Genomic DNA, 57,671 nt, shown 5'->3' on the forward strand with positions numbered 1-57,671 from the left:
TTTAACGGTGAAGCTGATCAATCTGAACTGTTGAAGGTACAGGAGCTTAAGCAACGCGTTTCTAAAGCGGATGCGATTGTATTATTATCGCCTGAATATCACAGCGGCATGAGCGGCGCTTTAAAAAATGCCTTGGATTTTCTAAGCAGCGAACAATTCAAATATAAGCCCGTTGCATTATTGGCAGTAGCGGGAGGCGGAAAAGGCGGCATCAATGCGCTGAACAATATGAGAACTGTGATGCGGGGTGTCTACGCCAATGTCATTCCGAAGCAGCTGGTGCTTGATCCGGTGCATATTGATGTTGAACATGCTACAGTGGCTGAAAACATTAAGGAAAGCTTAAAAGAGCTTGTTGAAGAACTCAGCATGTTCGCAAAAGCAGGAAATCCCGGCGTCTAAACGCCGGGATTTGTTTATGTGAGAAGGGCTATTTGATCTTCATAAGTCAGCTCTGTGGCATGATCAATATAACGGAGAAGGGAATACAGCATCTTTTCTAAAACGGCGTAATCCTGTTCAAAATGATACGCATGCAGAAAATACTCAATTCGTTTTGACAACAAATCGTCCTCTGTACGCACCATTAAAATTAATAAATTATCCCATTGAGAACGATGGGTGTAATAAAGCGCTTTATCGTAATCGGCATAATCCATGAATCGCTTCTCCTTTCTTGGGTGAGAAGTTCATGATTAGTTTATGCCGCATCCTCTGTAATTGACGGGGCAAAACTTGGCGTCTGCGGCAGTAAAGGGGTAGCAATATGAGGGAGACATAAAATCAAAATGCCTGAATGAAGATATCGCTTTTGGTAAACCTATGAGGGAACATATTCTGGGTACAGGAGACTGAAAAAATGAAATCTCTGCCGTATACCATCGCACTTCTTTTTTGCGGATTGATTATCGTGTCAATGGCTGCAAAAGGTCATTCAACGGACACAAACGAGTCCGTTCAAAAGTGGGAACAGCTTGCCTGGAGCAAAATTCAGGATGAATATAAGGACGCTTCATTTTCTGATTATGCTTATATGGGGCGTACAGAGGTGAATGATCAGCAGACGAAAGATGTCTTTCGGGTAACAGTCAGACAGAAAGATGACACTTTTTCTGTTCGGGCCGAAGTCTATTTTCATCCGGTGACAAATCATATGATCAGCATCAACGTCTTTAGGCTCTAATAAAAAACTGTACAGCCGTTAAGGCCGCACAGTTTCTGTTTTTAGAAATATCGTTTTGCACCGAGATAGCGCTGTTTCCAGTAAGAGTTGTTCATATTGGAAATGACAACTCCGGAATCGTTGGCATTTATGAATTCCCCGTTGCCTAGGTAAATTCCGACGTGGGAAGGGCCGGCTTTATATGTTGTAAAGAAAACGAAATCTCCGACAGCAGGCTGGCTAACTGATTTCATTGTGTTCCAATATCCCGCTGCCGTTAATCTAGATACGGAAGTGACTTTGTTCAGTACATAGTAAATGAATCCGCTACAGTCAAACCCGGACGGTGTCGTGCCTCCCCAGCGATACGGAACCCCAAGCTGCGCTTTAGCGGCCGAAATCATTGTGTTAATCTTCGCACTCGTTGAGCTGGTGGTGTTTGAAGAACCGGATGAAGACGATGATGAAGCTTTTCCGGAAATGACCAGCTTTTGGCCAACCTGCAAGACATCCGTTTTTAAATTGTTTTTCTCACGAATCTGCTGAGCTGTTACATTAAATTTTTGAGCAATCACCCATAAGGAATCACCGCTTTTCACCGTGTATGTAGTCGTCGTGCCGGAGCTTGCATTTGACGAAGAAGACGACGATGATGAAGAGCCTGAAGATGCTTTACCTGTCAGCTTCAATACTTGTCCAACGTAAAGCACATCTGATTTCAGATTGTTGATATTTCGGATTTGCTGTACAGTCAGGTTATAGTTGTTTGCGATTTTCCAAAGTGAATCACCGCTTTTAACGGTATATTTAGTTGTTGCTGAAGTTTGGTTCGATTTGGATGAAGTGTCTTTAGAAGACGTATCAGAGCCGTTTGATTTTGTTTTCAACACCTGATTCACGTAAATGGTGTCTGATTTTAAGTTGTTCAAGACCTTCAATTCAGCGATGGACATATTGACTTTGTTTGCAATTTTCCAAAGTGAATCTCCAAGCTGCACCTTATATGTTCCCGTAGAAGATGAGGAACTTGAACTCTTATTAGAACTGCTTTTTGAACTGGAGCTTGAACTCTTGTTAGAGTTGCTTTTTTTACTGGAACTAGAGCTTGAAGAAACAGTACCGGACACCTTTAATTTCTGCCCAGCACGAATTAAATCGCTGCTTAGTCCGTTTAATTTTTTCAGTTCCTGCACCGTCATTTTAAACTCATTTGCGATTAGCCAAAGTGAATCTCCGCTTTTCACTGTGTAAACAGAACTTCCGCTCTTCTTGGTTGTTGAGCTTGAAGTAGATGAAGAAGTGCTGGATTTGCTGCCTGGAATAGTAAGCGTCTGGCCGATCGACAGAACAGTAGTCGAAAGATGATTGGCGGATGTGAGGGCCGCCACACTTGTGTTATAGGTTTGGGCCAGTTTCCATAAAGAATCTCCGCTTTTGACCTTAATCGTTGCTGCTTCAGCTGGTGTCACTACTAAAGTTGTGCCGACAATCGCAGATGCTGTCAGCCCTGCTGCTAATTTCTTTTTCATCTTAGCTCTCCTTTTTCCCCCAATGATTTTGCATTTGCTGTTTCTTTTTTATATCGGCACATTTGTCTCATCGTTTTGCCTTTTTATAAAAATAGCCAAATTATCTTAACAATAAGGGGGAAAAAGGGCATAAAAAAAGAAGGAATCATGGATCTATTCCTTCATTTTTAAAAGCTTCATGATATCTTCCTTGTTTTTGACGAGGTCGCGCAGTGTATATTTGTCTAAAACCGCAAGATAGGCCAAAAGCGCTTCATTCAGCACATGTTTTAAGCCGCAAACCGGGGAAATAACACAGAGATTCTTGTTCGCATCAAAACATTCAACAATATTAAAATCGTCCTCCGTTTTTCTGACAACTTCACCGATGTTGATGTCTTCAGGTTCCATGCCTAATCGTATGCCGCCGCCCCGTCCGCGTATCGTTTCTACGTAGCCGAGCTGGCCGAGCCTGTATATGACTTTCATGAGATGATTTTTTGAAATAGAATACGTTTCGGCAATCTGTTTTATATTTGAAAGTTCTCCGGGACGCTCTGCAGCCAGAAAAATCAACACTCTTAATGAATAATCTGTATAATTGGTTAACTTCATAATAAGACCTCAGAATAAGACATTTTCTATATCTTATCATAATCGATTGAAAAATGAAAAAAAAGGAATTAAAAAACATGCACCCAGCTGGGTGCATGTTTTTTGCTTACATGTCATTCGGCGGATTTTGGTTTTTACGGTTTTTTTCGATTTCTGTGTTTTGCATTTTGCGTTCAAATGTAGACAGATAACGTGATGCAAAATCCTTACCGCCAAGGCCGAAGGATAAACCGAAAGCGAGTGCGAAGCCGCTAAGAACGATGATGAACGCGGAATTGACGATTGTCGCAGCGACACCAAGCTGATCCAGGGCCATAAAGAAAGCAAGTGCGATAATCGTATATTTAGCAATAGGCGCTAAAGACTTGAATTCCTGGCCTTTTATCATGCTTGAGAGCACTTTTCTCACCAATTCTCCTGCGTAAAGGCCGAGTCCGAGAATAAATACTGCGACAAGGACATTCGGCAGATACGCGATGATGCCAGTGGCAATTTCTACGAGGAAGTGCAGCCGAACAATTTGAAGCGCCTCAGCTGTAAAGAGCAGAATGACAATGATTTGCGCAATCATACCGACAACTTGAGACAAGGACAGCTTTGCAGGCGTTCCGGCTTCCATGCCCATTTTCCCTAAGACAGAATCAAAGCCTGCGCGATGAAGCAGTCCGGACACCATGGATTTCACCCATTTTCCTGCCCAGATACCCGCTAAAACAAGCACGATGGCAATCATGATGTTCGGAAGCATGTTTAAAATCGTATTCAGCATAGAGACAGCCGGTTTTGAAATGCCGGCGACATCCAGCTGATCAAGCGCTGAAATAACCACCGGAATCATAATCAGCACATAAGCGATTGTTCCGATGACTGCTGAAAGGCTTGTATCTTTTAAGTAAATTGATAAACCCATACGTGCCGCGAATCTTTCCGTGCCGATGCTTGCAAGGAAATTCGTAATGATATCACGAACAAGGCGGGCAACAAGCCAGCCGATTAATACGATAAGCGCTGCTGCAAATAATTTCGGCAGAAAAGCGAGCACGCTTTCCATCATATTTGTAAAAGGACCTGAAATGCCGCTGATTTTCAAAGAAGATAAGACCCCTGGCAGAAAAACAAGCAGCACGAGATAAAAGACAATTTGTGAAGCGGTATTGACAGCCTGGTGAATATCTTTTCCTTCAGACACCAAATTCCACTTGCGCAGTTTGTCACTCGTGTTCAGCTTCATCCCGATTTTTTTGACAAGGAAGCTCAAAACAGAGGCTGCAGCCCATCCTAACAGCAGAATGAGTCCGGCTTTCAGCACGCTTGGGATCGCAGCTGCAATCGCCGAAAGCATACTGACAAACGGCGATGCCACTGTTGTCAGGTGCAAAATGTTAAAGAATAAAATAAAGACGATGATCAGTGCGATAAAATAAACGACCTTGCTTATGACTTTTTCCGAGGAATAGCGTGAAGGCTTTTTCCCAGCAAAGAGCTTGTCGTCGATTTTTGTTTTGCTGAGTCCTTTGTATACCGCTTTTTCAATGATTTTAGCAATAGCCCAGCCGATTAATAAGACGAGTAAAGCAATGATTACGTTTGGCAGCTTACTGAGATAAGAAGAAAGCACGTCTGCTACATTCAATTGGTATCGCTCCTTTTTCGTAGTATGGTGTGTGTTTACCCACTGATCCAATAAGCAAACAGATGAATGTGCCGGGGGAATTTTTTCTTGCCCGAGTGAGACTATCATCTTTTGTCTGGCGGGCTCATACATTATAGATAAGTCCAAGTAGGGGGGATTCGGTTGAACGCGGAGGAGAAGAAGGGATTACAGCGGGCAATTGAGGAAATTACCGAAATTGCAAAAGGATTCGGCCTTGATTTCTACCCGATGAGATATGAAATCTGCCCGGCTGAAATTATTTATACATTTGGCGCGTACGGGATGCCGACAAGATTCAGCCACTGGAGCTTCGGCAAGCAGTTTCACAAGATGAAGCTGCACTATGATCTAGGGTTAAGTAAGATCTATGAGCTGGTCATTAACTCAGATCCATGCTACGCTTTTTTGCTGGACAGCAACTCACTGATCCAAAATAAATTGATTGTCGCACACGTTCTTGCCCATTGCGATTTCTTCAAAAACAACTGCCGTTTCCAAAACACGAAGCGCGATATGGTGGAAAGCATGGCGGCAACGGCTGAACGGATAAAACACTATGAACAGGTTCACGGGATTAAAGAAGTCGAATCTTTTTTAGATGCGATCCTTTCGATTCAGGAGCATATCGATCCGTCGTTGGTCCGACCAAAGCTCCAATGGAGTGTGGATGATGATGAAGAGGAGATTGAAGAGGCAGCCACGCCTTACGATGATCTATGGTCTTTGGATGAAAAGAAACCGAAAAAACAAGTGAAAAAATCGAAAAAACCGTTCCCGCCGCGGCCTGAAAAAGATATCCTGCTTTTTATCGAGGAGCATTCCCGGGAGCTGGAGCCATGGCAGCGTGATATATTAACGATGATGAGAGAGGAAATGCTTTATTTCTGGCCTCAGCTGGAAACCAAGATTATGAATGAGGGCTGGGCTTCCTATTGGCACCAGCGAATTATACGTGAGCTTGATTTAACCTCTGATGAAGCGATCGAGTTCGCCAAGCTGAATGCAGGTGTCGTTCAGCCGTCCAAAACAGGCATTAATCCTTATTATTTAGGGCTGAAAATATTTGAAGACATTGAAAAGAGGTACAACAACCCGACGGAGGAAATGAAGAAAATGGGCGTGCAGCCTGACTCCGGCCGGGAGAAAATGTTTGAGGTCAGGGAGATTGAATCCGATATCTCTTTCATCCGCAATTATTTAACCAAAGAATTAGTCATGCGCGAGGATCTTTATTTGTTTCAAAAACAGGGCCGAGATTATAAAATCATCGATAAACAGTGGAAGTCGGTGCGCGACCAGCTCGTAAGCATGCGGGTAAATGGCGGTTTTCCATATTTGACAGTAAATGACGGCGATTATATGAAAAATAACGAGCTCTATATTAAGCATTGGTATGAGGGCATAGAGCTGGATTTGAAATATTTGGAGAAGGTGCTCCCTTATTTATTCCAGCTTTGGGGAAGAAGCGTGCACATTGAGTCTGTGCTTGAGGATAAGGAAGTCATGTTTTCGTACGACGGAAAAGGTGTTCACCGCAGATATTTATAAAAAAGAGGATGCAGCGTTCTGCATCCTTTTTATTTTCCAGTTTTTAAAATCTTAAATATGATGTTTGCCTGGTCCGTATTGTTAATCAATCCGCGGAATTTTTCTTTTCCGGGGCCGTACGCGTATACCGGTACTTCTTCGCCGGTATGATCGGTACTCGTCCATCCGCTGTTGGAGCGGGTATTAAAAATCTTGATGATGGCTTTGTAGGCCCCTTTGCTTTTGTCAGCCTGTGCAGCTGCTTCAACGCTTTTGATTTCTTCAGATGTGAATTTCAGATTGGCATAGCGGGCGAGCACATCTTTAGCCGGCTTGCCTTCACTGATTTTTTTGGCCATGAATTCAGGTGTTTTCTTAGCGGAGAGAATCGGTTCTGCGTGCCAATTCTTTTCCCCGTTTGCGCCAATGGTAAAGCCGCCGGTTGTATGGTCAGCAGTTGCAATCACAAGTGTATGTTTGTCTTTTTTCGCAAATTCAATCGCGGCTTTATAGGCCTGTTCAAAATCTTTAACCTCGCTCATGGCTCCTACTGTATCATTGTCATGGGCCGCCCAGTCAATCTGGCTCCCTTCGACCATCAAGAAAAATCCTTTTTTATTTTGGTTCAGGCGATCAATTGCTGAAACCGTCATTTCTTTGAGAGACGGTGTTTTGCTGTCACGGTCGAGCGCCTTAGCAAGCCCTCCATCTGCGAAAAGCCCGAGCACCTGCTGATCTTTATTTTTCTTCAATGCTTGTTTCGTTGTCACATAGCTGTAGCCGGCTTGTTTGAATTCCTTTGTCAAGTTTCTGTCCTTGCGGTTAAAATAAGATTTTCCGCCGCCGAGCAGCACGTCTATTTTATGTTTGCCTTTTATTTTGTCATCCATATAGCTGTTGGCGATTTGGTCCATGTTTTTCCGTGATTCATTGTGGGCACCATATGCGGCTGGAGTGGCGTGGTTAATTTCAGACGTGGCGACAAGCCCTGTTGACTTGCCTTGCTGTTTGGCCTCTTCAAGTACTGATTTTACTTTTTTCCCGTTTTTATCGACACCAATTGCATTGTTATATGTCTTAACGCCTGTCGCTAATGCTGTTCCGGCTGCTGCTGAATCTGTAATATTATAGTCAGGGTCATCCGGATGCGTCATCATCATGCCTGTCAGGTTCCGGTCAAATTCTGTTAACTTCGGGTTATTCGGTGTGTCACCGTTATTTTTCATGGAACGGTAGGCTCTTATGTAAGGCGTCCCCATGCCGTCGCCTATCATCACAATGACATTTCTGATCTCAGCTTTGTCTTGTTTTTTGGCGCTGGCCTTTTCTGTTTGCTGCAGCTCAGCTCCGGCAAAGATTCCAGCTGTAAGGACAGAAACAGCGGCGATTGGCAGAAATTTTGATTTCATATTTTGAAACAAATTCATTTTTTTCATGCCTCCTTTAATGTATTCCGTTTATCATGTTAGGGAAATTTTGTTAAATGCGGCTGTTGATTATGTAAACAATAAGTAAAGCCTTGTAAGGAAATGAAAAAACGCTTTTCGTTATCTTGCCTTATTTGATGTAAAGCATTCATTTTTCAGAAAAATCTTTACCTCTCTGTCTTTGCATGATATGTTTGTTTAAATAAAAAAACTGCGGATAACCGCAGCTCTCCTCGAATATTCTTTACCACTCATTTTTCCGGTATGTGAGCCGACCCCGAAAGTTTTTCATTTATTTCCTTTATGTTGAAAAACATCCCATAAAACATGACAAAAGCACTCGTTTTTTGTCACCTTTGCAACGAAAATGAAATATTTAATACCCTTAAAAACTTTTTTTTAGAACGAATAATTAAGAAATTTGTCACATGAAGTCAAGACTATTTCTGATGGGAATCTATCCTTATAATAGAAATCAATAAGATTAATTTAAAAAAAGAGATACATATATAGAGAGTTAACATTTGGGGAGGAAAATATGAAAAAGCAAATCATTACAGCTACGACAGCAGTTGTTTTAGGATCGACGTTATTTGCAGGAGCGGCATCTGCACAAAGCATTAAGGTGAAAAAAGGCGACACGTTATGGGATCTTTCAAGAAAATACGACACAACGATCAGTAAAATTAAATCAGAGAACCACCTTCGTTCAGACATTATTTATGTGGGACAAACTTTATCGATTAACGGCAAATCTACGAGTTCAAAAAGCAGCAGTTCTTCTTCCTCTTCTTCTACATACAAAGTAAAGAGCGGGGACAGCCTTTGGAAAATTTCAAAAAAATACGGCATGACAATCAATGAACTGAAGAAGCTGAATGGCTTAAAATCAGATTTGCTTCGTGTTGGACAAGTCCTGAAACTGAAAGGTTCAACTAGTTCAAGCAGCTCCAGCTCATCAAAAGTGTCATCGTCTTCAACTTCTACTTATAAAGTGAAGAGCGGAGACAGCCTTTCTAAAATTGCGAGCAAATACGGCACTACGGTTAGCAAATTAAAAAGCTTAAACGGCTTAAAATCAGATGTAATCTATGTCAACCAAGTATTGAAGGTGAAAGGAACAAGCACAAGCAGCTCAAAACCTGCTTCATCTTCATCATCTTCAAGTAGCAAAACGTCATCTACATCACTTAATGTGAGCAAGCTGGTTTCTGATGCAAAAGCGTTAGTCGGAACGCCATACAAATGGGGCGGAACGACAACTTCCGGCTTTGACTGCAGCGGATTCATTTGGTACGTACTGAATAAACAAACAAGTGTGGGCAGAACAAGCACTGCAGGATACTGGAGTTCTATGAAGAGCATTGCCAGCCCGTCTGTTGGTGATTTCGTCTTCTTCACAACATATAAATCCGGCCCTTCTCACATGGGGATTTACATTGGAAACAACAGTTTCATTCATGCAGGATCTGACGGCGTACAAATCAGCAGCCTGAACAACAGCTACTGGAAGCCTCGTTACCTCGGTGCGAAAAGATTCTAATTTTAGAGAAAACCCGTTCATTGGAACGGGTTTTTTTATTAGACGGAGCATAGGCGTTTTGGTTGCTCCTAAAAATGAAAATGTGATAAAAAATCCAAGAATTTTTTTTCTTTCTTATTTTCATAAAGGGCAATCGCGTAAGCGCCGGCATAGGGCAGCTGTACAGACTGATAAGGAATTCTGATCATCTGTTTCTCTGCTAACTCACGCTTTACTGTAGATAAAGGCAGAAATGAAACTCCGAGTCCTTCCTTGATAAACCGTTTCGTTATATGTGTTTGAGTGACCTTCATTGTTCTCACAAATGGAAATGTCATTCTGACTTGACGGAGCAAGTCGTCCCAGTAATCAGGATGATTGTGGGTCAAAAGCAGGTATTGTTCGAGCACCTCTTTGGCATCAATTTCGTTGTCTTCTATGAAACGCTTATCGGGCGGGGCAACAAGGACGACAGGGTCTTTGTATAAGCAGTGGCAGCTTAAAGAAGAAGACTGTACCTTTAAACAGCTTAGTCCGATATCTGCTTCCCCGGCTTTAATCAGTGACGCGATTTCCGCTGATTCGAAAATCGTAACCGCCATTTCTGTTTCCGTATTCATTGCTGTGTACCGCTTCATGACAGAAGGAAGCACAGTATCTGCAATAAGCGGAGAAACCGCGAGCTGTAAGGTTTGAGAGTAGCCTTGTCTCACTCTGTGAAGCTCTGCCATGCTGTTTTCATAATCATCAAGAAGCCTGAGCGCATACGGCAAATACGCCCTGCCTTCATCAGTCAGCTGGATTTGCCTGCCTTTACGCTCGAACAGCTTGCAGCTGATTTCTTTTTCTAATTGCTTGATATGTACGGTCACAGTAGGCTGAGATAAGAAAAGCGTTTCCGCCGTTTTTCGGAAGTTCTCATATTTTGCAGCGGTCACAAAGGTGTGAAGCCATTTGAAATCCATTTCTATTCTCCCTCTGATTAATATTTTTAATTAATTCCCTTTAAAATATTCATTATTTTTTAAATATTATATTTACTATAATAACAGAAAAGGATAGGGGGAATACAAATGGTACATTACGGATTAAAGGGAATTACATGTGTGGAAACATCCATCAGCCATATTGATGGTGAAAAAGGGCGTCTGATTTACAGAGGACATCATGCAAAAGACATCGCACTGAATCACAGCTTTGAAGAAGCGGCTTATTTGATTTTATTTGGAAAACTGCCTTCAACTGAAGAATTGCAGGTATTTAAAGATAAGCTGGCTGCGGAACGGAATCTTCCGGAACATATTGAGCGCTTGATTCAATCACTGCCAAACAACATGGACGATATGTCGGTGCTGAGAACGGTTGTTTCAGCATTGGGGGAGAATACGTACACATTCCATCCGAAAACAGAGGAAGCAATCCGGCTGATTGCAATCACGCCTTCCATCATTGCATACAGAAAAAGATGGACGCGCGGTGAACAAGCAATTGCACCTTCTTCCCAGTACGGACATGTCGAAAACTACTATTATATGCTCACAGGTGAACAGCCTTCAGAGGCAAAAAAGAAAGCGCTTGAAACCTATATGATTCTGGCCATGGAGCACGGCATGAACGCATCGACTTTTTCGGCACGGGTCACGTTATCTACAGAGAGTGATTTAGTGTCAGCCGTCACGGCTGCTCTCGGTACGATGAAAGGTCCGCTGCACGGAGGTGCTCCTTCTGCGGTGACAAAAATGCTTGAAGACATTGGAGAAAAGGAACATGCTGAAGCATATCTGAAAGAAAAACTCGAAAAAGGAGAGCGCTTGATGGGATTCGGCCACAGGGTGTACAAAACAAAAGACCCGCGGGCAGAAGCTTTGAGACAGAAAGCAGAAGAGGTGGCCGGCAATGACCGTGATCTTGATCTTGCGCTGCATGTAGAAGCAGAAGCGATTCGTTTGCTAGAAATCTACAAACCGGGACGAAAGCTGTACACAAATGTTGAATTTTACGCAGCTGCAGTGATGAGGGCCATCGATTTTGACGATGAATTGTTTACTCCGACCTTTTCAGCAAGCCGAATGGTAGGGTGGTGCGCCCATGTACTGGAACAGGCAGAAAACAACATGATTTTCCGCCCGTCAGCGCAATATACCGGTGCCATTCCCGAGGAAGTTCTTTCATAACATATTTTGGCGTTTATTCATTTCTGTCGTGTGGTAACGTTCAGTATCAACCACATGTCTAGGAGTGATGAATGTGAACCCAATGGACAGACAAACAGAAGGACAAGAACCGCAGCATCAGGACAGACAGCCGGGCATTGAGTCAAAAATGAATCCGCTGCCGCTGTCAGAGGACGAGGATTATCGAGGAAGCGGAAAACTGAAAGGAAAAGTTGCGATCATTACTGGAGGCGACAGCGGAATAGGGAGAGCAGCAGCTATTGCCTTTGCTAAAGAGGGGGCTGATATCTCCATTCTATACTTAGACGAGCATTCGGACGCAGAGGAAACACGCAAACGGATCGAAAAGGAGAATGTCCGCTGCCTGCTTATCCCGGGAGATGTTGGGGACGAGAACCATTGTGAACAAGCTGTGCAGCAAACAGTGGACCATTTTGGTAAACTCGATATCTTAGTGAACAACGCCGCTGAACAGCATCCCCAGGACAGCATTCTCAATATTTCAACAGAACAGCTGGAAAAAACCTTTCGCACAAATATTTTTTCCATGTTTCATATGACGAAGAAAGCTTTGCCTCACCTGCAAGAGGGGAGTGCCATTATTAATACGACATCGATTACCGCTTATGAAGGGGATACGGCGTTAATTGATTATTCCAGCACAAAGGGTGCGATTGTTTCCTTTACTCGTTCCATGGCGAAGTCGCTTGCAGATAAAGGCATCAGAGTGAATGCGGTGGCGCCCGGTCCGATTTGGACACCGCTTATTCCGGCGACATTCCCTGAGGAAAAAGTGAAACAGCACGGCTTGGATACCCCAATGGGAAGACCGGGACAGCCGGTTGAGCATGCAGGCGCCTATGTTCTGCTGGCGTCTGACGAATCTTCCTATATGACAGGGCAGACCATTCATGTGAATGGAGGCCGTTTTATTTCAACGTGATCAACGAAAAACCAGCTCCAGAGCTGGTTTTTTTGTGTGGTGAAAAATTTCAAAATAAAAAATTTGTCGATTTTTCTAACAATTTTGTTTTCATTTTTGCAATTTTATATATAATATTGAGTAGGAGAAAGGAATGATTCGCGACCAGTACAAATATAGTAGAAAAAAAGAAAAATGACCATTGTTGCTCATGAATTCAGAAAATTCAAATAAAATATATAAAAATAGATGATCGGGAGTTGAAGGGGAATGAAAGGGAGCGTTTTTAGGAAGAAAAGCATTCAGGATTTAATCGCTGCGACGAGCGGGGAAAAGTCTTTAAAAAGAGAATTAGGGGCATTTGATTTAACGTTGCTTGGAATCGGCGCCATTATTGGCACAGGGATTTTTGTTCTGACGGGAACAGGCGCAGTCACGGCCGGTCCCGGGCTGACGATTTCATTTGTTGTGGCGGCGTTGGCTTGTTTATTCGCCGCCCTGTCTTACGCGGAATTTGCGTCAAGTGTGCCTGTTTCAGGTTCGGTGTATACATTCACTTATGCGACATTGGGAGAGCTTATGGCCTTTATTATCGGGTGGGATTTAATTTTAGAATACATGCTGGCGGTAAGTGCAGTGTCGGTCGGCTGGTCTGGTTATTTCCAATCGTTTTTATCAGGGCTTGGCATTCATCTTCCGGTTGCTTTAACAGCGGCACCGGGCGCAGTGAAAGGCACCTTTACCCTGTTTAATCTTCCTGCATTCGTCATTGTAATGGCGATCACATATTTGCTTTATTTAGGCATCAAAGAATCAAAAAGAGTCAACAATATCATGGTTATCTTGAAGATACTGGTTGTTCTGCTGTTTATCGCGGTGGCAGCCGTTTACGTGAAGCCGCACAACTGGCAGCCGTTTATGCCAATGGGCTTTGGCGGCGTATTCAGTGCAGCGGCGCTCGTATTCTTTGCTTTTATCGGATTTGACGCTGTATCCTCTGCTGCGGAAGAGACGAAAAATCCTGCGAAAGATCTGCCTAAAGGCATTATTTTCTCTTTACTGGTCTGCACGATTTTATATGTCACCGTATCAGCGATCATGACTGGGGTTATCCCGTTTGCTCAATTTGCGGGTGTGGATCATCCGGTTTCTCTAGTTCTTCAAAGCGCAGGACAAAACTGGGTGGCTGGCATCATTGATATTGGCGCCGTGTTGGGAATGACAACAGTTATGCTCGTGATGCTTTACGGGCAGACACGCGTCATGTTTGCCATGTCGCGTGACGGACTTGTGCCGGGCTCACTTTCTAAAGTGCATCCAAAGCACAAAACACCTTATGTAGCCACTTGGTTTTTCGGAACGATGTCGGCGCTTCTCGGCTCACTTGTTCCGCTGGATGAACTTGCAAAGCTGGTAAACATCGGAACGTTGTCGGCATTTGTCCTGATTTCTGTGGCAGTTATCGTTTTGAGAAAGAAACAGCCTGATCTTCCGAGAGCTTTTAAATGCCCGGGAGTTCCCGTGATCCCAGGCCTGGCGATTCTGTTCTGCCTGTTCTTGATTTTAAATCTGGGATGGGTGACGATTGTCCGCTTCCTAGTGTGGCTGTTAATCGGCTTGGTAATCTATTTTCTGTATTCAAGAAAGCATTCAAAATTAAATCAATAACCTTTTGATAAAGAGAGCGTCCATACAGGCCGCTCTCTTTTCTGTTCTTGGCAAATGAATCTATAGAAATGAAGACAAAAATAAGAGATAATATAGGCTGGAAAGGAAGTGACGTTTATTGTCTGAGCAAAAACCAGTCCAATGGGCTTCGAAAATCGGTTTCGTCATGGCAGCGGCCGGCTCGGCTATCGGCTTGGGCGCGATTTGGAAGTTCCCTTACGTAGCGGGGACCAATGGGGGAGGAGCCTTTTTTCTTATCTTCGTGTTATTTACCATCCTCTTAGGCTATCCGCTTTTGGTGGGGGAATTTATTTTTGGAAGACGGAACCAGACGAATGCCATTGATGCATATAAAAAAGAAGCGCCGCGATCAGCTTGGTTTCTTACGGGGTGGATCGGCGTAGCCGCGTGTTTCTTAGTGCTGTCGTTTTACAGTGTAATCGGGGGATGGATTTTGCTGTATATCGTGAAAACAGCGTCAGGATCACTGTCCGGGCTTTCTCAAGCACAGTATGGCGCTCTTTTTGCTTCTATTATCCAAAATCCGGTGCAGACGCTCGCGGCTCAGCTTGTCTTTATGGCACTGACTGTACTCGTTGTCGCAAGAGGGGTTCAAAAAGGGATTGAACGGGTAAGCGCGGTGATGATGCCGATTTTGTTTTTATTGTTTATTCTGCTCGTTCTTCGGTCTCTTACGCTTAATGGTGCAATGGAAGGCGTAAAGTTTCTGCTTGTGCCTCATTTCGGCGATTTGACTCCGGAATCCATATTATTCGCGCTGGGACAGGCCTTCTTTACGTTAACACTGGGGGTTTCGGTGATGGTGACCTACAGCTCCTATTTGCCGAAAACACAAAATATCCCTCGTTCGGCAGCCTCCATTGTCTTGATGAATATCATTGTGACACTCTTGGCAGGTTTGGCTATTTTTCCGGCGGTTTTCTCATTCGGTTTTCAGCCGAATGAAGGACCGACATTGCTGTTTACAGTGCTTCCGGCCGTTTTTGAACAGCTTCCGTTCGGCACGTTGTTTTTTATCGGCTTTCTCGTTGCATTTTTATTTGCAGCCTTAACCTCAGCATTTTCGATGGTTGAAATTATCGTTGCCACAATCGGAAAAGGGGACGAAAAGAAGAGAAAAAAACTGTCATGGACGAGCGGGCTTTTGATCTTTTTGGTCGGAATCCCATGCTGCTTGTCTTATGGCGTTTTGAGTGATGTGCACCTATTTGGCAAAACGTTTTTTGATATTGCCGATTTTACCGTCAGCAATGTTTTGATGCCTTCAGGCGCTCTGTTAATTTCTCTATTTATCCCGCTGAAAATTTCGAAAAGCGAACTCTTGGCTGAAATGCGAAATGGATCAAATGCAGGTAAAGCATTCTTTTACACATGGTTTTATTTGCTTCGTTTTATCGTGCCGCTTGCCATTATTATCGTGTTCTTAAATTTAATCGGAATTTTATCATTTTAAAAAACAGGCTCCGTTTCCGGGGCCTGTTTTTTATTTAATAAGATGATATCAACGGTGCCCATGCCGTTTTCAGTTTTTGGATGCCGAGCCTGATGTCCTCTTCTGACAAACCGCCATAACCGATTAAGACAGAAGTAAAAGGCGTCTGTTCTATATATGAGGGAGACACGGGATAGAGGGTTACACCGTGGTCTGCGGCTGCTTTTATTGCTTCTTCCTCACTTGCTGGAAACAAAAGGCGCAGCAAAATGTGAAGCCCCGAGTTCTTACCGAGAATCTCAACGGTGTTTCCTAGTTCAGAGCGGATGGCTTCTAACAGGACAGCGTGTTTTTTTCGGTATAAGCTTCTCATTCTATTTATGTGTTTTTGCCACTCTCCGGTTTCGATGAAGTCTGCCAGTGCCAATTGCGAGTGAACAGAGACGGTCTGCTTCATTAACTGAGCATTGTTTTTGATCGGTTCCATGAGTTCAGGGGGCACAATCATGAAGCTGAGCCGCAAGGAAGGCAGAAGTGACTTTGAAAAAGTGCCCAGATATATGACTCTGCCATTCGGATCAAGACCCTGTAAAGACGGAATGGGATGGCCGCTGTAGCGAAATTCTCCATCGTAATCATCTTCTATAATGAATGAATTTGTTTCTGCCGCCCATGCCAGCAGCTCCTGTCTGCGGGTAATCGTCATAATGGTCCCAATCGGAAACTGATGCGAAGGAGTCGTATACATGAGATAAGGTTTCTGACGATAGAGCTCATCCGGCAGGACGCCTTCTGCATCAGAACAAATCGGAGTGACATCCATGTGATTTGCTTCAAACATCCTTCTTGAACGGTGAAAGCCCGGTTCTTCAAAGCCGATTTTTGTACCTTGCTTTAGCGAAAGGCAAAGAATTTGCAGAAGCACGGTGGTTCCTGCGCCGATGATAATCTGGCCGGGTTCGCAATTTACTCCCCGAGACAGCCTGACGAATCGGGCAATCATGTGCCTGAGTTCGTATTCTCCTTGAGGGTCGCCAGAGGTGTGAAACGATCTGGAATAGCGATCAAGACTTTTTACTATGCTTTTTCTCCATGCGTTAAAGGGAAAGAGGGTCGGATCAACGTTGCCCTGATGGAAGTCAATAGCAGGTGCGTTCTTTTCATGTAATCCCGGCTGTACAGACTGCTGAAAATGGTCAGGAGCTGTCGGGAATCCTGGTTCTACTTCCGCCGCGAACCAGCCGATTTTCGGCTTGCTTTTGACATAGCCCTCAGCAGTTAATTGCTCATAAGCCCGTTCTATAGTTGCCGTGCTGACATCGAGCAAGCTGGAGAGCCTGCGTTTTGACGGAAGTCTTGTTCCCTTTGTTATTCGCGCATGTGAAATTTCTTGTTTAAAAAAGGTATAAAGCTGCTCATACAGCGGTGTTTTGCTCTTTTTATCAAGAAACGGCGTAATATCCATCTCATGTCTCCTTATATCTGGCATGGTCATTTTTTCTGATATTGGCTATTTGGCTAATGCCATTTATTAGCTATGATCATTGTAACGAAAGGAAAGGGGATTGAGAAGATGATCCATATGAAACAATTAACCTCGAAAGAAGAATGGGCTGAGTCGTATCCGATTATGAGTGAATTGAGAACAGAACTGGATATAGAGACGTATTTACAAAGGCTTGAAGCCTGTGTGCAGAAAGAATCGTATATGCTGTTTGCCTTATATGAAAATACAGCAATCAGAGCGCTGTGCGGGGCTCTGCCGAGAGTTTCCATTCATAAAGGAGAGCACTTGTGGATTGCGGATCTTGTTACAACGGCACCTTGCCGATCAAAGGGATACGGCAAAATGCTTTTGGATTATGCCTCAGACTGGGCGAGAAAAGCCGGACTTGGTTTTGTCAGTCTTTCATCTGGCCTTCAGCGTAAAGACGCACATCGATTTTATACAGATAAAATGGGTTTTACTATAGAAAGTTATTTGTTCCGAAAACCGGTGTAATGAAAAAAAGACGCCTGAAAAGGCGTCTTTTTTAAAAGCCAAACTGTAAATTCGTATCTACAGATACAATGGTATACACACAAATAATCACAAAGAGATTAAGGATGACGCCGAGCAGGCCTGGACCTGTGCGCCCTCTCTTGATGAAGAGTTCAACAACGCCGAACGGAACGGCAGCCATGGCGAACGGAAGCATTTGATAGGAATAAAACGTGACGTTGCTGATAATGGCCAAATTCAGCAACAGCAGGGACAGAACCGCTGTCCCGACAGAGATCCAGCCGAATACATTGTGTTCTTTAAAAATTCTTACCAGTTCCATAATTCCACCTCGCCGACATTCGCTGATTTTACAGATTTATTTTTCAGCATGCGCTGGATTTCCTTGGTTGGCCCTGTAACGACCGAACCGTATACATTGACACCGTTTTTCTCTACATAATCTAATCGGTTATCTACATTCAGGTCTTTCCGTTTTGAAATGACCTGAGCCCATTTTTCGTGTTTGGACATGAATTTCAGGGCGTTGATAAACTGATCGCCATTCGACTTGCCTTTTGTATTAAGGGCGGCCAAGAACTTTGAATCCTTTCCAGGATAGCCAAGAGGTTCTGTGGAAGCTGTCTTATTTGTGTTTTTCTCTGTTTCGATTGCGTTCCACAAAAAGCTCACATCATAGCCTTTGAATTTGTTATACACGTCTTTTGTCGGATATGCACGGTCATATGAAAGGTAGACCTCTGATACCGTTCCTTCAGGCAATGTGCTTAACGTTTTTTCTGCTTTTGCGGTCGTTTGTTCAGACTTGTTTGAAGGATGTGTAAAGTAATGGCCGGTTTTATTCACTTCTAAGTCATAGTAGTTTACTGCCGGCGCTTTTACTTTGTTATAAAACATTTCAACCCGTTCATTCCCTACGGCAGCCGTCTTCGTGCCAATCTGCTTTTGCAGCGGGAATTCCGTATTCATCCCAAATAGCTTCACTTGGCTTTTCAGTCCGGAAGTATCAACAAGAACATTCGGCATGGTCAGGGCTACAGTGACTGCGGCAGTTTCCATAAACTCATTGCCGGTGCTGTGTTTTCCACCCATTCCGTAATAGAGGTAGCTTCCCAGCGTACAAAGCGGCAAAATCATCAATGTCGAAATGACGGCAAGCACAGAAATTCGCAAATAAGACTTGCGTTTGCCGTAGGCTAAAATCGCTTTTTGTTTTTCAGGACTGATGCTGAGATCCCAATCGTTATCGTCCTCGAGTTCGCTGTCAATCAGTTCCTGATATACTTCGAGCTTCTCAAGTTCTTCCTCAAATGCAGTCATTTCCTGGTCGCTCATTTCCCCATTTTTATATTGATCAAAACGCTTTTTAAATTCTTCATTCATCATTAACACCTCTATTATAAAGTGCTTTCAGCCGCTGTCTGGCACGAAATAAAACACTTTTAAAATTCGCCTCTGAAATATTCATAATATGGGATGCTTCTTTGTAGTTTAACTCTTTTAAATAATATAGCGTTAAGGCCTCCCGATAATTATCGGGGAGCTCGGACATATAACCAGTCAGCACTTCCTTTATCTCTACCTGATGGGCAGGACTTTGAACAGCATTTTGAAAGAGGCTTCCGATTAAGTCATCAGAAATGGTTACTTCTTTCTTATGCTTTCTGACGTAATCAATGAAGGCGTTTCGCGCCACTTGAAAAAGCCAGGGCTTTACTTTGCTGTGATCATAGGAGTGAATGTGTATGTATGCCCGCATAAAGGTTTCCTGCAGTAAGTCTTCAGCAAGATGCTTGTCTTTTGTCATGGAGAGCAGGAACCTGTAAACATCATTCATGTACATTTGGTAAATTTCATCGATCGTCACTGCCTTTTCTCCCCTCTATGTTATACACGCATAAGAAAGGTTTAAAGTTGCACATTACATGCAAACGGCTTTTTTATACCTAATCAAACACCATTACTATATAGTACCCAAAAATGCCCGCAAAAGATAGTGCGGAGAAATGTTTAACATTTTTTCCAGAGGGGAAAAGATAGTGAAGGAGTGGCACAATGGAATATACCAGTATAGCAGATACAGGAATAGAAGCCTCCAGAATCGGCCTCGGCACATGGGCCATTGGCGGAACGATGTGGGGAGGCACTGACGAAAAAACATCGATTGAAACAATCCGCGCCGCTCTTGATCAGGGGATTACACTGATTGACACCGCACCGGCTTACGGCTTCGGGCAGTCCGAGGAAATTGTCGGAAAGGCAATCAAAGAGTACGGCAAAAGAGACCAGGTGATTCTCGCAACGAAAACGGCTCTGGACTGGAAGAACAACCAGCTGTTCCGCCATGCGAACAGAGCGAGAATTGTAGAGGAAGTTGAGAATTCTTTGAAGCGGCTTCAAACAGACTATATTGATCTTTATCAGGTGCATTGGCCCGATCCGCTTGTGCCAATTGAAGAAACGGCTGAAGTCATGAAGGAATTATATGATGCGGGAAAAATCCGGGCGATTGGCGTCAGCAATTTTTCAATTGAGCAAATGGATACATTTCGCGCCGTCGCACCTCTCCATACGATTCAGCCTCCATATAATCTGTTTGAAAGAGAGATGGAAGAGAGTGTTCTTCCTTATGCGAAAGATAACAAGATAACAACATTATTATACGGCAGTTTATGCAGAGGGCTGTTAACAGGCAAAATGACCGAAGAGTATACATTTGAGGGCGATGATCTGCGTAATCACGATCCAAAATTCCAGAAGCCCCGCTTTAAAGAGTATCTTTCTGCTGTCAATCAATTGGATAAGCTGGCGAAGACACGTTATGGAAAATCAGTGATTCACTTGGCTGTCAGATGGATCTTAGATCAGCCGGGAGCGGATATCGCTCTTTGGGGAGCAAGAAAGCCTGGGCAGCTTGAGGCCCTATCTGAGATTACAGGCTGGACGCTGAACAGTGAAGATCAGAAAGATATCAATACTATATTGGAAAATGCGATATCAGACCCTGTCGGACCGGAGTTTATGGCCCCGCCGACCAGAGAGGAAATATAACAAAAGCTGAGGGCGAATCCTCAGCTTTTTGGCGTTTTAACGGGAGAAATCTTAAAAATTAGTACCAGGTAATAAAAAATGTTGTTATAATAGATGACAGAAAGAATCATTGATTACGACAAAGGAAGTGCGATATGTATAAGTTTTGTGCAAATGCTTTAAAAGTTATTCTTTCTCTTCGCGGAGGAGTGAAGGTGTATAACAAAGAAAACCTTCCGGCCGATTCAGGTTTTGTCATCGCGTGTACACATTCCGGCTGGGTTGATGTGATTACACTCGGAGTCGGGATTCTTCCTTATCAAATACACTACATGGCGAAAAAAGAGCTTTTTCAAAATAAATGGATCGGTTCGTTTCTGAAGAAAATTCATGCCTTTCCGGTAGATCGGGAGAATCCCGGGCCAAGCAGTATTAAAACGCCGATTAAGCTGCTGAAAGAAGGAGAGATCGTCGGTATCTTCCCAAGCGGAACTAGAACCTCGGAGGATGTGCCTTTGAAAAGAGGTGCGGTGACGATTGCGCAAATGGGGAAAGCGCCGCTTGTCCCCGCTGCATATCAGGGCCCTTCAAGCGGAAAAGAATTATTCAAAAAAGGAAAAATGAAGCTGATTATCGGTGAGCCTCTTCACCAGGCTGATTTTGCCCACCTGCCTTCAAAGGAAAGACTTGCAGCAATGACAGAGGCTTTGAATCAGCGGATTAAAGAACTAGAGAATAAACTTGATCAGCTATAAGGCGTTCTGAGAGATTGCCCTGAAACTGTGAAAATAAGAAAAGCACCTTATACAAGGTGCTTTTTATTATGCTTCCTGCTGGTTAGCTGTCTCCAGAAGTTCTTCTTCTTGAAGCTTTTTCACTTCAATATATGCGACGTGGTGGCCGTCAATTTCATTAATGATGAATTCGCAGCCCTCTTCGATGATGGAATCATCTTTTTCAACATCGTATTTTTGAGTAAGGAACCAGCCGCCGATTGTGTCGACTTCTTCGTTCTCTAAATGAATGCCTAGCAGGTCGTTTACTTGGTCAATTAACACTTTTCCGTCAAGAATATAATGGCCTTCGCCGATTTTGCGGATTTCGCTAATTTCATCAATATCAAATTCGTCGCGGATTTCACCGACAATTTCCTCAATGATGTCCTCAACCGTCACAAGCCCGGCAGTACCGCCGTATTCATCAGACAATATGGCCATGTGGACCCTCTCTTTTTGCATTTTGACAAGCAGGTCTTGGATTGGCGCAGATTCAATGACATGAATGATCGGGTTGACGAATTGAGAAATGGTGGAATCAACAGATACCTCACCGCTTATGCAGGCGGTCAGCACTTCTTTAATGTTAATAACCCCGATAATGTTATCTTTATCGCCCTCTTCCACAGGGTAGCGGGTATATTTTTCAATCTGAATGATGTCCATCATTTCAGAAATCTTGATATCATGCGGAAGGCTGACAATTTCGGTCCGCGGAATCATAATTTCTTTCGCGAGCCTGTCGTCAAATTCAAAGATTTTATTCACATATTTAAACTCTGATTGGTTGATTTCACCGCTTTTATAGCTTTCAGACAAAATGATACGCAGCTCTTCTTCTGAGTGAGCCAGTTCGTTTTCTGAAACGGTCTCCAGGCCAAATGCTTTGGTCAATAACCGTGCAGAATTGTTCAAAAGCCAAATGAATGGGAACGCGATGCGGTAAAACCAAATCAGCGGTTTCGCAAACAGCATAGACACTGCTTCCGCCTTTTGGATAGCGACTGTCTTAGGTGCAAGTTCTCCGACAACAACGTGTAAGAACGTGATAATGGCATACGCAAAAATAAACGATATGACATGTGAAAGGGAACCTGGAACGTTCATTTGTACGAAAAGCGGGTGAAGCAGCCTTTCAATCGTTGATTCACCTAAAACCCCTAATCCGATGGAAGTCAATGTAATTCCGAGCTGACACGCAGATAAATATTCATCAAGGTGCGTGGTCACTTTTTTTACGGCTATTGCTGCTTTATTTCCTTCCGCGATCAGCTGATCGATCCGTGAGCCTCTGATTCTGATAATGGCAAACTCAGATGCCACGAAAAATGCCGTCAGGGCGATTAAAACAGCAACTAAAATCAAATTCACTATGTCCAATTAGAACCTTCACTCTAGCAATGAGAATGAAGGTAACACCTCCTGTTAGATAAAATGGTTTTAACTTAACAGCAGCATAAATGATTGGAACACGGCGAGCTTTTCAGGCGGGAGTTTGCTTTTCAGCTTGTCACGATCCTCGGGCTTCAGCCGTTCAAACCGATGCAAGATTCCGGAGATGTTTTGATTCATATGATCAATTTCTAATGCCAGATTTCCAATTTCATCATCAAGTTTAGCTGAAGAGGGAAACTGGTTCTCCAGTCGATCTTTAATATCGGACAGGGCCAATCGCTGCTTCTTGCAATCTACAATAAATATAAGTCGTTTGAGTGCATTTTCGTCGTAGTAACGGTAATTTGAACAGGATCTGGCCGGCGTAAGCAGACCAAGATTCGTATAATAATCAACTGTCCGTTTCGTTACTCCGGCGAGTGCCGCTAGTTCACTGATGCGATAAGTCTCAGCCCCATCTATATCCCTCCCAACCATCACGTTATAGTTATGAGAATAGTTTAATATATGAATGGTGTCTTGCACAAGTTTATTGTTTTTTTAGACCGGAATTGGAAGTTGTGGAATTCATCATCTGATTGAAGTAACATAGGAAGATAGAATTTTCAAATTTTTATATGCGGAAGGGACAGATGAAATTGGCTGGGTTATCCCGGGAAGTTGAAGAAAACTTAAATAAAGGATCATGGATTCGCAAGCTGTTTGATGAAGGTGCAAGGCTGAAGAAGGAGTTCGGGGAAGACCAGGTATTTGATTTTTCACTCGGCAACCCGATTGTTGAACCGCCTGAAGCTTTTAAGAGAGCGTTAATAGAGGAAGCTGAAAAAGGCAGCCACGGATACATACAAAACCAAGGGCTTCCTGCAGCGAGAGAAAAAGTCGCGCAATTTCTGGGGTCGCGTTTTGAAGCTGATTTCTCAGCGGAGCGTATCGTCATGACGGTGGGCGCGGGAGGCGCTTTGAATGTTGCGTTAAAAAGCATCGTAAACCCTGGGGAAGAGGTCATTATTCTTGCACCTTATTTTGCCGAATATAAGTTGTATATTGAGAACTACGGGGGAAAAGCCGTCAGCTGCCCGTTGACAAGCCGGTTTGAGATCGACATTGAAGCGGTAAGGCAATCGATCACTCCACAGACGAAAGGGCTGATCCTCAATACACCGCATAACCCCACAGGCACGGTTCTCAGCCAGAAAAATATAGACGATTTAGGCGCTTTATTAAAAGAAATAGAAGAGAAGAGCGGCCAGACGATTTATGTGCTGTTTGATGAACCGTACAGTCAATTAATCTATGATGAAGAGCTGGCAAATCCGTTTCAATCGTACCATCGTGTGATATTGGCTAGCTCATTCAGTAAAGATCTCGGCATAGCCGGGGAGCGACTCGGGTATATCGGATTGGACAGCCGAATGCCGGATGCGGACCTTTTGATCAACGCTTTTGTGTATTGTAATCGAACGCTTGGATTTGTGAATGCCCCTGTCATGATGCAGCGGGCTGTGGCACGAATGGATGATTTAAGAGTAGACGCGAGCGCTTATAAAGAGCGCCGGGATTTAATGGTAGACATTTTAAAAGAAGCTGGTTTTGAATTTGAAATGCCAAAGGGAGGTTTCTTTGTTTTTCCGAAATCGCCGATTGAAGATGAAGTTGCATTTTGCGTGCATGCCGCCCAAAAATACAAATTATTAATTGTGCCGAGCAGCGGTTTTGGAATGAGCGGGCATTTCCGATTATCCTTCAGTGTGCCGATCGAGCAGATTAAAAACTCACGGGACATTTTCATTTCTTTATATAAAGATTTTGCTTAAGAAGGCAAAGAAAAGAAAACAGTTTTCAAGGCTGTTTTCTTTTTATATCCGCAAAATCCTTCCTCTTCCAATCCAGACAGGCGCAGAATTGACAAGCAGGCATGCAGTTAAGGCTTTCCTCATGATAAAAGTCTAAAAATTAAAAATCATTTTTGGAATGAGTTGTGTTACAATAAAATATACAATTTATAATCAAACTTTGACTTTTGGAGGTGGTATGATGGGGCCCTCTGCTTAGGCAACAATACACCGCGTACCTCAATGTTAAGGAAAAATGATTATATCAGGAGGTGACTCCTTATCCTTTGTTGAGAGGATAGGGTTAAATGGACGATATTGACAGTCTGATTTTAATTGGCGTGCTCATTGCTTTAACCGCGTTTTTCGTTGCAAGCGAGTTTGCGATTGTTAGAGTAAGGAGATCCAGAATAGATCAGCTTATCACAGAAGGAAACAAACGGGCGATACTCGCAAGGCGTGTCATTACAGATTTGGATGAATATTTATCCGCATCCCAGCTAGGCATTACATTGACATCAATCGGGCTTGGCGTACTGGGTGAGCCGGCCTTTGAACGGCTGCTGCATCCACTGTTTGAACCGCTCGGCTTGCCGGACTCGGTTTCACATGCAGTCTCTTTTGCAGTCGCGTACGGCTTGATCACGTTCCTGCACGTTGTTGTAGGTGAACTGGCCCCGAAAACGGTCGCGATTCAAAAGGCAGAACAGCTGACTTTACTGATAGCGGGCCCTTTGCGTTTATTCTATTTGCTCCTGTTTCCGTTTATTTGGATCCTCAATGGATCGGCGCGGCTTTTATGCGGGATGTTCGGTTTGAAGCCTGCGTCAGAACATGATGGTTCCCATTCTGAGGAAGAACTCAGGATGCTGTTATCTGAGAGTTTAAAAAACGGAGAGATTAATCCGTCTGAATATAAATATGTGAATAAGATTTTTGAATTTGATAATCGGATCGCCAAAGAAATTATGATACCGCGGAAGGAAATGGCTGCTGTGTCAACTGAGATGACGATGGCCGAGATGCTTGAAGTCATGCTGAAGGAAAAATACACGCGCTGGCCAGTCACAGATGGAGACAAAGACAGTGTGATCGGTTTGGTCAATACGAAGCATTTGTTTTCTGATTTGCTGTTTATGACAGAAGAAGAACGAATGAAGATGACGATCCATCCGTATGTGAGGCCGGTCATCGAAGTGATTGAAACGATCCCGGTTCATGACTTGCTGATTAAAATGCAGCGCGAGCGCATTCATATGGCTATATTGTCGGATGAATACGGAGGAACCTCGGGACTTGTGACGACAGAGGATATTCTTGAGGAAATTGTCGGAGAGATCAGAGATGAATTTGATGAAGATGAACAGCCGCTGATCCAAAAGCTTGGCGACGGCCATTATGTGATGGATGGAAAGGTTCGGATCGATCAGGTGAACAGCCTTCTTGGCGCATCGATTCAAGAAGACGTCGATACGATCGGCGGGCTGATATTAAAAGAAAACATCGATATTGAGGCTGGTGAATCCATTCGCATCGGTTCATATACGATAAAGGTGCTGAAGATGGACGGCCGATTAATCAAGCAAATCGATATAAAAGAAGAAGCCGGCAACACAACCGGGATTACGGCGCACCACAAGCTGCCGCTGCCCGAGCCTGTGATGCTGAACAGTGCAACCTTGAGCGAGAAATAAGCTCAAGGTTTTTTTACATTGTGATTGTCCAGCCGCACCAAAATGCCAAAAGCGACCCGCAAAGTGTCAGGGCGATGTACAAGATGCTTTCTATTACACGTTTGGCCATAAGGAGTTGAATACTTTCAACGCTGAAAGTGGAAAAGGTCGTAAAGGCGCCAAAAAACCCCGTGCCGATGATAAGCGAGGCCGAAGCATTTGTAACGTGAAGTCCTGTAAATATTCCGAGCCCGAGAGCTCCGAGAATATTGACTGTCAGTATGCCAATGGGCAGGCTCAGACCTTTGGTTTTGGCGGTTATGACATTGCCAAGCCAGAAGCGAAGCATTGCGCCAAGTCCGCCCCCTATGAAAATACCCGCTAGTGTCATCTTTCCTGCAGCCCCTTTCTTTGCTGAATGCCTGCTATGCGCCGTCCCGCAAAAACACCAATCAGTGCAAATATGATCCCTGATATCAATGAGGCTGCCACATATAAAAGAGCCAATGAGGGTTGTCCTTGCAAAAGCATCACTGTTTCCTTAGAAAACGTGGACATTGTTGTGAAGCCTCCGCAAAAGCCGGTGCCTAAAAAAGCCGACAGCAGAGGCCGTTTTGCACCGATCATAAAAAATCCGGTCAAAATGCCTAATAGAAGGCTGCCTGCCGCATTTTCCAGCCAGGTTGCCGCCGGGAACTGACCGGTGTGTATCCATAAGTTTAATCCGTATCGGAGGCAGGCGCCAAGCGCGCCTCCGATAAAAACCGCGCTATATATTTTCATGTTTGCCATCCTTTATGATGAAATCCGGGTAATCTGTAACGATGCCGTCCACGCCCATGGCTTGTAATTTTGCCGCTGTCTTTTGATTGTTGACAGTCCATGCAAATATGTTTAAGCCATTTTTATGGACGGAGCCGATCATCAGACGGTTGAGCCGTGTGTATTTTATATTGACATAGTTTGCAAAAGAGCGGAAGGCCTTCATCTGATTTCTGGACAGCATGCCAAAGTTGGGCCTTGTAATGACCGCTGTCGGAATCGAAGGATAAAGCTCGTGGAACCTTTGGACGGAGCGGAACTGAAAGGATTGAACAATATTATTGATAGAAAAAGAAAATTGCCCTAATAGCTGTCCCACCTCTTCTTCAATTCCGACTTGAGACGGATGGCCTTTTAGTTCAATTAAAAGGCCGATTTTTTTGTGGTAGCGCTTGAGCACCGCTTTCAGGGTCGGAATACGCTCTCCTTGAAAAGCGGGACCGTACCAGCTTCCTGCATCGAGTTTTTGCAATTCCTCCAAGGTAAAATCCTTAACAAAGCCCGATCCGTTTGTTGTTCGGTCAACCCTGTCATCGTGTATCACAACAATCTGCCTGTCTTTTGTAAGCTGGACATCCAGTTCGATCATATCTGCATTCATTTTCACCGCAAGGTCAAATGCGGCAATCGTATTTTCCGGAGCGTAGCCGGATGCTCCGCGATGGGCAATGATGTACAAGCTAAGTCAGCTCCTCGTATGGGCATTTCTGTTATTGTATCAAAACCATATATGCACCGCGATACAAACTGGTGAATTTTTTCTGCCATATCGGAATGGTCCGGGCTGAGGAATGCGTATAACTAAAAAAAGACACTCAGCGTATCAGAACACATTTCGTCAGAAAATTAGGTCTTTCGACATGTTCACAACAAAATATGATCCTTTATAATAGCAAAAAAGGAGGCGAGATCATGGGAAAAGGGAGAATCAGAGTGGAGGAAAGAATTAAAGCCGAAACGGATGCTGAAATGCAAAAAGCAACTCTCCTTGATCAGACACAAACGAAAAAAGGTAAGTGACTGTCCCTATTGAATCTGGCTGATAGATGAATTGAGAAATGACCCCGGCGTTTCGCCGGGGTTTTGTGCTGCAAAAGACATTTAAATGAACATCTTTACGAATATTTTAGTATAATAAACAATTGATTGGGATAGAGGGGAGACAGTCATGCCGGATTATCTGCAGCAGTATTTTACGCTTGATATCATCATTCAAATCGGCATCAGCTTGGCGATTTTGCTGGTGTTTCTTATACTTAGAAAATTATTCACAAGATATTTCTTTAACCTGCTTTTTAATTTGACAAACCGGCCGAAAACAGAAATTTTTAAACAGGTGGTTCTGGCGTTTGATAAGCCGGCCAGATGGTTTTTTGTTGCCCTTGGGCTGTTTTTAGCGATCCGGTATTCACCGTTTTTAGATGAGCAAATGTCGGTCATCAGCAAAATATACCGCTCACTGATTGTGGCGCTCTTGTGCTGGGGTCTTTGTAATTTGACCGCAACATCGTCGTTTATCTTCCATAAGGTGAACCAGCGCTTCGAGCTTGACATGGATGACATTCTGGCCCCGTTTTTATCCAAATTGCTCCGTTTTGTGATCATTGCGCTCAGTGTCAGTGTGATCGCTCAGGAATTCAATTATGATGTAAACGGATTTGTAGCGGGCCTTGGTCTTGGCGGACTGGCTTTTGCGCTTGCCGCGAAGGATACCATCAGCAACTTCTTCGGCGGTATTATCATTATTACTGAAAAGCCGTTTACAATTGGTGACTGGGTGGAGACGTCGACAGTAACAGGATCAGTCGAGGATATTACCTTTAGGAGCACGAGATTCAGAACAGCACAGGGGGCGCTTGTAACGGTGCCGAACTCTACGCTGTCGATGGAAGCGATCACGAACTGGACAAGAATGACCAAACGCCAGATTACGTTTTCCATCCATGTGTCCTACGCTACGCCGATTGAGAACCTTGAACGCTCCATTCATTCTCTCAGAACAATGCTTTTAGAGCATGAGGGCGTTGATAATGAAACAATCATGGTCAACTTTGATACGTTTGCCGACAGCTACTACAATTTATTTTTTAACTTCTATACAAAAACGACAGTTTGGGCTGAAAACCTTAATATTAGAGAGGATATCAACTATAAAATTATTGAGATTTTAGGTGCAGAAGGTGTCCAGTTTGCATATCCCGGCCAAATGGTTGTTGTCAAGCAAAAGCACGAAAGCGACCCATTCCAGGTGAATCTAAATAAAGAGGAAAAGGAACGGGCTTAAAAGAGAGACTTCGTCTGACAGAGGCGGAGTCTTTTTCATGGTAAAATAAGAGAAAAAGGCGGTGTTGAGTTGGAAGCATTCAAAAATATTCTACATGAAGCACAGAGAATTGTTGTGCTGACAGGAGCGGGAATGAGCACAGAATCAGGGATTCCCGACTTTCGTTCAGCAGGGGGCATTTGGACGGAAGATGCCTCAAGAATGGAAGCGATGAGCCTTGATTATTTCTCAAGTCATCCGCGTCTGTTTTGGCCCAAATTCAAAGAATTGTTCCAGATGAAAATGAGCGGCAGCTTTGAATCGAATGAAGGACACTTGCTTTTAGCTGAGCTGGAGAAGCAAGGGAAGCAGGTCGATATTTTTACGCAAAACATTGACGGTCTTCATAAAAAAGCGGGGAACAGGCATGTATACGAACTGCATGGTTCTATCCAGACAGCAGCTTGTCCGGCATGCGGCGCCCGATATGATCTTCCCCATTTGCTGGAGCGGGAGGTGCCGGAGTGCACGGCGGCCGGAAACAATGGGGACATTTGCGGAACGGTATTAAAAACCGATGTTGTTCTCTTTGGCGACGCCGTCATGCACTTTGACACCCTTTATGAAAAGCTGGATCAAGCAGATCTTTTATTGGTTATCGGCACGTCTCTCGAAGTGGCTCCGGCTAGATTTGTGCCTGAGGATGCAAGTCTGATTCCCGGCATGAAGAAAGTCATCATAAACCTTGAACCAACGTATTGCGACAGCTTGTTTGACATGGTCATCCATCAAAAAATCGGCGAGTTTGCCCGAAGTTTGGGCATAAAAAAGTGAGCCGCCTTATGCGCCTCACTTTTTTATTCATGAACAGGAACCATTGTGTCCTCTAACACTCCGAAGGAATAGCCTTTTTCTTTTAATTTATTGATTAGTACCGGCAGCGCGTTTACGGTAGCGGGAAGATCATGCATGAGAATCACATTCGGGCGGCCTGAAGAGCTTTGTTCCATATTTTCAAGCTGCTCTAACACGGCCGTCACATACTTTGAATTTCGGTATTTCCAGTCCATGCTGTCAATCGTCCAATCCCAGTACACAAAACCGTCTTTCTCAAGATTGCGGATTTGTGAGGGGGTTAGTGACGGCTTGCTTCCGTAGGGCGTTCTGACAAGAGCGGTTTTATATCCTGTAATGTCCTGCAGCGTGTCACGCGCCTCCTGCATTTCTTTTAACGGAGATGTCGGTGATTGATAGAATAATCTGTTATTGTGGGTAACGCCATGTAAACCGAGTGCGTGGCCTTCCTTTTCTGCTCTTTTCACAGCTTGTTTGAATTCGTTCATCCGCGGTGACAGCATAAAAAACGTCGCTTTTACATCAGCGCTTTTCAGTACATCGAGCAAGCGGTTTGTAAAGGCTGACGGGCCGTCATCGAAGGTTAAGTAAACCGTTTTATCTCCCATGTCCTGCTTTGTCTGCAGATGTTTTATCAGCAGATCGGGGGAGTCGTTTTTCAGCTTAAGGCTTTCCTTCTCATCTCGAAGCTGTCCGTTAGTTGTGACAGTGACTTCCTTTGCTTTCGTTGAACTGTTGGAATAACCCAAAATCACCATAAGCAAAAGCAGCACACATAAAACTGCTAAACTTGCAAATTTAAAAGCAAGCGAAACTGCAGAAGGAGAAGCTTCTCCTCTCGTTTGTCGCATAACAATCTCTCCATTGGCATAAAATCTCTACATAATGCTGTACAGCAGGCAGCTTATGAAGATGCCTTATGTTTACAACCTATGTATTACCAGTCAAGTATACAGGAATAAAACTGGAAAGCACATAGAAAAGTTGTCGAAATGTCAGATTTTAAGGAAAAAATAAACTCCTTTCCGCTATAGATCTCTTGATCTTTCTGTTTTTCAGCTTGTCCAATATGGTAGAATTAGTGACAATGACAGCTTGAATGACATCAGGGACATCTCGAAAAGGGAGGGCTTTTATGAAGGTTTTAGTCAATGGCCGGCTGATTGGGCGCAGTGAAGCATCAATCGATTTGGAAGATCGCGGTTATCAGTTTGGTGACGGCATCTATGAAGTGATCAGGGTGTACAAAGGAGTATTGTTCGGCTTACGTGAGCATGCAGAGCGTTTTTTCAGAAGTGCTGCTGAAATCGGAATTTCACTGCCATTCAGTATAGAAGATCTCGAGTGGGACCTGCAAAAGCTTGTACAGGAAAATGCGGTCAGTGAGGGAGCGGTATACATTCAGACAACAAGAGGTGTGGCCCCGCGAAAACACCAGTATGAAGCCGGGCTTGAGCCGCAGACTACTGCTTATACGTTTACGGTGAAAAAACCGGAGCAAGAGCAGGCATACGGAGTGGCGGCCATTACAGATGAGGATCTTCGCTGGCTAAGATGTGATATCAAAAGTCTGAATTTACTGTATAATGTCATGACGAAGCAAAAGGCCTATGAAGCGGGAGCATTTGAAGCCATTTTACTTAGAGACGGCGTTGTTACGGAGGGTACTTCCTCTAACGTTTATGCCGTTATCAACGGCACGGTGCGAACACATCCGGCTAACCGGCTTATTCTCAATGGCATTACACGGATGAATATTTTAGGACTGATTGAGAAGAATGGAATCAAACTGGATGAGACTCCTGTCAGTGAAGAAGAGTTGAAACAGGCGGAAGAGATCTTTATTTCGTCAACGACGGCAGAAATTATTCCGGTCGTGACGCTCGATGGACAATCGGTCGGAAACGGGAAACCCGGACCGGTGACCAAACAGCTTCAGGCTGCTTTTCAAGAAAGCATTCAACAGGCTGCTAGCATTTCATAAATGAACGAAGAAAAGAGCCCGCTTTTTACAGCGGGGCTCTTTTTATTTTTTAACAAATCCAATCAAAATGGAGATCATCGGCGATATATAGAGGAAGAAAGTAAATGGGATGTAGTCTATGACTGGAACACCAAGTGCGCTCGCCATAAATGCGCCGCTGACGCCCCAAGGAATCAATGGGTTAATTAATGTTCCGCCGTCCTCTAATGATCTTGTCAGAAATTTTCGCTGGATGTTTTGTTTGTCATATAAGGATTTAAATGATTGTCCCGGTATTAATATCGATAAATACTGTTCGCCGGTTGCCAAGTTGACGCCGATGCTTGAGCAGACAGTTGCTGCAACAAGACTGCCTTTTGAGCGGATGCCTTTCATGACGCCTTCCAATAGTGCAGAAATCAATCCGATTTTCTCCATCAATCCGCCGAGTGCAAAAGCAATCATAATGAGAGAGACAGAGCCCATCATGGATTGCAGTCCGCCTCTGTTGATAATTTTAGCGGCTGCCTCATTGTCAGTTTCAAAAGTTGTGCCATTTTGCAAAGCTGTCATAAACGCCTGCAGGCTGCTGTCGGGTACAAAAATAGCAGTCAAAATTCCCGAGGAAATAATTCCGGCAGTCAGAACGGGGATTACTGATACCCGTTTAATTGCCAGCAAAACGACTAAGAGCGGAGAAAGAAGGGCCCACGGTGTCACGTTTGCAGCATCTTTTATTCCGGTTATGACCTGCTGAATATTATCGGTTGAAGCAGCGTCCGCTGACACTGATGAACCGAGAAAGTAAAACAGAACGACAGTGATGAGCAAAGCTGGAATGGTTGTACCCATCATATGGCGAATGTGTTCAAAGATCGGTATTTCGCCTATTCCGGCTGCAAAGTTGGTTGTGTCCGACATCGGCGACATTTTATCACCAAAACAAGCGCCGCATATGACTGCGCCTGCTGTCCATTCAAGCGGAACGCCGGCCGCGCTCGCCACGCCGATCAGCGCTACCCCGATTGTGCTAACAGTTGTCAGGCTTGAGCCAACAAGTGTGCTGATGATCATACATGAAAACAAAGCAGTCAACAGAAGATGGCTTGGTTCAATAAAGGATAGGGCATAAACTGTCACAGTCGGTATGGCGCCGCTGTACATCCAGGCGCCGATTAAGATGCCGATCAGCGCTAGAACGATAATCGGCTGTACGCCGTTTTTGATCCCGTCTACAATCCCTTTTTCAATGCTCTTCCAGGGAAATCCAAACCATAAAGCTGCTGCTGAAAGCATGACAACACTTAAAAACAGCGGGATATGAGGTTCTACATGAAGCAAGAATAAGCAAGAAATAATAATGCATAACATGAATATAAATAAACCGACGGCTAACGGAAACGTCAGCTTTTTTTGAGAATCCAAAATAACACCCCATATTTATCTTTAATGCTTTTGTGCTTTTGGGCACGAAAGCATTATAACAGAAAAAAACGAAAATCTATGTTTTTTCACAATTATGAATATAAAAGAAGTGAGCACAGGGCGTGCTCACTTTACAATCAGGACGGGTATATCCGATTTCGCTGAAAGCTTTTCACTTACACTTCCGAATATTAGCTTTTTCAGCCTGTTTTGGTCTCTGCTTCCGGTTACGATCAGATCGGCAGAAATGCGGTTTGCATGCTCGATAATTGATTCAGCCGGATCGCCTTCTAATATATCGATATCTCCATCTGCCTGCTGTTCATTCAGCATCATTCTGGCTTCGGCGATGACTTCTTCCGTACGGTCTTCATAGATCATTGGCTCAGGTGATGTTACATCCGATATCAGCGGATCAGGAACACTTGTCATGCCTCCGCTTATATAGCTTGCCTCAGCTGCGGGTCTGGGCGGGTCGATGACGGTCTGATTGTCTTTCATATCATGTGAATGGGCGACGGTAATAGCGGCATTTACGGTTTTAGCAAGATCAATGGCTGTCAGAAGCGCTTTCTTACTATTTTCACTTCCGTCAAACGCAACAATGATACGGTCAGCATGGAACATCCTTCTCACCCTTTCAAAGCGTCTTACAACACTACTACCCGAATTTGAGCACAATTAACCTTTTCCTATTCAAGTAATGATTGACAATAAAAGGTTTTGTTTATATGATGATAAAAAGATGAAATCAGAATGGAAGGAGGGTTTGCTATGCCAAGGAATTTGCGTGTTTATCAAACAGTTTCATATTGGCGCGGCAAACCTTTTGTTCTGTTTTCGTGAACGGTTTTTTAGGTCGGACCGCGCGCTGAAAAGCGCTGTGCGTAACATATCGGTTAAAAAAGGCATGGAGCTGACGCTTCATGCCTTTTTTATATACAAAATCTAAGGAAAGACAGGTGTATGGGATGTGAAGACAAATACAGAGGCGAGGGCTGTTCGTGCCAAACTGGATGAAAAAAGCTGCAAGGAAAAAATTGAAGGCGGCTGATGAGGAGATGGGGATAGATGTTTTCAGTTTTGAAAAAGCTTGGCTGGTTTTTTAAGGCGTACTGGCTGCGCTATACGATTGCGATTGTCCTTTTATTAGCAGTCAATGTCATTGAAATGTTTCCGCCTAAGCTCTTGGGGAACGCCATAGATGATATGAAAGCAGGGGCATTTACTGCGGAAGGGCTGCTGTTTTATATCGGTATCTTTTTTGTGCTGACGGCGGCCGTGTATATCATGTCTTATTTTTGGATGCATCAGCTGTTTGGCGGAGCGAATTTGATGGAGAAAATTCTTCGTACGAAGCTGATGGGGCATTTGCTGACTATGTCGCCGCCGTTTTATGAAAAAAACCGAACAGGCGATTTAATGGCACGAGGGACAAATGATCTACAGGCCGTCAGTTTAACCACAGGGTTTGGCATCTTGACGTTAGTTGATTCTACGATGTTTATGATGACGATCTTTTTGACAATGGGGTTTTTGATCAGCTGGAAGCTGACCTTTGCCGCCATTATCCCGCTTCCAGTCATGGCGATTGCAATCAGTCTATATGGAAGTAAAATTCATGAGCGGTTTACTGAGGCCCAAAACGCGTTCGGGGCGCTGAATGACAGAGTGCTGGAATCTGTTTCAGGCGTGCGGGTGATTCGCGCGTATGTTCAGGAAACAAACGATGTTCGCCGGTTTAATGAAATGACCGCTGATGTTTATCAGAAAAATATGAAAGTGGCTTTTATTGATTCACTGTTTGAGCCGACGGTGAAACTGCTTGTCGGCGCAAGCTATCTGATTGGGCTCGGCTACGGAGCGTTTCTTGTATTCCGGAACGAGCTGACGCTTGGAGAGTTAGTGTCCTTTAACGTTTATCTCGGCATGATGATTTGGCCGATGTTTGCAATCGGTGAACTCATTAACGTGATGCAGCGCGGCAATGCGTCATTAGACCGGGTAAATGAAACTCTTTCTTATGAAACGGATGTGACAGATCCAAAACAGCCCGCTGATCTTAAAGAGCCTGGAGATATCGTTTTCAGTCATGTCAGCTTTACATATCCAAGCTCAACAAGTGACAATCTTCAGGATATTTCATTTACGGTGCGAAAAGGGCAGACTGTCGGGATTGCAGGTAAAACCGGGAGCGGAAAAACGACAATTATTAAGCAGCTTTTGCGCCAGTATCCTCTAGGTGAAGGGAGCATTACATTTTCAGGTGTACCGATTCAGCAAATCCCTCTTGACCGTCTCCGCGGATGGATCGGATATGTGCCTCAGGATCATTTACTGTTTTCACGGACTGTAAAAGAAAATATTTTATACGGAAAACAGGATGCAACTGATAAAGAGGTTCAGCAAGCCATTGCCGAAGCACATTTTGAAAAAGATTTGCACATGCTTCCGTCCGGTCTGGAGACAATGGTCGGTGAAAAAGGCGTGGCACTGTCAGGCGGGCAGAAACAAAGAATTTCGATTGCGAGAGCACTCATGGCGAATCCGGAAATCTTGATTCTGGATGATTCACTTTCCGCTGTAGATGCCAAAACAGAGGCTGCAATTATCAAGAACATCAGAGAAAACCGCAAAGGAAAAACGACATTTATTTTGACACACCGATTATCCGCGGTAGAGCACGCTGACCTGATCCTTGTGATGGACGGCGGCGTCATTGCTGAGAGAGGCACGCATCAAGAACTGCTGGCCAATAACGGGTGGTACCGGGAACAATATGAAAGACAGCAGCTGTTCACTGCGGAAGAAGGGGGAGCAGGGGCATGAAAATAGGAAAAACGTTATGGAGATACGCACTTCTTTATCGAAAATTGCTGATCACAGCCGTCCTTTTGCTAACTGTCGCCGTCGGTGCAGAACTGACTGGGCCCTTTATTGGCAAAAAAATGATAGACGACCATATCCTCGGCATTGAGAAAACATGGTATGAAGCTGCGGAAAAAGATAAAAATGCCGTTCAGTTTCACGGCGTCTCATATGTCAGAGAGGACCGATTGCAGGAGCCTGTTTCAAAAGCAAAAGAAGCGCATATTTATCAAGTGGGAATGGCGTTCTATTTTGTTGATCAGGCTGTCAGCTTCGACGGGAATAGAACGGTTTCTGACGGGAAGCTGACGATCACAAACGGAGACAAGAGCCGGGCATATGCTGCCGAAAAGCTGACTAAGCAGGAACTTTTCCAGTTCTATCAGCCGGAAATAAAGGGAATGGTGTTTCTGATCTGCCTGTATGGGGGCTTGCTTGTGTTTTCGGTATTCTTTCAATACGGACAGCATTATCTGCTGCAGATGAGCGCCAATCGGATAATCCAAAAGATGAGGCAGGACGTGTTTTCGCACATACAGAAAATGCCGATTCGCTATTTTGACAACCTTCCGGCCGGAAAAGTCGTTGCGCGGATTACCAATGATACGGAGGCTATCAGGGATTTATATGTCACAGTGCTTTCAACATTTGTGACAAGCGGAATCTATATGTTCGGGATATTCACGGCTTTGTTTCTGCTTGATGTGAAGCTTGCGTTTGTATGTCTGGCAATTGTGCCGATTATCTGGCTGTGGTCAGTCATATACCGGAGATATGCGTCATATTACAACCAAAAAATCCGCTCGATCAACAGTGACATTAATGCAAAAATGAATGAGTCAATTCAAGGCATGACCATTATTCAGGCTTTCCGCCATCAAAAGGAAACAATGAGAGAATTTGAGGCATTAAATGAATCACATTTTTATTTCCAAAACAGGATGCTGAATTTAAACTCCTTAATGTCCCATAATTTGGTCAATGTCATCCGCAATCTTGCGTTCGTCTGTCTGATCTGGCATTTTGGCGGTGCGAGCCTGAATGCGGCCGGGATTGTTTCTATCGGTGTGCTGTACGCGTTTGTCGATTATTTGAACCGGTTATTTCAGCCGATCACAGGCATCGTCAATCAGTTTTCAAAGCTGGAGCTTGCAAGGGTCTCCGCCGGGCGTGTTTTTGAACTGCTTGAAGAAAAGAATACGGAAGAAGCGGGTGAACCGGCGAAGGAGCGCGCGCTGGGGCGGGTTGAATTTCGTGATGTGTCATTTGCGTATCAAGAAGGTGAAGAGGTATTAAAGCATATTTCCTTTACTGCGCAAAAAGGCGAAACCGTAGCGCTCGTCGGCCATACCGGATCAGGAAAAAGCTCGATTTTGAATCTTCTGTTTCGTTTTTATGATGCGCAAAAAGGGGATATTCTGATTGATGGGAGAAGCATTTACAACATGTCAAGACAGGAACTCAGATCCCATATGGGCATTGTGCTTCAGGACCCGTACTTATTCTCGGGTACAATCGGATCTAATGTAAGTCTGGATGACGAAAGAATGACTGAAGAAGAAATAAAAAATGCACTGCGGCAAGTCGGTGCTGAGCCGCTTCTTAAGAAGCTTCCGAAGGGCATTAATGAGCCCGTGATTGAAAAAGGCAGCACGCTATCCTCTGGAGAGCGGCAGTTAATTTCTTTCGCTAGAGCTTTGGCGTTTGATCCCGCGATCTTGATTTTAGATGAGGCAACGGCGCATATTGATACAGAGACAGAGGCCGTAATCCAGAAAGCGCTTGATGTCGTCAAACAAGGACGCACTACCTTCGTCATCGCTCACCGGCTTTCAACAATCAGAAATGCTGATCAGATTTTGGTTCTTGATAAAGGAGAAATTGTTGAGAGAGGGAACCACGAGGAATTGATGGCATTAGAAGGCCAATATTATCAAATGTATGAACTGCAAAAGGGACAGAAACATTCCATTGCATAATGCTCAAAAAACCCAAAACAATTGTGTTTTGGGTTTTTGGTTTATGTAGTCAATAAGCCAGTCCGACACGGTATCCGACATAATCACCTGTAACGAGCTCACGATATAAAAAGTCCGCAGTATCGCCGACCGAAATGCTTGTGCCGCCCTCAGGCAAAACGTTACGCTCCGTACGATAAACGCCGGTTGCTGTTCCGTCCGGGAGGTAAGTGGGGCAGATGATTGTCCAGTCTAATGATGATTCTTTAAGCATTTCGTATACTTTTGCATGCTCCTTGGCTGCGCGGGTCTGCTTTCGTTTCGATTCATTTGTTTCAAACCGGTATTTTCCCGGTTCATATCGGGAATCTAGGATCCCTGCGGTGCCGATCGTAATAAGCCGTTTGATATGCTGTTCCTCCATAGCGGAGAGAATGTGTGCCATAGCAGTTGACAAGGTATCATCACCATCTGTGCCTAGACAGCTGATCACGATTTCAGCATTTTCCATTATTTTTTTCACATCTTCTAAGCGGCGGGCGTTCCCCATGACGGTTCTGTCTTTTGAAAGGGGAAGATCAGCATGTTGAGATCTGATCAGAGCGAAAATATCAAATCTTTCATCTGCTGCAGCTTGTGTTAAAAAGGCTTGTCCGACGCGGCCGCTGGCTCCTAATAAAGCGATTTTCATCAAAAAACCTCCTCGCCTTTCATTATAAAAGGATGTTCTCAGTTTGAACAGCGCGGGAAAGAATACCTGTACAAATAAACAGAACGATGGGAAACATATTCATGAATCATGGATACACTTACGAACTGAACCAGCTCCCAATTCACAATGGTGATGAATGACACCCCGATTCCCTCCCTTTTTTTCTAGGATATGTGGAGCAGGAAAAAAGGGTGACAAAATAAAGAGAGCGCGGAAACCGCGCCCTCTATAGCCATATATTGAATTGTTATTGAACTCTGCCGCCCATTTGCTGCTGAGCGAAAGATACTAAACGTTTTGTAATTTCTCCTCCGACAGAACCGTTAGCGCGAGAAGTTGTGTCCGCTCCAAGGTTAACGCCGAATTCAGAAGCGATTTCAAGTTTCATTTGATCGATAGCCTGAGCTGCGCCAGGAACTAGTAAGTCATTTGAAGAGTTTTGGTTAGCCATGTGTAAAATCTCCTTTTTTGTTTAGTATGGTTGGGTTAACTGGAGTTGCACCAATCTGTGAACCCTTCTCGGGTGTCACTGCCGCCTCGGCGTAACCCAATGCTTTGCCGGCTTGTTACTACGTATTATGTTAAAATGTCCGGAAACTCATGCGGAGAATTGTGTGGTAAATCTTGAGAAAGAAAAAAAGCTTAGCCGTTTAGGCGGCTAAGCTAGTCATAAATATGAAAAAGCATCAGTTCATGTATCTCGTTTGTAAGAGCAGGCTCGTCAGCGCGGGCGGGAAACAAGTCTCCCCATTCAATCTCACCGCTCTTATGATAGATGCCTTCATAATGGGTCCCTTTATAATAAAATGAAATTTTCCATCCGGGCAGCTTTTCTTTTGGGAATAAAGGTTTCCAGCTGAAATGAGAAATCATTACGGCCACGCTCCTTACATTTGGTATCAATTGACCTGAATATAAACGGCTTATGTTCATTGTATCATTGTTCCAGAACATCATTGAAGAGGCCTTAATATGCAGTTTGTCCCAGCCTTGGATAAAGATAAGCCCGCTTTATTAAAAAAGCGGACAGGTTACGAAGGCCACAATGCTTCAGGAGATATGATTGCCTTCTCAGATAAATATGACGCGTATTCAAAGCTTCTTCGTTTTGTAAGAGAATCAACATGATGCAAATTTGGATGAGAAAAAATGCTTCGGCCCGGGCGCGAATTCGCTTCAAACATCCATACTTTACCGTTCTGATCAATGCCAAAATCGAAACCGATCTCCCCGATAAACCCCTCGATATGATCATGAAGGACATGGCTTGCTGTCAGTGCCGCTGCAGAAAGCTTTTTTATGACCTCAACTCTTTCAGCGGGATCATCGTATACTTCCGCAAGTGTCTTTACAGTGCCGCCGTTAGAAAGATGTGTTGTAATGCTGTTCTTTCCGGAAATTTTTACGGCGATTGCTGTCACTGTCCATTTTCCTTTTCTGTTTTTATTGGTATGGACACGGAAATCCGCTGGTTTGCCTTGAAATTCGATGAGATCAACACCTTGCTGAATGAGAAAGTCGGACGGGTTGTGCTGTTTTTGAAATTCTGCAAGGAATGAGGCGGCATCGGAATAATCAATCGAAGTAAATGTTTTGGCGTCATTCGTATGCTTTACCGTCAGGCCGTCATCTGTTCTTGTCAGCTGATAAATGCCGGTGCCGAGTGCTCCATTTGCCGGTTTGATATAGACTTTTTTGTATGCGCCACAGAGCTCATCAATCAGCTCCACAGACGGTGTCAGCTCGGATCTAGGCAAAAAGGGTGCCGTTCTCGGATCTTTTTCGAGCAATTGATGAACGTTCCATTTATTGAAAAACGTTTTATTAAACCATGGGATCTGATATTCATCGATCAGCCTCTTTTTTGTATGTTGCAAGAGAAGTGAATCTTCAATTTTTCGGTTCGGCAAACGGTCATAAACGACGTTCGGCAATGGAACGATTTTTTTCTCCCAGCCGTTTTCCCTGTAAAGGAGGCCTTCAATCGTGCCTTCCTCCCAATTGATTTGGTGCGCGCCAAAAACGAAGCAGTAGCCCCCGGCTTGCTCGTGTAACGTGACAAGCTTAGAAAAAAAGAGGGAACGATCCTTAAATGGACGTTCAAGAGATACAGTAAACCCTGCCGTAAAGATGCCGACTAACGGCCCGATATGCACTGTATGATCATGAATCAGTATATCAGCCCTGCTTCGGTGGGGAAGCAAAAGCTCATGAAACAGATTTTCAGAGAGAAGCACGGTTTGTTCCAGATGCCGTCTGTAAGCAACGTGGCATCTGACAACCTTCGTTCCGAATGCGGCATGCAAAAGTCCGTCTCGCTTCAGCGAAGAGGGCAGAAACAGGGTGTTTTCACTGGTTTTGTCTATGCCGATCAAAAACCGTTTAGGATTCACGCGGAAGAACTCCTTTCTGGCTTTGCTCAGAAAACAGATATTGGCAGCGCTTTAGGGGACAAGTGTACAGCTGTTCTTTTTGCTCGGGAGAGACACGCAGGATTGACTTCCTGCCTGGTTTGGAATTGATATCTAAAATCCAAATTCTCCCGTCCTTTGCAAGACATATATCAAGACCGAGTTCAAACAACGGCCCATAGCGCTCGTCAAGATAATACGGAACCGATTGGGTAATCGAAAACACATCATCTAGTAAAACCACTTGCTGTTTTTTCGGTATATCTTCAAACCAGGAGTCAAATGTCAGCGCATCAGATCCGCCTGACAAATTGGCGAGCAACCCGTGTTTGTATCCGCGTCTTACTGCCTTTCCGACTGTATTCCATTCACCTGCTTCGTTTTTTTCCATAAACAGGCGAATATCACAAGGGTATTGTTCCTTATCTTGAATGTTTAAGTAAGGCTGAAGCAAATATTGATGCTGAAGCACTTTTTTGCACCATGTCTTAAAAGAAGTCTGGTTGGAAAACGTTTTTGTCTGCTTATCCTTTCCGATGTGATAAGTAGCAGTGATGTTTTTCTTGCCCAGCTTCAAAAGAATCACGCCTCTGCCTCCCGCGCCGAATGCCGGTTTAAGGATGCAGGCTTTTTCTTTGGATAAAAAGGAGTGAATTTGTTCGTAGCGGCTCACCTTTATCGTTTCGGGAATATAGGGATTGATTACAGAGTGCTGCTGCAAATCGTGAAGGACGGTCCACTTATCGGGAAGACCCCGCCCGATAAATTCCGTTTTCGGATATTTTTTGAGCCACTCAACGATTGGTTTTGCTTTTTGTGAATGTGAATCCTTGCCGTAAAAACAGCGATCATAAATATAATCTGGAATCGCCATTTCAGTTTCGTTCCATGTGCTGCTGGCCGAATGATAGACCGATGCTTTGACACGCAAAGTGTCAGGTGAAATATCAAATGGTGTAAACCGGATGAAACGTATGCCGAATTCGGGTGCTCTTTTGGCCAGTTCTGCGGAATAATCCGCTTCATGCTGGCGGGATAAGGACATAAAACCGAGTGTTATCATGGTGAGACTCCCCCTTTTATTCAAAAGCTGCCGGCGAGTGTCCGCAGCTTTACGCTAAATACATGTAAGACGAACGCAGCTGACGGTATTCTACTTTACAGAATACGATTCTCCACCTTGCCCTATTCCAAAAGAACAAGCTGATTTTCTAAGAACAGGAATTTGTCTCCTCGTTTGCTAAGTGATTGCATGAGCCTCTATAATACGTATAGGTACATAATCTATATGAAAAAAGCTGAAGCACAGATGGAGGAAGATGAATAGGAATGGGTATTGCAGGAACCTTTATTTTTATGATCGTGATCGGCGCTGCTATTGGAGCGGTGACCAATCATTTAGCAATTCAAATGCTGTTTAGGCCGTATAAAGCGTACTATTTGTTTGGGAAGCGAGTTCCTTTTACGCCCGGGCTGATTCCAAGACGGCGAGATGAACTTGCAAAACAAATGGGACTGATGGTAGTCAATCATCTCTTAACCCCTGAAGGCATTAAAAAGCGGCTCGTCTCTGATGCAGCCAAAACGCAGGCTCTTCGAGTGGGGGAACAGCTGATTCAAAAGCTGTCACTTTCTGAAGTGACAGTAAAAGAAGCGCTTGAAAAAGCCGGGATGAAGCGCCCCGAAAAAGCTGCTGATGCATGGATCAGCAGCTGGACCGATGATAAGCTGAATGAGCTTTTCCGCCAATACGGGGACCAATCGTTAAAAGAGCTGGTGCCTATAGAGGTGCAGGAAAAGCTTGAGGAAAAAATTCCGATGATTTCAGGATATATATTGTCACGGAGTGTCCGTTATTTTGAAAGTGATGAAGGAAAAATCCGTCTTGGCAATATGATTGATGACTTTTTAAAAGAGCGCGGCATGCTTGGAAGCATGGTGCAAATGTTTCTTGGCAATTCAAGCCTTGCGGATCGCGTGCTGCCGGAGCTGCTGAAATTCTTGCGGAATGAGGAAACAAATAAATTGCTTTCTGATCTCTTAAAAAACGAATGGGGCAAGCTGAGGGAGTATACGTTTAATGAAGCAGACGAAAAATGGAATGCAAAGGCGCTCATTTTCAGTTTGAAACGAAGAATGCTGCAAGCATTTTCGACTGCCCCTTTCTTCAACAATACGATTGGCACGCTTACCGTCCGCTATGAATCTGAGCTGACCCAGCAAATGCTGCCGGCACTATTAGACAAATTGCTTGAAGGGATTTCGTCCAACCTTGAAAGTGTCTTAAAACGGTTGCGTCTTGAGGAAATCGTCAAGGAGCAGGTGGATCAGTTCCCGGTGGAGCGTCTTGAAGAAATGGTGCTGTCCATTTCAAAAAAAGAATTTAAAATGATTACCTATTTGGGGGGCCTTCTCGGCGGAATTATAGGCGCGATTCAAGCACTGTTTGTCATCCTTTTTTAAGAAGAAATGGTTTTTGATTAATGAAAGGAGCTCCATAGTCTGTTATAGTGGAGTGGTATGTCAAACGGCAATGATGAAAGGAGCTATTTACAATGGCTGTTAATTTTTATGATGTAGCGTATGATCTGGAAAATGCATTACGCGGGAGCGAAGAGTTCACCCGTTTAAAAAACCTTTACGACGAAGTTAACGCAGATGAATCAGCGAAGCGCATGTTCGAAAACTTCCGTGATGTACAGCTTAGACTCCAGCAAAAACAAATGGCAGGAGAAGAGATTACACAAGAAGAAGTGACGCAGGCTCAAAAAACAGTAGCGCTTGTACAGCAGCACGAAAAAATTTCTCAGCTGATGGAAGCGGAGCAGCGCATGAGCATGCTGATTGGTGAATTGAACAAAATCATTATGAAGCCTTTGGAAGAGCTTTACGGCAGTGTTGAAGGCTAATCAGCAAAATCCCTTCTTGGATAAGAAGGGATTTTTTATTCATTCAGCAAACTTGGAAATCCAATGAATCTTTTACCTCTCCATTGATGATCACTGATAATGTATGAATTCCTTTGTAATGCTTTCTGGTGGTTAAATCCTTAAAGGATTGGTTTCTTGTGTATGGCTTCGTTTCGTTTTTTCGTATAGTTGTTTCAGTTATTTTAAATACTTTCTGATGACGCTGGCCTCTTGCTTTTACAAAATCAATTGCGTACTCAATTCTTACTTTTTGATCCCTGTCTGAATGAATAGAGAAAGAAAATTCAAGGCTTTCGCCAATAACTATACGTTTGGGCTGGCATGTTAAATCATGTAGTTGTATCGAATCAGCATTTTCATAACCAAAAAGCGCTAAGGCCTGTTTATCACCCTTTTTTAATAAGGTCCGATGGGCGTGTTTGATAATCCAGTCTGTATGGGGATGTGTTCCGTACCATTGATCTGCGACTTTTCTCAGTAAATGAGGATGCGTTTTTGATATATCATTAAGGTTGTTGGCCACGCTTTTCCTTACATATAAGGACTCGTCCTGCATCAGCTTCTCAAGGATCGGCAATACGGGGGAAGGGTCCGATTTCAAAGCCGGTATCGATTTTCCCCATGGCAGGCGGGGCCTGCTGCCTTCGCTCGCAAGTCTTCTCACGTGTTCATTTTTATGCTCAGACCATGCAAGCAATTGTGCAATCATCTTTTCTTGATCTAACAGCAAAAAAGGCCTTACAGCAAATTCTGAGGTCGAATATTGCGTAAAGTATTCCAATGCCTTTATTGATTCTTCCCAATGCGCTAACCCGTACTGTTCCACATAATCTGGAAATAAAATTCCGCTGAGTCCTTTAAAATGAGGTGCTGTATCCCGTAAAATTGCGAGCGCTTCAACGTATTGTTTTGGCAAAGTTTCGTATAAAGAAACTGTCACGCGGCGCATCCGCTCTTTTAAAGTGAGTTCAGGCCAGTCCTCCAGCCGTAATGTATCCAAGAATCTGTTTTTGTTAAAATCAGGATAGGATGACCTTACATGATGGATCAACTGAGATATCAGTTCTTCATTATATATTTCTTTTAAATCAGCCATATAAAACACCGCTTTTTCGTTTATTATTTATATTGTATGGGAATGTACGTTCTGGATCAAGTGTATGATCCTAAAAATTAACAACTGATCCTACCACGGATATACAAAAGTCGGTTACTTTTTTTAGTTAAAAAAACCCTTGTCATCGGAAAGGAAAACTGAGATAATAACATTGAAAGCGCCTACACTTACCTATTTCAAATGGATACGGTCGCATATCATGCCGTTATATAGAGGGGATAAGCAACAGAGAGTAAGTGTTCGGAGCGCATCATTGGTCAAACAAGGGGTTCCTGATACATGATTTTTCGTAAATCGAAATAACGATATTAGGGAGAATGGCTGCTTCGATCGTATCCTATCAACAAGCCATACATAAAGTCTGCTGAGCCAGGCTTTTTTTGCTTTAAGAAAAGGTTGTTCTAAACACAGAGACAGGGTCATATCCTATACACAAGTACAGTCATCAAGGAGGGGGACATCTCTGTGTCAAAACAATTGCTTGCCTTAAATATAGATGGAGCGCTGCTTCGGTCGAACGGGAAGATTCATCAGGCAACGAAAGACGCGATTGAATATGTAAAGAAAAAAGGGATTTACGTCACACTTGTGACCAACCGTCATTTTCGCTCAGCACAGAAAATAGCGAAATCGCTAAAGCTTGATGCCAAGCTGATCACCCATAGCGGGGCATATATCGCTGAGAAAATTGACGCCCCGTTTTTTGAAAAAAGAATTTCTGATGATCATACCTTTAACATTGTTCAAGTGCTGGAGAGCTATCAATGTAATATTCGGCTTCTTCACGAAAAGTATTCCATCGGAAACAAGAAAAAGGTGAATTCAAATTTATTGGGGAAAGCACTCATTCATCCGTCTGACCCGATCTTTTATCCAGTCCAGTTCGTTGAATCATTAAGCGATCTCCTCATGGATGAGCCGGTGAGTGCACCCGTCATCGAGGTGTATACGGAGCACGACATTCAGCATGACATTACAGAAACAATTACAAAAGCCTTCCCTGCGGTGGACGTGATTCGCGTAAACGATGAGAAGCTGAATATCGTCCCGAAAGGTGTTTCGAAGGAAGCGGGTTTGGCCCTCGTCGCTTCAGAGCTGGGCCTGAGTATGGATGATGTCGTGGCCATTGGGCATCAGTATGACGATCTGCCGATGATCGAACTTGCCGGTCTTGGGGTAGCGATGGGGAATGCCGTTCCGGAAATTAAGAGAAAGGCAGATTGGGTTACAAGGTCCAATGACGAGCAAGGTGTCGCTTATATGATGAAGGAATATTTCCGAATGCAGCAGCGAAAAGGATTTCTTGATAAGTTCCACATGAAACGTGTGTAAAAAAGCCGCTCGCACCCTGACAGGTGCGGCGGCTTTTTTGCCGGATTGATTTTAGCAGTTTATTTCTGTACACTAAAGAAAGTTTTGAATCTGATAAATTAGGTGATGAAGTTGCAAATTAAAATAGAAGGCATACATGATGACCGTCTGCATCGGCCTCTGCAAAATATTGCAAATTTGTTTTTTGAAGAGTGCGAGCTTGCGTATGGCGGAGAGGAGCCCGCAGATTTTGTCATTTCTTTAGCGTTGTCACAAACGGATGAGCATGTGACGGTTTCGGGAGAAGTGAAGGGAACTGGCATAAAGGAACAGCATACAAAATTCTTTTCTCCCGGCATGAATGAAAAAGAAGCTTTTAAGCAAGTGAAAAACACAATTTCTTATGTGTATCTCAATCTTCTTCAGGCGTATACGGGCATTACGCAGAAGTGGGGAATCCTCACAGGAATCCGGCCCACAAAGCTGCTTCATAAAAAACTGCAAAGCGGAATGTCCAAGGAGCAAGCGCATGCTGAGTTGAAAAAAGACTATTTAATTCATGATGAAAAAATCATGCTAATGCAGGAAATTGTTGATCGTCAGCTGGCGGCAGTGCCGGATTTGTATCGAGTAAAGGATGAAGTCAGCATTTATATCGGCATTCCGTTCTGCCCGACAAAATGCGCGTATTGCACATTCCCTGCGTATGCCATCCAAGGACAGGCGGGCAGAGTCGGCTCATTCCTATGGGGACTGCATTACGAAATGCAGAAAATCGGTGAATGGCTGAAGGAGCATGATGTTAAGGTTACAACCATTTACTTTGGCGGCGGGACACCGACAAGCATTACAGCGGAGGAGATGGATCTGCTGTATGAAGAAATGGTCCGCTCCTTCCCGGATGTGAAAAACATTCGTGAGATTACGGTGGAGGCCGGTCGTCCTGACACGATTACAGAAGAAAAACTCGCCGTTTTAAACAAATATGACATTGATCGGATCAGCATCAATCCGCAATCCTATGAAAACGAAACGCTAAAGGCGATCGGGCGGCACCATACGGTTGAAGAGACCATTGAGAAATATCATCTGTCACGCCAGCACGGCATGAATAATATCAACATGGACTTGATTATTGGTTTGCCTGGGGAAGGCGTGAAGGAGTTCAGGCACAGTCTTTCAGAAACAGAAAAACTGATGCCGGAATCCCTTACCGTTCATACTCTTTCATTTAAACGGGCGTCAGAAATGACGAGAAACAAGCATAAGTACAAAGTTGCCGGCAGGGAAGAGGTTTCTCAAATGATGGAAGACGCGGTAGCCTGGACGAAAGAGCATGGGTACGTGCCTTATTATTTATACCGCCAGAAAAACATTCTTGGAAACCTTGAAAACGTCGGATACTCTTTGCCGGGACAAGAAAGCATCTACAACATTATGATTATGGAAGAGGTGCAGACGATTATTGGCATCGGCTGCGGCGCTGCTAGTAAATTTATTGATCGGGATACAGGGAAAATTACGCATTTTGCGAATCCGAAAGATCCGAAATCGTACAATGAGCGCTTCGAGCACTACACGGACGAAAAAATCAAATATTTAGAGCAGATTTTTGAGAAAACGACAAAGCAGCACTGATCACAGTGCTGCTTTTTTTATCCCTGTTTTTTTGCGGGCTGGACATCAGGCTTCCATTTAAATACCTTGTTCAGCAAGCGGTAAATTCGTTTTGATTCCTTTGTGACAAGCGGTCCCAAAATCGCCAGAATGAGGACATATAATGCGGCAAACGGCTTTAATGTGGCTGACAGTCCGCCGGCTATCCCGAGATTCGCAACGATAATCGAAAATTCTCCCCGCGATACGATCGTCAGCCCGATATTCGATGAAGCCTTATGAGAAAGCCCTGCGCGTCGTCCTGCCACCATTCCGGCGATAAAATTTCCCAGAATGGTCAAAATCACTGCACCCAACGCAAGCCAAACCGCTTCACCGAGCGAAAACGGATCGATGCTGAGGCCGAAGCTGAAAAAGAACATCGCACCGAAGAAGTCGCGAAACGGAACGACGAGGTGTTCAATCCTATCGGAATGCTCTGTTTCTGAAAAGACCAAACCGAGCAGCAGCGCGCCGATTGCTTCTGCTACATGAATCGTCTCGGAAAACCCGGCGATAAAAAAGAGCGCTGCGAAAATGACGATAATAAACACTTCGTTTGAGCGAATGTCCAACAGTTTGTTCAACAGCGGCGGGAGTTTTCTTGCTGCGATAAAAAACAGCAGCATATAACCGAAGGCGATCAAAATGGACAAGAGTGCACTCCCTACGGATGTCGCATCACCTAGCACAAGGCCGGAAACAACGGACAGATATACGGCAAGGAAAATATCTTCAAACATGATGATGCCGAGAATCAATTCGGTTTCCGGATTGGCGGTTCTTTTTAAATCAACGAGCACTTTTGCGACAATCGCACTTGACGAGATTGTGATGACGCCTGCGAGGATGAGGACTTCCAGAAAGGAAAATCCGGTGATAAATCCGTAAAGCAGTCCGAGGCTGAAGTTAATCAAAATATAAATCGTTCCGCCGACCGCGATTGATTTTCCTGATTTGATTAACTTCCCGACAGAGAATTCGAGTCCGAGATAGAAGAGGAGGAACAGTACGCCCATTCGCCCGAAAAACTCAATGATTTCACTGCTTTGAATAAATGTTAGATCAATAATCCCTATTTTCGGCGCGTGCGGTCCAACAAGCATTCCCAGCACAATCAGAAACGGAATAATCGAAAATTTAATTTTATTGGCGATCACACTGGCGATTGCCACAAGCACAAGTGCAGTTCCGACTTCAAATACAAGATGGTCCATCGGGGCTCACACGCCCTCTCCAGAAAGAAAATCGTGAATCAGTTTCTTCAGATGCTTTCTCTCACCTGAGAGGACAAGGGTGTCATTTTCTTCAATAATCGAATCGGCTCCGGGATTTAGGAGCTTTTCCTGGTTGTGTTTGATAATGGCAATTACAGTGACATCGTAATTCTGGCGGACATCAAGCTCTCCGAGTGTGCGCCCGATCGATTTGGCGCCTTTTTCGACCTTAAACCATTCAATAATAAGATCGCTGAAGGCCATTTCGATGGACTCCAGAGCTTGCGGTTTATAGACCATGCCCCCGAGAATAGCTGCAATTTGCCTTGCTTCAGAATCATCCAATGAAATATTTGAAAGAAGCTCATCCGGGTCCCGGTCATTAAACCGGTAAATTTCCCTTCTTCCGTCATCATGAATGATAATCGTCATTTTTTCGTGGCTTCTTGTTTCGATTTCAAACTTTTTGCCGATGCCCGGCAGATCGTTTTCTTTAATATTCAATGAAAATCCCTCCGAATGTAGTGTTGGCAGTATGGGGTGAGTTACAAATAAAACTTGAGCAAATTATATTCGGAGGTAATTAGACTGGTATTTGACAGGGACGGCACAAGCCTTTTCCAGCCTGTTTATCAGCGGTTCGTCAAGTGGTTTGACAGAGAGCTGCCTGACAGACTGCGCCAGCGGGCTGTACTCTTTGATCAGCTCAGCCGGGTGCATGCTGCCCGGCGCCGGCGTTTTTGCCGATTGTGTTTCCTGCGGATATGAGGACATAGGCACATAGCTGTCAGTGCTTGCTTCAAACTGGGAAGGCAGAACCACGTCCGAAGGGGGAAAGTACACCATAAATAAACTTAACAGAAAACTGATCAGCAATTTATCCATGTTCCTTTCCTCCCTTCTCGTCAAGATATCCCTTCTTTTTCACTATATAAAACTTTATGTTTCCATTCAAACAATATGCATTTTTCAGTATCTATTGACCTTGAAAAATAAAAAGGTTTATTTGAGGATGGCGAGGAATGTATAGGAGAAAGAAAAAAGCAAGCGCATACATGGAGGTGCTTTATATGGAGTTTGTTCAATATGCATGTAATGGGGCCGTTGCAGAGATTATCCTGAATCGGCCTGATGCCCATCACGCCCTGAATGAACAGATGCTGTCTGAATTGAAGGAGGCAGTCGAAATGGCGGCTGCAAGCGAGGCGCACATCGTTCTCCTGAGAGGAAGCGGGAAAGGCTTTTCGGCCGGCGGTGATATCAGGATGATGACATCAGAGCATGACTCTGATCAATTTAAACGGCTGATGGATACGATTGAGGCTGTCACCCTGAATTTATATCAGATGAAGAAAGTGACAATTGCAGCCATTCATGGCGCTGCTGCGGGACTGGGCCTGAGTTTGGCGCTTTGTGCGGACATTGTGCTCGCTGAAAAAAACGCCGTTCTCGCGATGAATTTTATCGGCATTGGGCTTGTTCCGGACGGCGGAGGACATTATTTGCTGAAGAAAAGAATCGGTGAAGCAAAAGCGAAAAAACTGATTTGGAGCGGAAAAAAACTATCTGCCTCGGAAGCTGCCGATATGGGGCTTCTTGATGGGACATTTGCTGGAGACCCTGCCGAAGGCGCAAGACCCATTATCGAAACCCTGTTGGCCTCCCCTCTTTTGGCGATGATCGAAACGAAAGCTATTTTTCAAAGCCTCCAGATTGAAGAACTGAAAAAAGTGCTATCCCTTGAGCGCAGCGCCCAAGAGAGAATGAGAAGGACCAAGGATCACCAAGAAGGAATCCGTGCCTTTTTAGAAAAACGGGAGCCGAAGTTTCAAGCGTAACAGATCAGCCGGAAAGCTGATCATCTGTGAAACAAAATCAGCTTTCCGACTGCATTGACTAAACGATGAGTATGACTATGAAGCTCTTTTTCTTTTAAGAGGGCTTCACCATGCGTTTTTGCTGCTTCTTCATGTTCTGCCTCGAATCGCTCGTTTACCAGCGTGTTCCCCGAAGGATCAAATACGGTAAGGAAGTAATCAGCCATCAGGTTTCTCCTCCATTTTAAGGTTTATCAGTCTTTCTTCATTTATATTCTAAAAAGGAAATCAAAATCCTTTATTATGCTTTATCCAAAATTAGTATATAATGGGTCAGGGAAGGAGGAGATTCAGTGCTTACAATTGATCACGTAACGAAGACATTTGGAGATTATAAAGCCGTTGACGGATTGGACTTAGATATTCCGGAACAGCAAATGTTCGGTTTATTAGGCGCAAACGGAGCGGGAAAAACAACGACGTTTCGCATGATCCTAGGATTATTAAGCATTACGGAGGGCTCAATCAGCTGGAAGGGCCGTCCTGTGAATTATCATATCAGCAACAAAATCGGTTATTTGCCGGAAGAGCGGGGCCTTTATCCGAAAATGAAGGTAAGGGATCAGCTCGTCTATCTTGCCAGATTAAAAGGGATGGAGAAGCGAGAGGCTGTAAAAGAGCTCGGGACATGGCTTGAACGCTTCAATATTACTGATTACGAGAATAAGAAGGTGGAAGAGCTTTCGAAGGGGAATCAGCAGAAAATCCAATTCATTTCGGCAGTTTTGCATAAGCCGGAGCTCCTGATTCTTGATGAACCATTCAGCGGCTTGGACCCTGTCAATGTTGAGCTGTTAAAAGAGGCTGTGATCTCGCTGAAAAACAGCGGTGTTTCTATTTTATTTTCAAGCCATCGGATGGAACATGTGGAGGAGCTTTGTGAGAACCTTTGCATATTGCAGAAAGGAAAACCGGTTGTACAAGGCAAGCTGAAGGAGATCAAGCGTTCTTTCGGTAAAAAGAATGTTACCATTCACTCCGATGACGATCTGCGCTTTTTGCAGTCCCATGAAGGCATTCTTCAATGGAAGGAAACGGCAGACGGTGTCAAGCTGCAGATTGCCAATGAAGACATTTCTCAAGAGATTTTTGCTATGCTCCAAGGAAAAGGGTTTATCAGAAAGTTTGAGCTTGAAGAGCCGTCACTGCATGATATTTTTATAGAAAAGGTGGGGGCCGTCTATGAATAAATTTTGGATCATGCTTTCTCATACATACAAAAATAAGATTATGGCAAAATCCTTTATTATTTCGACTGTCATCACGGTGCTGCTTGTTTTAGTTGTAACAAATCTGGAGTCGATCATTTCTTTGTTTCAAGGTGACGATGCGAAAGAAAAAATCGCCGTTGTTGATGAAACAAACGAATTATATCCGGTTTTTTCTAAGCAGCTGAAAGCGGTGGATACAGACGGCGATTTTGATGTGAAGCTGTCGAAGCAATCGGAGGATGAGGTCACAAAGCAAGTCAAAGATGAATCACTCGATGGCATGCTCATCATCAAACGAGATGAAAAAGGGACCATTTCAGGAACATATAAAGCGTTAACGATTTCTGATGAAAGCACGTATCAAACGCTGCAGCAGGCGCTGACGCAAACCAAAACAGCTGTCGGAACAGCGGAGCTCGGCGTGTCGCAGGAAACGATTAGCAGCCTTTATGCGCCCGTTACTGTGGGGCAGAAGGCGCTGAAAGAAGGGGCAAAGTCTGAGGAAGAGCTTGGCCAGACGGTAGGGCTTGTTTACATTATGCTGTTCGTTATTTATTTCTCGGTGATTATGTATGCCAGCATGATAGCGATGGAGGTCGCAACCGAAAAATCTTCGCGAGTTATGGAAATCCTGATCTCAAGTATGCCGCCGATCCAGCAAATGTTTGCAAAGCTGCTTGGTATCGGGCTTGTCGGGATCACACAGCTTGCTATTATTATAGGAGCCGGCTCTCTGTCGCTTAAGCTGAACCAAAAGAGCGAAACGGCTTCATCTGTCGGCGGGTTCCTTAATTTGACCGACGTATCTGCAACCACTGTCATCTATGCTGTCATTTTCTTTTTGCTCGGATACTTTTTGTACGCGACACTTGCCGCGTTTCTCGGCAGTGTCGTCAGCAGAATAGAGGACGTGCAGCAAACGATCACGCCGATGACGCTTTTGGTTGTCGCCGGTTTTATGATCGCGATGTTCGGTTTGAATGCGCCTGACGCAGGATTTATTACGGTAACTTCGTTTATTCCGTTCTTTACGCCAATGATTATGTTCCTGCGCGTCGGCATGCTTGATATTCCGTTCTGGCAGGCGGCTGTCGGAATCGGAATCACACTGCTCACCATTGTCATACTGGCCGTTATCGGCGCCAGAATTTATAAAGGCGGTGTATTAATTTACGGCAATTCAAGCGCGTTCAAAGCGATCAAACAAGCGCTTCGTTTAGCGAAAAACTGATTGGAAAACAGCCTGGGGATTCTCAGGCTGTTTCTTTATTGACAGAACGTGCATTCGCAAGAATTCGGTGCTAAAATAAGGGTACTTCATCCTGGAAAGGAGCAGAATGTTGACTGATCTAACCTTTATTCATGCGGCAGATCTTCATCTTGACAGCCCGTTTTACGGGATATCGCATCTGCCGGAGCCGATTTTTGCCCGGATTAAAGAAAGCACGTTTGCAAGCGTGAGACATATGATAGACGCCGCAGTGAGAGAGCACGTTGATTTCATTTTGCTTGCGGGAGATCTGTTTGATGAAGCCAATCGAAGCTTAAAGGCTCAGCTCTTTTTGAAAAAACAGTTTGAAAGACTCAGAGAGTGCGGAATTTCGGTATACGTCATCTTTGGGAATCACGATCATCTTGGCGGGGAGTGGACGCCGATTGAATGGCCTGAGAATGTCCATATTTTTTCGTCCGCTGTTCCAGAAGAAAAATCATTTTTTAAAGAAGGCAGGCGCATAGCAAGCATTTACGGCTTCAGCTATCAGGCCAGAGCAGTGATGGAAAACCAAGCCGCCCGCTATCGGAGATCAACTGATGCACCGTTTCATATCGGCATGCTCCACGGCACGCTGTCAGGATCTGAAGGACACGATCCGTATTGCCCGTTTACACATGACGACCTCGTGAAAAGCGGGATGGATTATTGGGCGCTTGGCCATATACATAAACGCCAGGTTCTATCTGCCGAGCATCCGGCAGTCATTTACCCGGGAAACACGCAAGCACGCCATATGAAGGAGACGGGAGATAAAGGCTATTATCTCGTTCATGTGACAAACGGAGATATATCTTATGAATTTCAGAGAGCGCACGATGTCCTGTGGGAAAAAGCGGCGGTTGATGTGACGGAGGCAAAGAATATGACCGCCCTCTTCCAAATGGTGGAGAACACGTTTTCGAGGCTGCGGAAAAAGGGGAGCCCTGTTTGTGTAAGGCTTGTTTTACAAGGGACGGCGCCGGAATGGCTGCTGGAGGCGCCAAAAGGCACCTTAGATGAGTTTCTTGAAGCTCTTCAGGAGCAAGAAGCGGAGGAGGAACGTTTCGTTTGGCCTCTTAGATTGGACGATGAGACAGAAAACGAAGCAAACCTAACAAACCTTGATCCTTTTTTTGGCGGTTTATTTGAAGACATTGATCGCAGCGATCTGTCAGACGTGCTGGAAGGGCTTGAGCGGCATCCAGTGTATAGAAGGCACGCGGACCGGTTTAGCCAAGAGGAAGTAAAGGAAATAAAAGAGCAGGCACAGATTTTATTGAAAAGGCAGCTTAAGGTGCTTGATACATGAGGCGGTGACAGCTTTGCGAATTATATCTTTACATATCTACCAATATGGAAAATTTTCCAATCGGACCTTTCACTTTTCCGCCTCTCCTGTCCAAGTAATTTACGGATTAAATGAGGCAGGAAAAACGACGATGATGTCATTTATTGAAAGTATGCTGTTCGGTTTTCCAAAAACAAAAAAATATGAACCGAAAACAGGCGGTGTCTACGGCGGTGTTCTTGAAGCTGAACATCCTGAATATGGGGTGCTGAAGATCGAACGGACGAAAGGGACTGCCGAAAAACTAAGCGTGTACACAGAAAAGGGCGAAGTAAAGCAGGGAGATGTTTTAAAGCAGCTGTTCCAGGGCACAGACAGGTCGTTGTACAAAGCCATATATTCGTTTGACGTATTCGGGCTGCAGGAAATTCACGCCTTTAATCGGGATAAGATAGGGGAATTTTTGCTCTTTTCCAGCTTGTTTGGTGCTGAAGCCGTATCAAAGCTTGATTCAAGGCTGACGAAGGAAAGCGAAAGGCTCTATAAACCAAATGGGCGAAACCCTCAATTGAATCAGGAGCTGGAAACGCTTAAGCAGCTGGCAGTGAAGCTAAAACAGGCTGAAGCAGAGGAAGCGGGCTATCATCAGCTTCTCGGGGAAAAACGAACGCTTGAAGCCCGCCTTGCAGCCGCGGAAACCGAATTGAAAGAGACGGCGGGACATATCCGAATGATTGAGGGAGCGATTGAGCGAAAACCATTGCTAAATGAAAAAGCGACACTCGAACAGGTGATTGCAGAATTTCCGGAACATGCAGGACAATTTCCTGCTGACGGACTGCATCAGCTGGAAAAATATGAATCCCATCTGCACCCGAAATCAGCACAGCTTGAGGCGCTTCGGGTGAAGATGGCGGAGTTGGACAAACAGAGGCAAAAGCTTATCCCCAATAAAGAACTATTGGCGAAAGAAACGCTGATACAAGAGCTTTCGGCAGGGTTTCATATGTACCAATCCTGGGGAGAACAGCTGGCCGCCATTCAGGCACAGCTGCGCCAGACGTCTGCGCAGACAGCGGCAGGGCTGGAACAGCTCAATAAAACGGATGAAAATGAGCTCCTGAATATGAACACCTCATATGATTATGAATGGCAGCTTCAGCAAGCGGTGCAGCAATATGTACAGGCAAGAGACAGAAAACGGCAGCTTGACGAGACGTTTGAACTTGCCCGGCAAGAGCTGGAAGACGTGGAAAAGGCCGTTCATGCCGCTTCGTCCGCGATTCTTGAAAACAGCCAAAGAAAAGATAAAGAAGCAGCTCTTAGAGCATATGATGAAACACAGGGGCAGCACCAAGAGCAAGCGAAGCTCAGAGAACAGCTAACGTTTTTTGAAAGACAGCAGGCTAAACAGAAAAAGACTGTCATTGTAGCTGGTATGTTGTTCATCGTTCTCTTTTCTCTGCTGCAGCAATGGATTCCCGCCATAAGTTTCGGCGCTGCACTTATTGTGTATTGGCTTGTATCAGGAAAACCGTCTTCTCGAAACAGCCGAGAGACAAGACAGCCCATGACGGATATTTCACCAGCAGAAGCTGAAATGCTTAGAGAAGCGTTATGGGAGGATGACCGCAATAAGCAGCACCTTCTCACACAGCGTGCAGCGCTCCAGCAAAAAGAGGCGGCGTATGAAAGGGTCATCCAGCAGTTTGAACAGTGGGAAGCCGAAATGGCGCCGTCCTTTACACAGGTTGAGCGTTTTATGAATGAGCTCGGATTTAAGGAAGATCCATCATTTTTGCTTGATGCATACAGCTTAATGAAGGATGTTAAAAAAGAAGTGAAGAAAAAGCATGAGCTGACCATTGAAGCAGGCAGGCTGAAAAAGCACCGGAGAACATTCGAAGAACGCGTCAGTATGCTTCGTCCCGTGAATCAGAGTCAGGATATCTCCATTTCGGACGCCCTTCACACATTGCGGAAAAACATTGAACGTGAAAAAGAAATTGAGAAGCAAAAAAAGGAAATTGAAACAGATATTCATTATACAAAGGAACAGATGCTTGAACTTGAGCAAGAAATACAGTATTTCCACGCACAGATCGAACAGTTATTTGCCGCGGCTGCTGCAAAAGACAGAGATGCGTTTTTTGCCATAGCCGACATCAGCAGGCAATTGAAGGATACGGAGA

58 protein-coding genes (2 of these 58 only partly in view) are annotated in these 57,671 nt (G+C 44.3%); 29 read left to right on the forward strand and 29 right to left on the reverse strand.

The window, feature by feature from the left end:
• A protein-coding gene (gene yhdA, locus NX903_RS04520) for an FMN-dependent NADPH-azoreductase (protein WP_086343626.1) crosses the window boundary here: on the forward strand, positions 1–402 show its 3' portion. Its footprint begins 123 nt before the window's first position; the window shows 402 of its 525 coding nt (coding positions 124–525); the start codon falls outside the window, past its left edge; the stop codon is at positions 400–402.
• 14 nt (positions 403–416) lie between these two features.
• Here the strand turns inward: yhdA and NX903_RS04525 are convergent, their stop codons facing one another.
• Positions 417–659, reverse strand: a complete 243-nt coding sequence (locus tag NX903_RS04525; RefSeq protein WP_086343627.1) for a YhdB family protein — start codon at positions 657–659, stop codon at positions 417–419.
• 200 nt (positions 660–859) lie between these two features.
• Between NX903_RS04525 and NX903_RS04530 the strand changes: the two genes are divergently transcribed.
• Positions 860–1,183, forward strand: coding sequence for a YqzG/YhdC family protein (locus NX903_RS04530; protein WP_024573280.1), 324 nt, complete (start codon positions 860–862; stop codon positions 1,181–1,183).
• A gap of 41 nt (positions 1,184–1,224) precedes the next feature.
• On the opposite strand, the gene lytF is transcribed toward NX903_RS04530, so the two are convergent.
• The 3 genes from lytF to NX903_RS04545 all read right to left on the reverse strand — a co-directional run bounded on the left by lytF (position 1,225) and on the right by NX903_RS04545 (position 4,918).
• Positions 1,225–2,691, reverse strand: coding sequence for a peptidoglycan endopeptidase LytF (lytF, locus tag NX903_RS04535; protein ID WP_086343628.1), 1,467 nt, complete (start codon positions 2,689–2,691; stop codon positions 1,225–1,227).
• A gap of 153 nt (positions 2,692–2,844) precedes the next feature.
• Positions 2,845–3,285 carry a nitric oxide-sensing transcriptional repressor NsrR gene (nsrR, locus tag NX903_RS04540; protein ID WP_014479293.1) on the reverse strand — a complete coding sequence of 147 codons (441 nt, stop codon included), beginning with the start codon at positions 3,283–3,285 and terminating at the stop codon, positions 2,845–2,847.
• A 106-nt stretch (positions 3,286–3,391) separates the two neighbouring features.
• Positions 3,392–4,918: a mechanosensitive ion channel gene (locus tag NX903_RS04545; RefSeq protein WP_038829249.1), complete on the reverse strand. Its 1,527-nt coding sequence runs from the start codon at positions 4,916–4,918 to the stop codon at positions 3,392–3,394.
• 162 nt (positions 4,919–5,080) lie between these two features.
• On the opposite strand from NX903_RS04545, the gene spoVR reads away from it, so the two are divergent.
• The gene (gene spoVR / locus NX903_RS04550; protein ID WP_086343630.1) at positions 5,081–6,487 is read left to right on the forward strand and encodes a stage V sporulation protein SpoVR; all 1,407 of its coding nucleotides are present in this window, start codon (positions 5,081–5,083) and stop codon (positions 6,485–6,487) included.
• Positions 6,488–6,516: 29 nt separating this feature from the next.
• Here the strand turns inward: spoVR and phoA are convergent, their stop codons facing one another.
• Entirely contained in the window at positions 6,517–7,902 is a 1,386-nt protein-coding gene (gene phoA / locus NX903_RS04555; RefSeq protein WP_086343631.1) for an alkaline phosphatase PhoA, read from the reverse strand.
• Positions 7,903–8,431: 529 nt separating this feature from the next.
• Between phoA and lytE the strand changes: the two genes are divergently transcribed.
• Complete coding sequence (gene lytE, locus NX903_RS04560; RefSeq protein WP_003244816.1) at positions 8,432–9,436, forward strand: peptidoglycan endopeptidase LytE; 1,005 nt, start codon at positions 8,432–8,434, stop codon at positions 9,434–9,436.
• Positions 9,437–9,504: 68 nt separating this feature from the next.
• On the opposite strand, the gene citR is transcribed toward lytE, so the two are convergent.
• Complete coding sequence (citR, locus tag NX903_RS04565; RefSeq protein ID WP_003233357.1) at positions 9,505–10,380, reverse strand: transcriptional regulator CitR; 876 nt, start codon at positions 10,378–10,380, stop codon at positions 9,505–9,507.
• 108 nt (positions 10,381–10,488) lie between these two features.
• Between citR and citA the strand changes: the two genes are divergently transcribed.
• From citA to NX903_RS04585, 4 genes are all read left to right on the forward strand, one after another.
• Positions 10,489–11,589, forward strand: coding sequence for a citrate synthase CitA (gene citA, locus NX903_RS04570; RefSeq protein WP_086343632.1), 1,101 nt, complete (start codon positions 10,489–10,491; stop codon positions 11,587–11,589).
• A 73-nt stretch (positions 11,590–11,662) separates the two neighbouring features.
• Positions 11,663–12,532 carry an SDR family oxidoreductase gene (locus tag NX903_RS04575; protein ID WP_015483011.1) on the forward strand — a complete coding sequence of 290 codons (870 nt, stop codon included), beginning with the start codon at positions 11,663–11,665 and terminating at the stop codon, positions 12,530–12,532.
• Positions 12,533–12,781: 249 nt separating this feature from the next.
• Entirely contained in the window at positions 12,782–14,179 is a 1,398-nt protein-coding gene (gene bcaP, locus NX903_RS04580) for a branched-chain amino acid transporter BcaP (RefSeq protein ID WP_003245791.1), read from the forward strand.
• A 118-nt stretch (positions 14,180–14,297) separates the two neighbouring features.
• Positions 14,298–15,653 carry a sodium-dependent transporter gene (locus NX903_RS04585; RefSeq protein ID WP_003245615.1) on the forward strand — a complete coding sequence of 452 codons (1,356 nt, stop codon included), beginning with the start codon at positions 14,298–14,300 and terminating at the stop codon, positions 15,651–15,653.
• A 34-nt stretch (positions 15,654–15,687) separates the two neighbouring features.
• Here NX903_RS04585 and pdxR read toward each other — a convergent pair whose 3' ends face one another.
• Positions 15,688–17,097 carry a MocR-like pyridoxine biosynthesis transcription factor PdxR gene (gene pdxR, locus NX903_RS04590; protein WP_086343633.1) on the reverse strand — a complete coding sequence of 470 codons (1,410 nt, stop codon included), beginning with the start codon at positions 17,095–17,097 and terminating at the stop codon, positions 15,688–15,690.
• 108 nt (positions 17,098–17,205) lie between these two features.
• Here pdxR and NX903_RS04595 point away from each other — a divergent pair, with 108 nt between their 5' ends.
• A complete protein-coding gene (locus NX903_RS04595) occupies positions 17,206–17,634 on the forward strand; it encodes a GNAT family N-acetyltransferase (protein ID WP_009966899.1) in 429 nt (142 codons plus the stop codon).
• A 31-nt stretch (positions 17,635–17,665) separates the two neighbouring features.
• On the opposite strand, the gene NX903_RS04600 is transcribed toward NX903_RS04595, so the two are convergent.
• From NX903_RS04600 to sigM, 3 genes are read right to left on the reverse strand one after another with little or no spacing between them, the layout of a single operon-like run.
• Entirely contained in the window at positions 17,666–17,956 is a 291-nt protein-coding gene (locus NX903_RS04600) for an anti-sigma-M factor (protein ID WP_003233341.1), read from the reverse strand.
• Positions 17,944–19,020, reverse strand: coding sequence for an anti-sigma factor (locus tag NX903_RS04605; protein ID WP_010886459.1), 1,077 nt, complete (start codon positions 19,018–19,020; stop codon positions 17,944–17,946). Before NX903_RS04605 ends, NX903_RS04600 begins: the two co-directional genes overlap by 13 nt.
• Positions 19,010–19,501, reverse strand: a complete 492-nt coding sequence (sigM, locus tag NX903_RS04610) for an RNA polymerase sigma factor SigM (RefSeq protein WP_003224177.1) — start codon at positions 19,499–19,501, stop codon at positions 19,010–19,012. The genes NX903_RS04605 and sigM overlap by 11 nt, the downstream gene beginning before the upstream one ends.
• 188 nt (positions 19,502–19,689) lie before the next feature.
• Between sigM and akrN the strand changes: the two genes are divergently transcribed.
• Both akrN and NX903_RS04620 read left to right on the forward strand, forming a co-directional pair.
• On the forward strand, positions 19,690–20,685 hold the full coding sequence (gene akrN, locus NX903_RS04615; protein WP_086343634.1) for an aldo/keto reductase AkrN: 996 nt from the start codon (positions 19,690–19,692) through the stop codon (positions 20,683–20,685).
• A 134-nt stretch (positions 20,686–20,819) separates the two neighbouring features.
• Positions 20,820–21,419: a 1-acylglycerol-3-phosphate O-acyltransferase gene (locus NX903_RS04620; protein WP_003233335.1), complete on the forward strand. Its 600-nt coding sequence runs from the start codon at positions 20,820–20,822 to the stop codon at positions 21,417–21,419.
• A 66-nt stretch (positions 21,420–21,485) separates the two neighbouring features.
• Here the strand turns inward: NX903_RS04620 and NX903_RS04625 are convergent, their stop codons facing one another.
• On the reverse strand, positions 21,486–22,820 hold the full coding sequence (locus NX903_RS04625; protein ID WP_009966903.1) for a hemolysin family protein: 1,335 nt from the start codon (positions 22,818–22,820) through the stop codon (positions 21,486–21,488).
• A gap of 60 nt (positions 22,821–22,880) precedes the next feature.
• Positions 22,881–23,312 (reverse strand): Cu(I)-responsive transcriptional regulator, encoded by a 432-nt coding sequence (cueR, locus tag NX903_RS04630; protein ID WP_010886460.1) that lies wholly within the window; start codon positions 23,310–23,312, stop codon positions 22,881–22,883.
• Between the two features lie 155 nt (positions 23,313–23,467).
• Here cueR and NX903_RS04635 point away from each other — a divergent pair, with 155 nt between their 5' ends.
• Both NX903_RS04635 and NX903_RS04640 read left to right on the forward strand, forming a co-directional pair.
• Positions 23,468–24,649 (forward strand): pyridoxal phosphate-dependent aminotransferase, encoded by a 1,182-nt coding sequence (locus tag NX903_RS04635; RefSeq protein WP_015383213.1) that lies wholly within the window; start codon positions 23,468–23,470, stop codon positions 24,647–24,649.
• A gap of 326 nt (positions 24,650–24,975) precedes the next feature.
• On the forward strand, positions 24,976–26,361 hold the full coding sequence (locus tag NX903_RS04640; protein WP_029726332.1) for a hemolysin family protein: 1,386 nt from the start codon (positions 24,976–24,978) through the stop codon (positions 26,359–26,361).
• A gap of 13 nt (positions 26,362–26,374) precedes the next feature.
• Here NX903_RS04640 and crcB read toward each other — a convergent pair whose 3' ends face one another.
• From crcB to NX903_RS04655, 3 genes are read right to left on the reverse strand one after another with little or no spacing between them, the layout of a single operon-like run.
• Complete coding sequence (crcB, locus tag NX903_RS04645) at positions 26,375–26,731, reverse strand: fluoride efflux transporter CrcB (protein WP_086343635.1); 357 nt, start codon at positions 26,729–26,731, stop codon at positions 26,375–26,377.
• Entirely contained in the window at positions 26,728–27,123 is a 396-nt protein-coding gene (locus tag NX903_RS04650) for a fluoride efflux transporter FluC (RefSeq protein WP_014479308.1), read from the reverse strand. The genes crcB and NX903_RS04650 overlap by 4 nt, the downstream gene beginning before the upstream one ends.
• Complete coding sequence (locus tag NX903_RS04655; RefSeq protein WP_086343636.1) at positions 27,110–27,841, reverse strand: glycerophosphodiester phosphodiesterase; 732 nt, start codon at positions 27,839–27,841, stop codon at positions 27,110–27,112. Before NX903_RS04655 ends, NX903_RS04650 begins: the two co-directional genes overlap by 14 nt.
• A gap of 233 nt (positions 27,842–28,074) precedes the next feature.
• Between NX903_RS04655 and NX903_RS04660 the strand changes: the two genes are divergently transcribed.
• The 3 genes from NX903_RS04660 (at position 28,075) to srtN (ending at position 30,259) form a co-directional block, all read left to right on the forward strand.
• Entirely contained in the window at positions 28,075–28,182 is a 108-nt protein-coding gene (locus NX903_RS04660; RefSeq protein WP_009966908.1) for a YhdX family protein, read from the forward strand.
• A gap of 148 nt (positions 28,183–28,330) precedes the next feature.
• Positions 28,331–29,446: a small-conductance mechanosensitive channel protein MscY gene (gene mscY, locus NX903_RS04665; RefSeq protein WP_086343637.1), complete on the forward strand. Its 1,116-nt coding sequence runs from the start codon at positions 28,331–28,333 to the stop codon at positions 29,444–29,446.
• Between the two features lie 69 nt (positions 29,447–29,515).
• Positions 29,516–30,259, forward strand: a complete 744-nt coding sequence (gene srtN / locus NX903_RS04670; protein WP_086343638.1) for a sirtuin NAD-dependent deacetylase — start codon at positions 29,516–29,518, stop codon at positions 30,257–30,259.
• Positions 30,260–30,282: 23 nt separating this feature from the next.
• Here srtN and NX903_RS04675 read toward each other — a convergent pair whose 3' ends face one another.
• Positions 30,283–31,131 carry a polysaccharide deacetylase family protein gene (locus NX903_RS04675; protein ID WP_021479657.1) on the reverse strand — a complete coding sequence of 283 codons (849 nt, stop codon included), beginning with the start codon at positions 31,129–31,131 and terminating at the stop codon, positions 30,283–30,285.
• A 284-nt stretch (positions 31,132–31,415) separates the two neighbouring features.
• On the opposite strand from NX903_RS04675, the gene dat reads away from it, so the two are divergent.
• A complete protein-coding gene (dat, locus tag NX903_RS04680) occupies positions 31,416–32,264 on the forward strand; it encodes a D-amino-acid transaminase (protein WP_086343639.1) in 849 nt (282 codons plus the stop codon).
• 42 nt (positions 32,265–32,306) lie between these two features.
• Here dat and nhaC read toward each other — a convergent pair whose 3' ends face one another.
• Together nhaC and NX903_RS04690 are read right to left on the reverse strand one after the other, a co-directional pair.
• The gene (nhaC, locus tag NX903_RS04685; RefSeq protein WP_086343640.1) at positions 32,307–33,668 is read right to left on the reverse strand and encodes a Na+/H+ antiporter NhaC; all 1,362 of its coding nucleotides are present in this window, start codon (positions 33,666–33,668) and stop codon (positions 32,307–32,309) included.
• A 126-nt stretch (positions 33,669–33,794) separates the two neighbouring features.
• On the reverse strand, positions 33,795–34,295 hold the full coding sequence (locus NX903_RS04690) for a universal stress protein (protein ID WP_033883044.1): 501 nt from the start codon (positions 34,293–34,295) through the stop codon (positions 33,795–33,797).
• A gap of 163 nt (positions 34,296–34,458) precedes the next feature.
• Here NX903_RS04690 and NX903_RS04695 point away from each other — a divergent pair, with 163 nt between their 5' ends.
• The 3 genes from NX903_RS04695 to bmrD all read left to right on the forward strand — a co-directional run bounded on the left by NX903_RS04695 (position 34,459) and on the right by bmrD (position 38,515).
• Entirely contained in the window at positions 34,459–34,620 is a 162-nt protein-coding gene (locus NX903_RS04695) for a hypothetical protein (protein WP_010886461.1), read from the forward strand.
• Positions 34,621–34,739: 119 nt separating this feature from the next.
• Positions 34,740–36,497: a multidrug ABC transporter ATP-binding protein BmrC gene (gene bmrC, locus NX903_RS04700; RefSeq protein WP_086343641.1), complete on the forward strand. Its 1,758-nt coding sequence runs from the start codon at positions 34,740–34,742 to the stop codon at positions 36,495–36,497.
• Positions 36,494–38,515 (forward strand): multidrug resistance ABC transporter ATP-binding protein/permease BmrD, encoded by a 2,022-nt coding sequence (bmrD, locus tag NX903_RS04705; RefSeq protein WP_086343642.1) that lies wholly within the window; start codon positions 36,494–36,496, stop codon positions 38,513–38,515. The genes bmrC and bmrD overlap by 4 nt, the downstream gene beginning before the upstream one ends.
• Positions 38,516–38,564: 49 nt before the next feature.
• Here the strand turns inward: bmrD and NX903_RS04710 are convergent, their stop codons facing one another.
• The 6 genes from NX903_RS04710 to spaC all read right to left on the reverse strand — a co-directional run bounded on the left by NX903_RS04710 (position 38,565) and on the right by spaC (position 42,680).
• The gene (locus NX903_RS04710; RefSeq protein WP_086343643.1) at positions 38,565–39,185 is read right to left on the reverse strand and encodes an SDR family oxidoreductase; all 621 of its coding nucleotides are present in this window, start codon (positions 39,183–39,185) and stop codon (positions 38,565–38,567) included.
• A 38-nt stretch (positions 39,186–39,223) separates the two neighbouring features.
• Positions 39,224–39,349: a hypothetical protein gene (locus NX903_RS04715; protein WP_003245136.1), complete on the reverse strand. Its 126-nt coding sequence runs from the start codon at positions 39,347–39,349 to the stop codon at positions 39,224–39,226.
• 104 nt (positions 39,350–39,453) lie between these two features.
• Complete coding sequence (sspB, locus tag NX903_RS04720) at positions 39,454–39,657, reverse strand: beta type acid-soluble spore protein SspB (RefSeq protein WP_003233287.1); 204 nt, start codon at positions 39,655–39,657, stop codon at positions 39,454–39,456.
• Between the two features lie 212 nt (positions 39,658–39,869).
• Entirely contained in the window at positions 39,870–40,088 is a 219-nt protein-coding gene (locus tag NX903_RS04725; protein ID WP_010886462.1) for a YheE family protein, read from the reverse strand.
• Positions 40,089–40,237: 149 nt separating this feature from the next.
• Positions 40,238–41,599 carry a spore coat associated protein YheD gene (gene yheD, locus NX903_RS04730; protein WP_086343644.1) on the reverse strand — a complete coding sequence of 454 codons (1,362 nt, stop codon included), beginning with the start codon at positions 41,597–41,599 and terminating at the stop codon, positions 40,238–40,240.
• Positions 41,589–42,680: a spore coat associated protein SpaC gene (gene spaC, locus NX903_RS04735; protein WP_003245845.1), complete on the reverse strand. Its 1,092-nt coding sequence runs from the start codon at positions 42,678–42,680 to the stop codon at positions 41,589–41,591. The genes yheD and spaC overlap by 11 nt, the downstream gene beginning before the upstream one ends.
• A gap of 266 nt (positions 42,681–42,946) precedes the next feature.
• Here spaC and NX903_RS04740 point away from each other — a divergent pair, with 266 nt between their 5' ends.
• Both NX903_RS04740 and NX903_RS04745 read left to right on the forward strand, forming a co-directional pair.
• A complete protein-coding gene (locus NX903_RS04740) occupies positions 42,947–44,080 on the forward strand; it encodes a DUF445 domain-containing protein (RefSeq protein WP_021479649.1) in 1,134 nt (377 codons plus the stop codon).
• A 92-nt stretch (positions 44,081–44,172) separates the two neighbouring features.
• Entirely contained in the window at positions 44,173–44,526 is a 354-nt protein-coding gene (locus tag NX903_RS04745) for a YlbF family regulator (RefSeq protein WP_003224239.1), read from the forward strand.
• A gap of 43 nt (positions 44,527–44,569) precedes the next feature.
• Here the strand turns inward: NX903_RS04745 and NX903_RS04750 are convergent, their stop codons facing one another.
• Positions 44,570–45,643 carry a DNA alkylation repair protein gene (locus NX903_RS04750; RefSeq protein ID WP_042977723.1) on the reverse strand — a complete coding sequence of 358 codons (1,074 nt, stop codon included), beginning with the start codon at positions 45,641–45,643 and terminating at the stop codon, positions 44,570–44,572.
• 486 nt (positions 45,644–46,129) lie between these two features.
• Here NX903_RS04750 and NX903_RS04755 point away from each other — a divergent pair, with 486 nt between their 5' ends.
• Both NX903_RS04755 and NX903_RS04760 read left to right on the forward strand, forming a co-directional pair.
• A complete protein-coding gene (locus tag NX903_RS04755; protein WP_003233277.1) occupies positions 46,130–46,996 on the forward strand; it encodes a Cof-type HAD-IIB family hydrolase in 867 nt (288 codons plus the stop codon).
• A gap of 111 nt (positions 46,997–47,107) precedes the next feature.
• Positions 47,108–48,613 carry a coproporphyrinogen III oxidase gene (locus NX903_RS04760; RefSeq protein WP_042977725.1) on the forward strand — a complete coding sequence of 502 codons (1,506 nt, stop codon included), beginning with the start codon at positions 47,108–47,110 and terminating at the stop codon, positions 48,611–48,613.
• Positions 48,614–48,630: 17 nt separating this feature from the next.
• Here NX903_RS04760 and khtU read toward each other — a convergent pair whose 3' ends face one another.
• From khtU to khtS, 3 genes are all read right to left on the reverse strand, one after another.
• Positions 48,631–49,848: a K(+)/H(+) antiporter subunit KhtU gene (gene khtU / locus NX903_RS04765; RefSeq protein ID WP_014476307.1), complete on the reverse strand. Its 1,218-nt coding sequence runs from the start codon at positions 49,846–49,848 to the stop codon at positions 48,631–48,633.
• Positions 49,849–49,854: 6 nt separating this feature from the next.
• Positions 49,855–50,352 carry a K(+)/H(+) antiporter subunit KhtT gene (gene khtT, locus NX903_RS04770; RefSeq protein WP_003233269.1) on the reverse strand — a complete coding sequence of 166 codons (498 nt, stop codon included), beginning with the start codon at positions 50,350–50,352 and terminating at the stop codon, positions 49,855–49,857.
• A gap of 63 nt (positions 50,353–50,415) precedes the next feature.
• Entirely contained in the window at positions 50,416–50,733 is a 318-nt protein-coding gene (gene khtS, locus NX903_RS04775) for a K(+)/H(+) antiporter modulator KhtS (RefSeq protein WP_086343645.1), read from the reverse strand.
• A gap of 185 nt (positions 50,734–50,918) precedes the next feature.
• Between khtS and NX903_RS04780 the strand changes: the two genes are divergently transcribed.
• Positions 50,919–51,686: an enoyl-CoA hydratase gene (locus tag NX903_RS04780; protein WP_041345194.1), complete on the forward strand. Its 768-nt coding sequence runs from the start codon at positions 50,919–50,921 to the stop codon at positions 51,684–51,686.
• 20 nt (positions 51,687–51,706) lie between these two features.
• Here the strand turns inward: NX903_RS04780 and NX903_RS04785 are convergent, their stop codons facing one another.
• Positions 51,707–51,892: a YhzD family protein gene (locus tag NX903_RS04785; protein WP_041345192.1), complete on the reverse strand. Its 186-nt coding sequence runs from the start codon at positions 51,890–51,892 to the stop codon at positions 51,707–51,709.
• Positions 51,893–52,018: 126 nt separating this feature from the next.
• Here NX903_RS04785 and NX903_RS04790 point away from each other — a divergent pair, with 126 nt between their 5' ends.
• The 4 genes from NX903_RS04790 to sbcE all read left to right on the forward strand — a co-directional run.
• Positions 52,019–52,915, forward strand: coding sequence for an ABC transporter ATP-binding protein (locus NX903_RS04790; RefSeq protein ID WP_003233262.1), 897 nt, complete (start codon positions 52,019–52,021; stop codon positions 52,913–52,915).
• Positions 52,908–54,167, forward strand: a complete 1,260-nt coding sequence (locus NX903_RS04795; protein WP_086343646.1) for an ABC transporter permease — start codon at positions 52,908–52,910, stop codon at positions 54,165–54,167. The genes NX903_RS04790 and NX903_RS04795 overlap by 8 nt, the downstream gene beginning before the upstream one ends.
• Positions 54,168–54,273: 106 nt before the next feature.
• A complete protein-coding gene (locus NX903_RS04800) occupies positions 54,274–55,500 on the forward strand; it encodes a metallophosphoesterase family protein (RefSeq protein WP_086343647.1) in 1,227 nt (408 codons plus the stop codon).
• A gap of 4 nt (positions 55,501–55,504) precedes the next feature.
• Positions 55,505–57,671 carry the 5' portion of a DNA repair/recombination ATPase SbcE gene (sbcE, locus tag NX903_RS04805; RefSeq protein WP_086344580.1) on the forward strand. 725 nt of this gene lie beyond the right edge of the window, so 2,167 of the gene's 2,892 nt are visible here — the first part of the coding sequence; it begins with the start codon at positions 55,505–55,507; the stop codon falls past the right edge of the window.

The sequence above is a fragment of the Bacillus sp. FSL R5-0576 genome, from assembly GCF_038004765.1.
In the GTDB taxonomy this organism is placed as follows: Bacteria; Bacillota; Bacilli; order Bacillales; family Bacillaceae; genus Bacillus; species Bacillus subtilis.

Excerpts from the sequence above, each read along its gene's own strand:
- NX903_RS04740 (WP_021479649.1), top strand. The coding sequence starts at position 42,947 with ATGGGTATTGCAGGAACCTTTATTTTTATGATCGTGATCGGCGCTGCT.
- citR (WP_003233357.1), bottom strand. The coding sequence starts at position 10,380 with ATGGATTTCAAATGGCTTCACACCTTTGTGACCGCTGCAAAATATGAG.
- dat (WP_086343639.1), top strand. The coding sequence starts at position 31,416 with ATGAAGGTTTTAGTCAATGGCCGGCTGATTGGGCGCAGTGAAGCATCA.
- sspB (WP_003233287.1), bottom strand. The coding sequence starts at position 39,657 with ATGGCTAACCAAAACTCTTCAAATGACTTACTAGTTCCTGGCGCAGCT.
- crcB (WP_086343635.1), bottom strand. The coding sequence starts at position 26,731 with ATGACACTAGCGGGTATTTTCATAGGGGGCGGACTTGGCGCAATGCTT.
- bcaP (WP_003245791.1), top strand. The coding sequence starts at position 12,782 with ATGAAAGGGAGCGTTTTTAGGAAGAAAAGCATTCAGGATTTAATCGCT.
- lytE (WP_003244816.1), top strand. The coding sequence starts at position 8,432 with ATGAAAAAGCAAATCATTACAGCTACGACAGCAGTTGTTTTAGGATCG.
- akrN (WP_086343634.1), top strand. The coding sequence starts at position 19,690 with ATGGAATATACCAGTATAGCAGATACAGGAATAGAAGCCTCCAGAATC.
- phoA (WP_086343631.1), bottom strand. The coding sequence starts at position 7,902 with ATGAAAAAAATGAATTTGTTTCAAAATATGAAATCAAAATTTCTGCCA.
- NX903_RS04660 (WP_009966908.1), top strand. The coding sequence starts at position 28,075 with ATGGGAAAAGGGAGAATCAGAGTGGAGGAAAGAATTAAAGCCGAAACG.
- NX903_RS04605 (WP_010886459.1), bottom strand. The coding sequence starts at position 19,020 with ATGATGAATGAAGAATTTAAAAAGCGTTTTGATCAATATAAAAATGGG.
- NX903_RS04750 (WP_042977723.1), bottom strand. The coding sequence starts at position 45,643 with ATGGCTGATTTAAAAGAAATATATAATGAAGAACTGATATCTCAGTTG.
- NX903_RS04650 (WP_014479308.1), bottom strand. The coding sequence starts at position 27,123 with ATGAAAATATATAGCGCGGTTTTTATCGGAGGCGCGCTTGGCGCCTGC.
- NX903_RS04745 (WP_003224239.1), top strand. The coding sequence starts at position 44,173 with ATGGCTGTTAATTTTTATGATGTAGCGTATGATCTGGAAAATGCATTA.
- NX903_RS04800 (WP_086343647.1), top strand. The coding sequence starts at position 54,274 with ATGTTGACTGATCTAACCTTTATTCATGCGGCAGATCTTCATCTTGAC.
- nsrR (WP_014479293.1), bottom strand. The coding sequence starts at position 3,285 with ATGAAGTTAACCAATTATACAGATTATTCATTAAGAGTGTTGATTTTT.
- bmrC (WP_086343641.1), top strand. The coding sequence starts at position 34,740 with ATGTTTTCAGTTTTGAAAAAGCTTGGCTGGTTTTTTAAGGCGTACTGG.
- NX903_RS04595 (WP_009966899.1), top strand. The coding sequence starts at position 17,206 with ATGATCCATATGAAACAATTAACCTCGAAAGAAGAATGGGCTGAGTCG.
- NX903_RS04530 (WP_024573280.1), top strand. The coding sequence starts at position 860 with ATGAAATCTCTGCCGTATACCATCGCACTTCTTTTTTGCGGATTGATT.
- NX903_RS04780 (WP_041345194.1), top strand. The coding sequence starts at position 50,919 with ATGGAGTTTGTTCAATATGCATGTAATGGGGCCGTTGCAGAGATTATC.
- NX903_RS04785 (WP_041345192.1), bottom strand. The coding sequence starts at position 51,892 with ATGGCTGATTACTTCCTTACCGTATTTGATCCTTCGGGGAACACGCTG.
- NX903_RS04795 (WP_086343646.1), top strand. The coding sequence starts at position 52,908 with ATGAATAAATTTTGGATCATGCTTTCTCATACATACAAAAATAAGATT.
- bmrD (WP_086343642.1), top strand. The coding sequence starts at position 36,494 with ATGAAAATAGGAAAAACGTTATGGAGATACGCACTTCTTTATCGAAAA.
- NX903_RS04690 (WP_033883044.1), bottom strand. The coding sequence starts at position 34,295 with ATGTTCCATGCTGACCGTATCATTGTTGCGTTTGACGGAAGTGAAAAT.
- mscY (WP_086343637.1), top strand. The coding sequence starts at position 28,331 with ATGCCGGATTATCTGCAGCAGTATTTTACGCTTGATATCATCATTCAA.
- lytF (WP_086343628.1), bottom strand. The coding sequence starts at position 2,691 with ATGAAAAAGAAATTAGCAGCAGGGCTGACAGCATCTGCGATTGTCGGC.
- citA (WP_086343632.1), top strand. The coding sequence starts at position 10,489 with ATGGTACATTACGGATTAAAGGGAATTACATGTGTGGAAACATCCATC.
- cueR (WP_010886460.1), bottom strand. The coding sequence starts at position 23,312 with ATGGTTGGGAGGGATATAGATGGGGCTGAGACTTATCGCATCAGTGAA.
- NX903_RS04710 (WP_086343643.1), bottom strand. The coding sequence starts at position 39,185 with ATGAAAATCGCTTTATTAGGAGCCAGCGGCCGCGTCGGACAAGCCTTT.
- NX903_RS04640 (WP_029726332.1), top strand. The coding sequence starts at position 24,976 with ATGGACGATATTGACAGTCTGATTTTAATTGGCGTGCTCATTGCTTTA.
- NX903_RS04675 (WP_021479657.1), bottom strand. The coding sequence starts at position 31,131 with ATGCGACAAACGAGAGGAGAAGCTTCTCCTTCTGCAGTTTCGCTTGCT.
- khtU (WP_014476307.1), bottom strand. The coding sequence starts at position 49,848 with ATGGACCATCTTGTATTTGAAGTCGGAACTGCACTTGTGCTTGTGGCA.
- khtS (WP_086343645.1), bottom strand. The coding sequence starts at position 50,733 with ATGGATAAATTGCTGATCAGTTTTCTGTTAAGTTTATTTATGGTGTAC.
- NX903_RS04635 (WP_015383213.1), top strand. The coding sequence starts at position 23,468 with ATGAAATTGGCTGGGTTATCCCGGGAAGTTGAAGAAAACTTAAATAAA.
- NX903_RS04525 (WP_086343627.1), bottom strand. The coding sequence starts at position 659 with ATGGATTATGCCGATTACGATAAAGCGCTTTATTACACCCATCGTTCT.
- spaC (WP_003245845.1), bottom strand. The coding sequence starts at position 42,680 with ATGATAACACTCGGTTTTATGTCCTTATCCCGCCAGCATGAAGCGGAT.
- NX903_RS04600 (WP_003233341.1), bottom strand. The coding sequence starts at position 17,956 with ATGGAACTGGTAAGAATTTTTAAAGAACACAATGTATTCGGCTGGATC.
- NX903_RS04620 (WP_003233335.1), top strand. The coding sequence starts at position 20,820 with ATGTATAAGTTTTGTGCAAATGCTTTAAAAGTTATTCTTTCTCTTCGC.
- pdxR (WP_086343633.1), bottom strand. The coding sequence starts at position 17,097 with ATGGATATTACGCCGTTTCTTGATAAAAAGAGCAAAACACCGCTGTAT.